Consider the following 46,781-nt stretch of genomic DNA (forward strand, 5'->3'; position numbering starts at 1 on the left):
CGGAGGAACGCCAGCCGGGCGGCCTCACCGGTGATCGCGCCGGCGGGTAACAGTCCGGCCTCGGTCAGCAGTCCGGGATCGGCCGAACCCAGGACGACCCGGTCGATCGTGGTCGCAATGATGACCGGTGGCACGAGCCGGGCAAACCGCGTCAACATCGCGGCGATCACACCCAGCGTGATCCGCGGCCAGTACGGCCAAGCGTACCCGAGCAGCCGGCCGATCGGGTGGCCGTCGACCGAGTCGCGGATGTCGCTGAACCCGCCGTCGTCGTCGCTCACCGGGCCACCACCCGGCCGCGCGTCGCGTCGCCCCGCCGACAGTGTCGGACTCCGACCGTCATTGTGTGCGTGGAGGGTAGAACGCCCCCGACGAACCCAAACCTGTTGCTTCGCCGGCGCCGCGGTGTGCACCCGAGATATCGCCCCCACGGGCTACATGTATAGCCCGTCGACGCGGGCGTCGGCTATGGGTGTAGTGACAGGATTTCCCAGGGGAGAACCCGTTTGGAATGGTATGAGCGCACTGCTCCCACATACGCCCCCGGTTGAACGCTCCGGCTCCGGCTCCCAGGTTGTCACCCTCGGCGACGACGGCTCCGACGCGGTGTTTTCGGTTCTCTCGTCGACAGTCGCGCGGCAAGTGCTGGGGGAGTTGTACCGCAGCCCCGCAACGCAATCGGAGCTCGCGGACCGAGTCGACACCTCAATCCAGAACGTCAGCTACCATCTCGACAACCTCGTCGACGCCGGCCTGGTCGATGTCGTCGACGAGTGGTACTCCGAGAAGGGTCGAAGGATGGATGTTTACGCCCCCGAGGGCAGCCCGCTGGTGCTCGTGGTCGGCGACGACACGGGGACCAAGGATGCGGCATCCGATGCCGAGCCGCAACCGACCGAGCCGCTCCCGCGTCCGGAGAACTGACGCCCGCCGGGATGACAGATCGACACCAGCCGGTCGGGGGCGGTCACACTCGAACCGGCCGATCCCGCCCGTCGTCGGAGTCGACTGATCCGCCCAGCCGTGTCGACGGGGAGGTCGGGGACGGAGCGGGGCTGCCGACCCCGGCGTGGGTACCGACAGACGACGTAATCGACTCCACTCCCGACAGACAGGTGCTCGTGGTGGGAGACACCCCCACCGGGGTAGCGCTCACACGCCTGCTCCGCAGGGCTGGATTCGACCCGGTGGTGGCGTCACACGCGGGCCCGACAGCCGTCTCGCGAGTGACGCTCCTGTCACCGGCCGCGACGGAAGTGCTCGGCACGCTCGGCGAGGGGCGCCGACTCCTCGCTCGCGGCGCGACGGTCGACTCCATCAGCGTCGTGACGACCCGAGGTGACGGTCGCAACAGCGGGACGGTCGGACCACGGTCCGCCGGCACCCGGCGTGTGCCGGCTGTCGCCGTCCCGACGCCGGTGCTGTACCGGACCCTCAACGACGGGCTCCCCGGTGACGTGTCGGCCCGGGACCGGACGGTCGAGTCGGTCTCGCCGGCGGCCGACGGCGTCGCGGTCCGGTTCGACGACGGCGTCCGGGAGTGGTTCGATGTGGTCGTCGACGCCGGCACCGGCCAGCGTCGGTCAGGTGGGAGGTCCGACGCCGGCACCGGCCAGCGTCGATCAGGTGGGAGGTCCGACGCCGACGCCGGCCAGCGTCGGTCAGGGGAGTGGTCCGACGCCGACGCCGGCCAGCGTCGGTCAGGGGAGTGGTCCGACGCCGGTGCTGGCCGCCACGACGTCGTCCACCAGTACGAGGCGACGGTCGACGGGCCGAGCGGGACCCGGACCTGCGACGTGTGGCTCCCGAACGGTATCCTCCAGTGTCTCCCGGCGGCAACCGACGGCGGGACGCTCGTCCGGATCACGGTGGCCGCGTCCGAATCACCGGCGGACGAGCGGGTGATCGAGGCGGCGACCCGGCAGTCGGACGCGTTCGAAGGTCCCGCGCCCGAGGCGTTCGACCGGGAGCGGGTTCGGCAGGTCAGGCTCCCTGGTGGGACCGTCGCCGAACGACGGTGGGGAGACGGCCGGATCGCCCGGTGTGGCCGGGCGGCGTGCCCGGCCGCCCCCGCGACCGGGGTCGGCGTCTCGCTGGGCATCACCGACGCACTCGGACTGGTGTCGGTGCTGGCACGCGACGGAAGGGCGGTTGCGGAGACGACTGCGGCCTACGCGGCCGACCGCGCCAAGCGGTTTGCGGCCCTCGAACGCGCCGCGACCGGCGCGGACCACCCGGTGCCGGCAGCGGAGCCGCTCCGGTCGCTGGGCGTGGTGCGCGCGATGGCGCTCGAAGCGCTCGTCGCGGCGCCGCGGTCGGCGCTGTGGAGTGGATCCCGGGACTGACTCCGGGGGCTCCCGCCGCCCGGTGCAAGCAGCGGGGTGGTGCCGGCGACACGCAGTGAGAGCCGGCCGTGAAACCGTGTGATACCTCACTCGTCGCCGCCGAACAGGAGCTCGAACGTCTCCTGCTCGGCGATCCGGAGGTGCTTGTTGAACGTTGGCTGGGTGATGTCGAGCCGCCCCGCGACCTCGCTACTGTTGTGCTCCCGGGGCCACTCGAAGTACCCCGCTGACAGCGCGGTTCGCACGACCTCCAACTGCCGGTCGGTGAGCGCGTCCCCGAGCGTGTCGCCGAGTTCCGTGGGCGTCCGGTCCTGCGTCCCGTGGTGTCGCCGGGCGACCAGCTCCAACGAGGGGGCGACGTCCTGCAGTCGCTCGACGAACGACCGCACGTCGGTCTCCTGGGGAACCTCGACGGTAATCTTCGTCGCCTCGGGGTCGGCGACGGCGTCGCGAACCATCCCGCCGTACTCCGCCAAGGGAGCGCCGAACCACTCGTCGGTCCGCGCCTCCACGACGGTGCCCTCGTCGTCGACAACATCGACCGACCCCGGGAGCGTCCGGCGCGCGATCTCGGGGACGTTGTCGGGCACGTCGCCCTCGAAGCTGAAGTAGACGCTCACCGGCCCGTCGTGTGCGGCGACGGTCCGCTGCAGTCCCACCCGGCAGTCCGCGGCGGCGGCCGCACGGGCGAACGCCAGCGACTCCCCCGGTCCGCTGAACTCCAGTTCGACCGTCGCGTCCGACTCCAACGCCCGGCGCCGTTCGATCGCCGCGAGCGCGTTCGCGATCGACGCCCCGAGCTGTGCGAGCGTCGCCCGCTCGCGGTCCCCGAAGGAGTTGGGCGCGTCGGTCCCGATACTCAACACCCCGTGGGTGACGCCACCGTACGTCAACGGGACCGCACACACCGACTGATACCCCGCCGAGAGGGCGTGTCGCCGCCACTCGCTCGACGGCCCGCCGCCGACCAGGGAGTTGACCGCCCGCGGGTCGTCGGTCCGCCAGGCATCGACTGCGGGGTGTGGGTCGGCGCCGCCGTCGGTTGGGCCGAGCCGCATCGCGTCGACGTACCCCGTCGGGGCGCCCGAGACGGCCCGGGGGGTCAGCCGGTCGGACCCGACCTCGGCGCCGCCGATCCACGCCAGATCGTACGGCCCGGAGTCGGCGAGTCGGTCGCACACCGCCCGCTCGACCTCGCCGGGCGTGGTCGCGTCGGTGATCGCGGCCTCGACCCGGTGGGTGAGTCGGGCGATCCGGTCCAGCCGCTCCGCGCGCTCGGTCTGGGTCCGGAGTTCGCGCTCCCGATCGGCGAGTTGCTGCTGCCCTCGAAGGTGTGCGAGGGCGGCTTCAAGCGTCGCCGCGAGCACGTGAGCCGTCTGGATGGTCCCCGACTCGAAGGCGCTCTCGGGCGCACCGACCACCAACACGCCGTGGGTTCCGAGCGGGATCGCACGCCACGCGGCGAGGTCACACAGCGGCCCCGCCTCGTCGTCGCCGCTCCTGTCGTCTGCCGATGCGGTTACGGTTCCGGTCGCGAACGCCGACCAGATCCGTCCCCCGTCGGGGTCGATCGGGTCCATCTCGGTGTCGCCGAGCGCCCCGGAGATCGCCTCCGGTCGGAGCACGCCCGCGTCCTCGTCGTAGAGGAACGCCCCGACCGCCGGGAGTTCCAGGGTGTCTCGGGCTGCTGCGACCGCAGTCTCGGCCGCCGCGGCAGCCGAGTCCGTGGTTGTGAGGTCCTCTGTGGCGTCGTCGAACGACGCGATCCGACGCTCGCGGGTCTTGCGGTCGGTCACGTCGCGGTTGACCGCGATCCACCGGTCGACGCCGCCCGCGCCGTCGAACACCGGGTAGCCCCGGACGCTGATCCACCGGACCTCGCCGTCGGGGTGGCGAACCCGGTACTCGAGTTCGTAGGTGTCCTGCGGCTCCCGGTCCGGTTGTGTGAGGTCCGCTCGGATCCGGTCGTACTCCTCTTCGAACCACTCTCTGTCGTCCGGGTGGACCCGGTCGATGAACGCCTGCGGGTCCTCGTAGACGCGTTCGATCGGCAGGTCCCACAGGTCCGCGAACGACGGCGACGCGTAGTACACCTCGCGTTTGTCCGGCGAGGACATGTAGATTGCCTCGTCGACCCGTTCGGCGATCGTCCGGAGAGTACGCCTGGTCCGCTTCCGTTCGGTGACGTCGCGACTGACAGTCACGATCCGTAATGGACCGGTCCCCCACTCGATCGGATAATACTCCGACCTGACCCACCGGACCTCGCCGCCCGGGCGCTCGATACGGTATTCGGTGTCGTAGCTGTCTGCCGGTGAACCGGCGGTCACGTCGTCGGTCATCCCCTCGACGAACGACCGGTACGCCTCCCTGTCGTCCGGGTGGATGGTGTCGAAGAACCCGTTTTCGTACCGGTCCCGGATGTCGTCGAGCGGTTGGCCCCAGATCTCCTCGTACCCCGCGCTCAGGTAGTCCGGGCCCCTGGTGGCGTCGCCGAGGTTGTCGGCGGGCGTGATGTAGACCGCGTCGTCGATTCTGTCGAGCACCTCGCTCAACCGGCGCTCGGTTCGCCTCCGGTCGGAGACGTCCCGGACGCTCCCCAGGACGCGCTCCTCGCCCCGGATCTCGACGACACTCAGGTGGACCTCCACCGGGAACGTGTCGCCGTCCTTGGTCCGGTTCCGCCACTCGAACAACTGCGGCCCCTCCTCGCGGGCCGCCCGGATGCGCTCGGCCGCGTGCTCGTGGGTGTAGTCCGGGGCGGTGACGGCTTCGATCGTCTCTCCCACGAGTTCCTCGCGGTCGTACCCGCTCATCCCGCAGAACCGGTCGTTGGCGTCGACGATCCGGCCGGTTTCGGGGTGGTGGATCACCAGGCCGTCGGAGGCGTTCTCGAAGACCCCGCGGTAGGTCGCCTCGAGTTCTCGGTGGTCGGTCACGTCTTCGACGACACCGACGAACCGCGTGCCGCCGCCGTCGTGCTCGACCGGGTAGCCCGTGGCGCGGACCCACCGTACCTCGTCGGGGTCGGGGCGGATCCGGTACTCGAAGACGTACCGGTTGTCGGGGTCGCCGCGGTCGATGTCGTCGAGCATCGCCTCGAACTCCGCCTCGAAGGAGTCCCGATCCCGGCGGTCAATGGCGTCGATGAAGCCCCGCGGGTCGTCGTACAGCGTCTCGACGGGGTCGCCCCACACCTCCGCGTACGCGTCGTTAGCGTAGAACACCTCCGAAAAGTCCGGTTCAGAGAGGAAAATGACCTCGTCGATCCGGTCGGCCACGAGCCGGAACCGCCGTTCGCTCCGACGGAGTTCCCCACGGCGCGCCACGCGGTCCAGCGCGGTCGCGGCGTGCCGAGCCAGGATGGTGGCGGCGTCCCAGATCGGGTCGGCGACCGTATCGGCCGCCGGAATCCCGGCTCCGAGCACGCCGTGACGGCCGAGCGGGAGGAAGACCGCCCCACTGGCCCCGTCGGGGACCGCTCTCTCGTCGGCACCGACAGACATCGGGGTTCCGGCGTCGTAGGCGTCGTAGCCGGGGTCGCCGGCGCGAAGCCGAACCACCCCGTCGCCGTTCCGTGGCGGCCGCCACGCCGAACTGTCCCCCGCCGCCGGCGTTAGCGTCGCCTCGTCTGTCGCCGTAGAGTGGGCCTCGGGCGCCGGCGGGTCCGTCTCCGCGGGTGTCGACGGCGCCGCATCCGCGGTCCAACAGGTCGGCGCCGCGAGGCCGAGCACGGACGCCGCCGCCTCGACGGTCGCCGCACAGACCTCCCGCTCAGTCGTGGCGGACTGGATCTCCTCGGTTGAGTCGTGGAGCCGACGCACCACCCGACCGGGGTGGGCCGGATCCGAAGCGCCGTGATCCAGGGCGGCCACCCCTGGGGTTCCAACATCCGCGTCCGCGGCCGCGGCCGCGGCCGCGACTGCGTCGGTGACCCGCTCGACGAGGGCTCCGGGGGCCTCCTCGAGCAGCGACCGCGGGAGCACGTCGGTGATCCCCGACGACACCGCGTCGGCGACGCGGTCGGGGTCCCAGCCGTCGGTGAGTACCACGGCCGAAGCGTTGGCGTCCCGCTGTTCGACGCGTTCAGCGGTGTCGACCGCGTGGGGGCTCGCCGCCCGGCTGTCGACGATTACACAGTCGGTTCGGCGGAGGTCGAGCGGGTCGCGTTCGACCTCGTCGGTGGCCGCCGACGGCGGCACTGACTCGACATTCAAGACGGCGTCGCCGTGCCCCCCCGAAAGGGCGTTCTTGACCCGCTCGTTCCCCACCACCACGACCCGGATCGAACGGGGACTCGACGGGCACATACCCATTACCTGCGGTTCCACGGTTGTAAAGGGTTCGTGTCAATTATTGCCCGTTCTGCCGACGCCCCCGTCGCTGGGTTTATGACTCGTTCTCGACACCGTTCTGCAAATGGGCGACGGGACACCGGGGCCGGACGGAAACGGGAGGACTGCCGTACTCCGGGACGCGTTCGACCGACTGTTCCGGGACGGCCGCACGAACGCAGTCATCGCGTGGGCGCTCGTCGGTGTCCTTGTGGGCGTGTTCGGCGACAGCGTTCTCGATACCGACTACGGGTGGACGCTTGTCACCGGGTTCGTGGGCGGCGTCGTCCTACTGCCACCGGTCGCCCACCGCGAGTGGCGCGTCATGCTCCCGTGGGAACTGTTGGTGCTGTCGCTGCTGCCAATCCTGGTGCGTGGACTCTTCGGCGGGACGCTCGGCACGTTCGCCACCTACCTGTCGCTCGCGGCGCTCGCGCTGCTCGTCGTCGTCGAACTCCACACGTTCACCACGCTGCAGGTGACACACTGGTTCGCCGTCGTTCTGGTGGTGCTAACGACGCTGGCGGCGGTCGCGGCGTGGACGGTGTTCCGGTGGAACGCCGACACCTTCCTGGGAACCGACTACCTCGTCGACAACGAGACGCTCATGATGGAGTGGCTCTACGTGACGCTCGCCGGCGTGGTGGCGGGGCTACTCTTCGACGGCTACTTCAGACGACGGGACCAGTGGCTCTGGCGGGCGATCCGACGGATGGTGCGCCGATGACGTTGCTCCCCCGTCCGTCGGGGCGAACCCAGGGGATGCTCACCCGTGGGATGCAGGTCGCCCTGGCGGCGCTTGTCGCGTACGGCGTCGTCGCCGGGCAGCCGAAAGCGATCATCAACGGCAGCGTCACGCTTGCCATCACGGTTGTCCCCGCGGTGTTGGAACGGAACTACGACCTGCCGCTCGACCCGTGGCTCGGGCTGTGGATCACCACCGCGGCGTTCCTCCACACGCTCGGGTCGGCGGGACTCTACAGCCGGATCTTCTTCTGGGACAACATCACCCACGCCGTGTCGGCGTCGCTGATCGCAGCGGCGGGGTACACCACCGCCCGCGCGGTCGACCTCCACAGCGACCAGATCCACATCCCCCAGCGGTTCGTCTTCGTCTACATCTTCGTGATCGTGCTCTCGTTCGGCGTGGTCTGGGAGCTGTTCGAGTTCGGTCTCGACGTCGTCGCGGAGGCCACAGGAGTCGCGATGCCGCTGGCGCAACACGGACTCGACGACACGGTCCGCGACACCATGTTCAACTCGGTCGGTGCCCTGCTCGTCGCGGTGTTCGGCCAGGCCCACCTGACCGGCGTCGCCCAACTGGTCCAACAACGGCTGTTCGCGCCAGAGTGAGCGTGTGAGCGGTGTATCGGCGCGCCACGGCCAGCCGCGCTACTCCCCGCGCCCGTCGTCGGTCGCTGCGACGACCAGCCGCTTGAGCCCCCGTCGAAGCAGTCCCCCCGCTGCGGGCTGTGTGATCCCCAGCTCGGCTGCAACGTCTTCGAGGGTCGCGCCCCGCGGCTCCTCGAAATAGCCGCGTTCCAGTGCGACCTCCAACGCCCGCTCCTGTTTCGGTGTCAGCCCGGAGTCGGGGCCGACGGGGGCGGCGTAGTCGGTGACCGCTTCGAGCGTGAACTCAATCCCGTTGTCGGCGGCGTAGGTCTGCAGTGTGGCCAGCCCCGATCGCTCGGGGAGCCAGACGCGGACCGTCCACGCGGTGCCGTCGTTGATCCACTCGCGGGAGACGCCGTCGACCGCCGCGATTGCGGGCGAAAACAGGGTCGCCGCGGGCGTGTACGCAAAACTGTACACCGACTCCGTGTCGCCGGGGACGACCCGCTTGAAGCCGGCGACGGTGTCGTCGCCGCGGAGGCCGTCCTCGAACCGGTCGAAGTTCGCCGACCGAACGGTGAACAGGTACCGACCGGAGTCGGGAACGGTGCCCGCGCCGGCGACGGGTCGGACCGTCGCGGTCGGGTCGTGAGCCACTGCCTCGGTCAGCGCGAGCGTGGGCGATTCCAGCCGGATCGTGGCGGTGACGTCGCTCATCCCTCCCGCCCGGGTGTTCGGTCGGCGCCGAAGTCGGCGAGTCGGCCGCGGACCGCGCGTTCGACGCCCGGTGCGGTGAGGACGACCCCCGAAAGGATCAGCGCCGCGCCGAGGCCGATCACGACCGTGAACGCCTCCCCCAAGAGGACGATCCCGAGCCCCACCGTCGTCAGCGGCTCGCTCGTACTCACGATGCTCGCCCTGCTGGCCTCGATCCGGGCCAGTCCCGCACTGAAAAGCAGGATCGGGACGACCGTGCCGACCACGGTGATCCCCGCGATCAGCCACCACCCTGCGGTCGTCGCCGGGACCGAGAGCGCGTCGGTCACCGCTCCGTACCCGAGCACGGTCGCCGTGACGCCGAGGAAGGTGTGCGCCGCGTGGACCAGCGGGTGCAGATCCGCCATCATCACCCGTGTGCCCATCGAATAGACGGTGTAACACACCGACGCGAGACCGACGAGTGCTGCTCCCGTGAGAGCGAACTCGGTGCCCCCGCCGACAACGAGTCCGACTCCGGAAACCGCCGCGACGAGCGCAAGCAACTTCGGCAGCGTCACCGGTTCGTCGAGAAGGACCGCCGAACCGAGCGTCACCTGGACCGGATACGTGAAAAGCAACAACGCAGCCACGCCCGCTGAGAGCCACGCCAGCCCCTCGAAGTACGCGACCGACATCATTCCGTAGACCACACCCAACCCGAGTTCGGCAGCGAACAGCCGTCGTGACCGCACCCGGCCGTGGCCGGAGGCAGCCAGCAGCGCCCAGAAGATGACAGTCGCCGCGAGAAACCGCGTGCTGAGGAGGGTCGCAGCAGAGAGCCCCGCCGTTGGAGCGAGTTTCCCGAAGATGCCGAGCGTACCGAACAGCGCCGCTCCCGCCATCGTGAGAAACAGACCGAGATGTTGGTGTCGCACACGACGACGTTGCATCCCTGCGGATACGTCGATAAGCCTTATACTAATAACCCGTTTATTATGTGGGTTGCACGCCTGAGACGTCTCATAAGAAATCTATGATACAACGTTGAATGGTATTTAGATAGCACTCTTATACGTACTGGACGTTAAGCAGTTTGGAGTCGATTTTTCAATCGAAAGACCATATTCGAGTTTCAGTATGAATGCAAAATAGTAATAGAAGCGATAGTTGCCGCCGCGCCGACGGACGCACCTCGCGGGTCAGTACGGCTTGCTGAAGTACGGCTCTTCGAACATCGTCAGTGTCTGTCCGAGGTCTCGCTCCACAGCCATCTCGTAGACGCGTGTCGTCCACGCCACGTCCTCCATCGGGAGTCCTGGGGAGTAGAGAATCGACCGCCCCTCGGTGGACCCGGTGTCCTCACCGCCGACCACCTCGTGGAGCGCCCGGAGATCCGGTTCCTCGAGGTCGAGTCCGGCTCCGTCGTCGACGGCCGCAGCGAGCGTATTCATGATTTGCCAGTCCATGTGCGCCGCGAACTCCAGGGTGTTCCGCCGGATGTCACAGAACACGAGGTCCTCGTCGAACGCCGAAAGGTCAGCGCGGAGATCCCCCAACGGGATCACCAGACAGTCGTCTTTCAGCCACGGCGCCTCGATCTTCGGCGGCGGACTCCCTGTTGCGGCCACGACTGTCACGTCAGCACCTCTGACCGCGTCTTCGGGTGAACTGATCGGTTCGATTTCGGCGTCGACGTCGCCGGCCATCTCGGCTTCGAACGCTTCGGCCTTCCACTGCTCCGGGTGGTGGATCCGGAGCGTCTCCAGCGAGTCAAGCGCGGAATCGAGCGCTAGCGCGGACGTCTGCCCGACCACGCCGGGCCCGATCACGGTCGCGGTGGTCGCGCGGTCGCCTTGGATCCGCGCGGCGCCGACGCCCGCGACGGCGCCGGTTCGCATCGCGCTCGCGACCTGACCGTCGATCAGGAACTCTGGTTTGCCGCTCAGTGGGTCGTTCAGCGTGATCGTGTGGATCGACCGCGGGAGTCCACGCTCGGCGGGATTGGTGATGTTGGAGCCGTACCACTTGATGCCCATCCTGTGGATATCGCCGCCGACGTACGCCGGCATCGCGCTGAACCGACGATCCGGGCCGGACTCCAGCCCCTCGGCGTTCGAGAGGTTGCCGGGAAAAGAGGTCACATGTCCGTGCATGTCGTGACCCGGATTTCCCATCAGCACCTGGCCGTCGTTGTACAGGCCGAACACGTAGTCGATGGTCTCGACGCATCGGTCCATGTCGGCAAGGCCCGCCTCGATCCCCTCCTCCTGTGAACAGAATCGAAGCTTCACTGGCTGTTGCTCGGTCATCGTTCCGTTCGAGGAAACAAAAGTATATATTTGTTTTGCAAACGGACGGTTCACTGGGTTTCTCGAGGGTCGGAGCCCCCGACGCCTCGCCGGAGGGTCACTCGAACCGTGACAGCTCGAACATCCCGGTTGGGTGGTCTGTCCGGCCGTCGACCGCCAGGTCGGCCAGCACCTCGCCGACCGCGGAGGCGAATTTGAACCCGTGGCCCGAAAAGCCCGCTCCGAGCACCACGTTCGGGTGGTCGGGGTGGACGTCGAGGATGAAATCCCGATCGGGCGTGTTCGTGTACATGCAGGCCGACAGCCGCATCGTCGGTCCGGTGCCGGCGGGCATGTACTTCTCGGCGAACGACCGGAGGATGGCCTCGTCCTCGCGGGTCGGCTCCCGGTTGAGTTCCTCGGGACTCCCGGTCTCCTCGCGGTGGTGGTGTTTCCCGAACTTGAACCCGGGCACCTCGAACGTCGGGAAGCCGTAGAAGTTCCCCTCGGGGACGTCGGCGACGAACACCGGGAAGTTCTCGCGGTCGAACTGTGCGGGGTCTGTGGGTTGGAACCACCCGAGCACGTTGCGCTCGGGCGTGAGGTACTCCGACACCGCCGGGCAGAGCCGGCCGGTCCACGCGCCTGCCGTCATCACCAGCGTGTCGGCGGCGTACTCGCCACGGTCGGTGGAGACTTCGACGCCCGACTCGTCGGCCGTCCAGTCGGTGACCTCCTCGCGGGCCCTGATGGTCGCCCCGTGGTCGTGGGCCTCGGAGACGTGGGCCACGATGCACTGATCCGAGTGGAGGAAGCCGCCGTCCGGCTGGTAGATCGCCCGGTAGTCGTCGGGCACGTCGTGACCGCCCGACCGCGCAGTCAGTTCCTCGCCGGTCAGGGTCGTGTGGTCGAGGTCGTGCACCGCACACGACCGCTCGGAGCCACGAACCACCTCGCTATCCGGTGGCCCGAAGTCGATGGTGCCGGTCTGATACAACAGCTGTCGGCCGTAGGAGTCTTCTAAATCGGACCACAGCTCCAACGACCGCTGGACCAGCGGGACGTATCCCGAATCCTCAAACAGCGGCACCCTGATGATCCGGGTGATACCGTGTGACGAGCCCTGTGCGTGCGGGATGTCGTATCGCTCGATGCCGAGGACGTCTTGGCCTCGCGCGGCGAGGTGGTACGCCGCGGCGCTGCCCATCCCCCCGACACCAAGGACAATCGTGTCGTAGGTGTCCACGCGGGAGCGTTGGCGTTCTCCTATGAATGTCTACCGGATCCATCCTCGCGAGGCGGGGGTGAACCTCTACCGGATCCATCCTCGCGAGGCGGGGGTGAACCTCTACCGGATCCATCCTCGCGAGGCGGGGGTGAACCGACGCGGGTGGCAGCCGAACCACTGCCGCGTCTGCTGGCTCGCGATCAGTGGAAGTCGAACGTTCGGACCGCGCCCTCGCTCATACCTTCGGCCCGGAGGTGTTCCGCGAGCGCGACGTCCAGCGATCCGAGGCCGATCGGCACGAAAACCACGCGCTCTCCCGGGGTGCGCGAAGCGTCGTCGTCACCGTCGAGGACCTCACCGATCGTCACGTCCAGGTCGGCGGCCGTCACATCGCCCCGCCCGGCCAGATCCGACAGCGCGCCGCGCTGGAGACACTGCTCTGTGTGATCCACGACGATCCTGTCGGCCCCGAGCACTGTCTCGTCTGTGAGTTCCCGGTACGAGCCGAGCGCGATCACGAGCCCGCCCGGACGGAGCCACGAGTCCTCGATCACCGGCGTCTTGGAGTCGGTGACCGTGACGACGACCTCGGCGGCGGCGGCCGCCTGTGGTGAGTCTACAACATCGACATCGGCGTCCATCCCGGGCGCGAGGTCTGCTGCGAGATCGCTCGCGCGCCCGTCGGCCACATCGTATAGCCGGAAGGTATCGACCGCAACCAGTTCATCGATCACCTGCAGTTGAAACCGCGCCTGGAACCCCGCGCCGAAGACGCCGACTGACTCCGGCGGCTCCGCGAGCAGGTGTCGCAGTCCGACAACGGACTGCAGTGCGGTTCGAACGCCGGTGATGTGCATGCCTTCCAGAATCGCCGTGAACCCACCCTGTTGAAGATCGAAAAGCAGGATCTGTGAGCTGATCGGCGGTTCGGTGTCGGCGTCCCAGGTCGCGACCGCCCACTTCATGCCGGCGACGTCGAGCCAGTCGACGTACGCCGGCATGCCGATCGAGAAGGCGTCCCGGCCGGGCCATCCGCCGTCATCACCCATGTGCATCGTCGATTTCGCCGGGTTGATGACCCGCCCGCGCGCTCCTTCGACGTAGGTGGTCTCGGCGACGTTGAGGGCGGCCGGGAGTTCGAGATGGCGGTCAACGTCGTGTTTGGAGTACAGTTCGGTTCCGGCCTGTCTGAGACGCTGGCTCATGGGTTCGAGTGATGGTCCGGCGACTGGTGGTGTCGGGCCGACACGGCAGCGCTGCGGTGTCGGTGCGTCACGGGTCCGTCCGGTAGACAGCCTTTTTGTGCGTGTAGAACTCGTAGGCGCGGTGGCCGAGTTCCTTCTGGGTCTCCGACGACGACGCCTTCATACCGCCGAACGGCATCTGGATCTGCGATCCGGTGGTCGTGCCGTTGATCTTGACGACGCCGGCGTCGATCTCATCGGTGAACCGCCGCGCCGACGCCATGTCGCTCGTAAAGAGGCTGGCCGACAGTCCGTACTCCACATCGTTGGCGACGCGCACGGCTTCCTCGAAGTTCGAGACCGAAAGGATCGACAGCACCGGCCCGAAGACCTCCTCCTGGGCGATCCGCATATCCGACGTCACGTCGGTGAACACGGTCGGCTCGACGAAGTAGCCCGCGTCGTCGCCCCGGCCGTCGGGTCGGCCGCCGCCGGTCAGGCGTGTCGCGCCCTCGTCTTCGGCCACTTCGATGTACCGGAAGTTGGTCTCGTCCTGGGCGGCCGACACCGCCGGCCCCATATCGGGGTCGTCCATCCCCGGACCTGTCTGCATGTCCTCGGCGCGCGCGACCACGGCGTCAGTGAGTTCTGCGAGGACCTCCTCGTGAACGATGAGCCGGCTGGTCGCGGTACACGCCTGGCCGGTCAGCCCGAACGCGCCGGCGGCGGCGGCGTCGGCTGCCTTTTGAATGTCCGCGTCGGGGAGGACGACCTGCGGGTTCTTGCCGCCCATCTCGGTCTGGGTGGGGATGCCGCGCCCAGCGACGGTTTCGGCGATGTGCCGTCCCACGTCGGTGGAGCCGGTGAACGAGACTCCGTCGATCCGGTCGTCGGTGAGGATCTCGTCGCCGACGGTCGACCCCGAGCCGACCACGAGGTTCACCACGCCCGCCGGGAGGCCGGCCGCCTCCAGGTGTTCGACCAGTGCCCGCGCGATCATCGGCGTCTCCGAGGAGGGTTTGAACACCACGGTGTTGCCCGTGGCAACAGCGGCCGCGAGCTTCCAGGTCGGGGTCGCAATCGGGAAGTTCCACGGGGTTACCAGAGCGACAACACCCAGCGGCTCCCGGACGGTGTACGTGACTGTCTCGGGGTCGCTGGAGGGGAGGGTCTCGCCCGCCGCCGTCCGTGCGAAACTCGCGAAAAAGCGGAACAGCTCCGCGGCCCGCCCGACCTCCGCGCGGCTCGAGGACAGCGGCTTGCCCTCCTCGCGGGTGAGCGTCTCCGCGAGCTCCGCGTGGTGGTCATCGATCCGGTCTGCGACCGCGTACATCACCGCGTCGCGCTCGTCGGGCGTCGTCGCCGCCCACGTTCCGCTCGCCGCCTCGGCGGCCGCAACCGCGTCGGCGGCCTGTCCCCGGCTGGCGCCGGTGAACGACACGATCGGGTCGTCGGGCGCGGCCGGGTCGCGGATCGTCAGTTCGTCGTCGCTGTCACCGTCGCGCCACTCGCCGTCGATATACTGAAACTGTGTGTCTGTCATTTGTGGTGGGTTGTCGGTCGCGCGTCGGGCCCGCGTTCCCGCGACGTCAACGGCCGACGCCCGTTGAATCGGGGGCGGACGGGCGGTCCGGGGGGACAGCCGCGACCGCGTCGACGCCGGACGCTTCGGGGCCGATGGCGGACTGACGCCTCACACCGACGCTGAGGCACTATACCGCATCGCCGGTGGTAAAAATTTCGGAGGCGTGTGCGGGGGTGACCGCCACCCGTGGGCAGAACGGAACCCCGGGAGCGTCGGCTACTCGTTGATATTGAACCCCGCACCACGGTACGACCCCTCGAACTCCGGGGCGAGCACCGCACTGCTCCGTTCGAAGACGTCGCGCCAGACCGACTCCTTGACCGCAACGCCTTCAGCGAGGGCCGTCGCCACTCGGTCGCTGATCTCTTCGGGCCGGAATGTCCGTGTGAGTTCCCCCCCGTCGAGAAACCGGTCGACCACGCGTCGGAGGTCGCCGGAGTGCCGGGAGTGGTCGGGGTCGAGACACACGAGCGTGAATCCGGGGTCGACGCGGGAGTCGGACCCGGAAGGGGCGACCGATCGGTGGAGGAGTCGGCCGAGGAGGCGTTCGCCGGCGGTGCCGTACTCCGTCTCGGGACCGCCGGTGAAAACCGCCTGCGTCAACGGGTTGTCCTGGCGGTCGTTGGCGCCGGCCCGGGCCACCGCGGCGAGTGCGGCGTGACCCGCCGAGGGCGCGTCGAGTTCGCGCTCCGCCAGGACCGGGTGTGGGTCGTCGGGGCGACCGATCACGGTCCGGGGAGTCCCCACACCGCCGGTGGCAAGCACAGTCGAGAGGAGCCCGCGTTCGGCCGCCGCGTAGGCCGCATGCCCCAGTGTCGGGACTGTCTCGTCGCCCGGGGCCGTTCGGGTGTGGACGATTCCGACCCCGTGGCGGGCGGCCGCCGCACACGCCAGGTCGACGGCGGGCGCACTCGACACCAGGCCGGGTTGGGTCGATCCGTCGACGGCCCACACGAACTCGCTCCGGTCGGTGCGTGTCAGCGCGTCCGGGTCCCACGCCGGAAGCGCCGAGAGGCGGTCGTGCAGCGTCGTCACCCCGGACCCGCGGTACAGTTCGGTCCACCAGACGGCCTTCGCGGCCGCCCGCGCCGGCCCCGGTGGGAACCCCGCGGCGGAGAAACACCGTTCGGCCAGGTCCAGCACCTCGCGGACGGCGAGGCGCATCACTGCTTCCTCCACTGCGCGGTCCGCTGGGGCTTCGAGGGGTACAGCCAGTAGCTTTCGGCTCCGTTCCGGAGGTCCTCCGGCAGCGGCGCGCCCTGGTAGAACGTCCCCCGGACCCACCCCTGAGATTTCGGGTGGGCCTTCTGGATCCCCCAGACCGCCTTGAGACACGAAATGAACGAGAGCGGGACGAAGTCGGCGTCGAGCGGGTTCGCGCGGATCTCCGCGTACCGGAGGCCGTGGACGGTCTGGATCCGTTCGACGATGTGGCGGTGGTCGGGGTGCTCGAACAGGAACGCCGCAACGGTGTCGGTGTCGTCCCACGCTGCGAGGTCGGCGCGGAGTCGCTGGACCTGGCGGGCGATGTCGACCGGGAAGCCGTACTCCTCGTAGTCGTGTTCGCCCCGGATCCCGAGCCGTGGCTCCTCGCTGTCGATCGACCGGTACCAGAAGTACCGCTCGGCGCCGGGAGCGTCGAAGTCGACCGCCAACGCCCACTGGTAATCCGAGTCTATGGCCGACGCCAGGGTTCCGATCGTCATCTCCGGAACCACGTCGCTCCGTTCGGAGACGGTCAGTGACTCCTCCAGCCCCGAACACACCTCGGGGTGGACGTCGAGCAACAACGAGTGGACCAACTCCTGGGTCTCGGCGGGGAGTTCGTCGCCGGCCCACTCACAGAGTCGGCCCCAGAGCGTCGACCCCCCGTGTCCGTTCCGGAGTTCGTCCATCCGCCGCTCGGCCCGCTCTAACCCGGCCGCGATCTCGTCTTTCGAGAGAAAGTACTCTTTAGTGTCGCACTCGTCGTCGGTGAACCACTGTTCTGCGCTGTCGAGGACGGCTCTGAAGCGCTCAACCTCCTCGGGTGTCGGGTCGATCGTCTTCGCCCGCGCCAATGCCACCTCTCGCGCGCGGAGCCACGAGTGGAGGAGTTGGGGGTGGTTGACGAGGTAGTGGACGATCCCGATCCCCGAGGAGTTACCGGTCCCCAGATACCGCTTGATTTCGTGGTCGAGGGTGACCGCGTCGTCGCTTCGAGCGCCCGCGACGTGGTCTGCGAGGTCGTAGCTGAAGATCCGGAGAAGCCACACCGTGAGCATCTGCGCGAAGTACGGTTTCTTCAGCGGATGGTCGCCGTCCATCGACGCGAACTCCTTCGTCCCGTTGAGCCCGTTGCCGTAGTAGCCCGACGACCGCATCAGGTAGCCGCCGCGGGCACAGAAGTCGATGTCGGGTTGGTGACCCTCGGCCAGCGCGTCGACGACGTGGCCGAAAAAGCGGGAACTCCGGTTCGCTCGGGTCCAGATCAGGATGTCTGACGTGGCGCGCCCTTCCCGGACGTGGGGGAGTTGCTCGTACTGGGCGTCCATGAGGTCAGGCGTGGCCCGCCCCTCGCACAGAAACCCCCACATGTCCCAGTCCTCAGCGATGATGCGGTCGGTGTTCGCGTTGTCGCCGGAAGCGTGCGAGAAGATCCCGAACGAGAACAGCCGGTCGGGGGTCTCGATGGTGTAGACCACGCGTCCGACCCCCCGGTCGTCCAACTCCATCCGGGTCGGCCGGACGTCCCACTCCTCGTCGATCATCTTCTCCATCAGCAACCGGGTGAAGCTCAGCCGGGTCTGTTTCAGCGAGGCCAACCGCTGGGGCTGCATCAGCTCCGCGGGGTCGCGGAGCCGGTTCGGGTCGTACCGCTCCGTCTCCCGATTGGTAGTCATTACCGAATCGGACTTGGTCACCAAGATTAAAATCTTCGGTCGCAAGCAATAGATTATGCAGGTTGCAAGGGTGAACTCCCCCGCTCTTCAGGCCGGGGAGGGTATCAAGGAGGTCGAATCCGGGCCGGCTACACCGCACGCTCCCAGAACCGCAGAAAGTTCTCCCCCAGGATGCCGTCGGCCTGCTCCGCCGGGAACGGCTCCTTGACCGCCCGCCGGACCGCGGGCCACTCCTCGTAGGTCGTGAACTCGCCGAGCCCCGCCGCAATCTCCCGGGCTTCAACCGCCTCACGGTCGAACCCGAGTTCGATGATGTGGCGTTTGTAGTACTCCAGAAGCTCCTCCGGAAACCGGGTGTCAGCGGGGAAAAAGTCGGTTCCCAGCCCGATCCGGTCGGGGCCGAGAATCGACGCCGTATGCTCTAGGTGCGAGAGCAGGACGTCGAGGTCGGGGTCGTCCGCCCCGGGGGCGATGAACCACGGTAGGCTCACGATCCCCATGTATCCGTCGGCTTCCGCGAGCGCCTCGATCTCGGTGTCGGACTTCCCGCGGTAGTGGTGATCCACCGCCTGGCACGTGGCGTGGGTGGCCGCCACGGGATCCTCGGAATACTCGATGGCGTCAAGTGTGGTCTGTCGCCCGCAGTGGGACACGTCCACAACGCCGCCGAGGTCGTTCACCCGGTCGACCGCCGCGCGACCGAACGTCGACAGCCCGCCCTCGGAGGGGTCGTTACACCCGGTTCCGAGCAAGTTCTGGTAGTTGTAGGTGGGTTGGAACAGCCGGACGCCCTCGTTGTACAGGGTGTCGATCCGGTCGAGGGATCCGTCGATGGCGGCACCGAGGTTCTGGGTGTTCAGGACGATCCCCACGTCGCCGTCGGCCGCGACCCGCCGGGCCTGCGCGGGCGAGGTGACCTTGTGGAGCCACTCCGCCGCGTCGAACCGGGACTGCCACCGCGCGAGGTCGCGGCGCTGCCCCGTCCGCTCGGAGACGTCGTCGTGGGTCCAGGGCGTGACGCTGAGGAGGTTCACCCCCGCGGTCTCGTAGATCCTCCGGACTGCCGACCGGAACTCGGGGTCGCGCTCGAACCGGCGGACCTCGAAGTCCCAGATCGCCTCCCAGGCTTCGGCTTTGGTGTTTCCCTCGGCGACCAGCTCCCGGACCGCGCGGTTCAGTTCCTCAGACGACCCGTAGGCCCTGACGACCTGTTCCCACGGCGCCGACGAGGTGTAGTCGAAGACCGGTTGCGACGGAGACATACTCGGTACTTGGAGATTTGTTATATAAAACTTCGCCACTCATTTCGCCACTCATGGCGGGTGTGATCCCGAACCGTGGTAACAGGCGCCAAAACATATATATACCAGGGGTAAAAGTTACTCTGTAGAGTTCAGTATGGCTCAGGCTAGCGACCAAGGAGCGCTCAAAAGCTTCGTCGACGAGATCGACCCGATCCCCTTCGCACTCGGGGCTCTGGTCACGTTTGTCTTCATCGGGCTTGCGGCGTTCAGAACCGACTGGGTGTCGAGTCAGATAACCACCGCCTTCGCCGTGTTCGGGGAGGGACTGGCGTGGATGTACTTGCTCGCGATGTTCCTCATGCTCGCGATCGCGGTGTATCTCATGCTCAGTCCGTACGGAAAAATCAAACTCGGCGAGGGTGACCCCGAGTACAGCAACTTCTCGTATCTCACTATGTTCTTTTCGGCGGGGCTGTCGGCGGGGATCGTCTTCTTCGGCCCCGTTGAGGCGTTGACGCATTTCAATACGGTTCCGCCGCTGTTCGCCGGAACCGCCGAAGCCGGCAGCACCGGCGCGATGGTGCCCGCGCTCGCGTACTCAATCTTCCACTACGGGGTGTCGGCGTGGGGTGGCTACCTCGCGATCGGGATCCCGGTGGCGTACTACGCGTACAAAATGGACGCTCCGTTCCGGACGTCAACGGTGCTGCTTCCGGTGTTGGGGAAGGACAACCTCGACGGGGTGATCGGCAAGACAATCGACACTCTGGCGGTGGTTGCCACCCTCGGTGGCATCGCGACCGGATTAGGGTTCATCGCGACCCAGATCCTCACCGGAATCACCTACCGGACCGGGATCCAGTTCGGGAACCTCGAGACGCTGCTCGCGATCACCGGGATCACAATCATCTTTACGCTGTCGCTTGTGGCCGGAATCGACCGCGGGATCCGGCGGCTCTCGGATTTCAACATCGTGATGATGGCCGTGCTCTTGGTGGCGACGCTCGTCGGCGGGATGGCGATGAGCAGCATCTCGGCGCTCAACGTTCTCAACACCGGTGCACTGGCGGTCGGGACCTACGTCGGCAACTTCTTCAGTATGAGCCTGTTCACCGGCACGGGCGTTGAGGGCGGCACCGGGTGGACATCGTTCTGGACGGTGTTCTACTGGTCGTGGTGGATCGCGTGGGCGCCGTTCGTGGGGCTGTTTCTCGCACGCATCTCGAAGGGACGCACCATCCGGGAGGTGCTTTTCACCGCTATCGTGACAATGACCACCGTCTCCGTAGTCTGGTTCACCGTCGTCGGCGGCACGTCGATGTGGCTGCAGTTCGCGGGCGTCGCCGACATCCTGGGTGCAGTCGGCGAGTTCGGCGACGGCGTCGCGGGCTACGCGCTGTTCGGGGCGCTTCCGCTCGGTGCGCTGTGGCAGCCGCTGTTTCTCGTTCTCGTGGTCACGTTCTTTGCCACCTCCGCTGACTCCTCGACGCTCGCGGTGGCCATGTTGACCACTGGCGGCAAGGAGAACCCATCCAGTCTCAACCGCGTGTTCTGGGGGATCCTCCAGGGACTGATCGCGTCGATCCTGGTGGTCCTCGGCGGTGCGAGCGCGCTGCGGTCGTCGGTGATCATCACCGGTGCGCCGTTCGCGGTTGTGTGTGTCGTGTCGCTGGTCGTCTTCCTCCGACAACTCAGCGACGATCACGGCCACGTGTTGTTCGACGGAAACCGATCGTGGTTCCGGAACCCAAAGCGGACGCAGTCGACCCAGCCCGTCGAAGACGTGACGGCCGGCGCGCGGAACGACGACTGATACGCGGCCGCGTAGGCCGCTCTCGACCACTGTGGTTCGGACGCGGCGGGTGCGCTGTCGGAGGGGTGACAGTCGCACCCTGTCGGGAACCGAGAACCGAACCGGTTTGTACCGATGCCGAACGGACGCCAATTCTTATACCAACTCCCCGAATACGGGGCGTATGCCAAAGACCCACGACGACGGGGGAACCGTCGGAGCGACCGAGACGTCGTTCGCGATCCTCTCGCACCTCAGAGAACACTCCGGTGCGACTGTGACAGCGATCGCGACGGCGCTTTCGCTCTCGAAGAGCACGGTGTACAATCACCTCCGGACGCTCGGCCGACTCGGGTACGTGGTCAAGGAGGACAAGACCTACCACCTGGGGCTGCAGTTTCTGGATCTGGGGAACGCCGCCCGCGACAGGCACGACCTCTACGAGGTCGCGAAAGCAGAGATCGACGACTTGGTTTCGAGCATCGGCGAACACGGCTACGTCATGGTCGAAGAGATGGGTCGCGGGGTGTACATCTACCAGTCGAAGACCGCCCGGGGAATCCAGACCGACTCACACATCGGCACCACCGTCGATCTCCACGCCACGGCCGTCGGGAAGGCCTACCTGGCGTACCTCCCGGAGGACCGGCGGTCACAACTCCTCAACGAGCTCGACCTCGCCCCTCGAACGGAGTCGACCTACACCGACCGCAGCCGGCTTGAGGCGGAACTGCGCGCGGTCCGTCGACAGGGAGTCGCGTTCAATAACGAGGAACGGTTCGTCGGACTGTGTGCGGTGGGTGCCCCCGTGCTGGGCCCTGACGACGAGGTTCTCGCGGCCATCAGCATCTCCGGACCCACCACGCGGCTGACCGGCGATCGGTACCGAAGCGACATCCCGGAGAAAGTGCGGGAGACAGCCCGGATTATCGGGATCCGAGCGACGTACTCGTGATAACTGCAGTGTAGTGTGACCGAACAGTTGTTCGACAAATCTGTTCTCCTGTGCATGAACCGCCACCGCTGGTCGTCCCGGCCACCGGAGTGTGGCGCTGTCAGAAGGAGATAACAGACGTACATTTGTGATAAATTGGCTGATGATTCCCCGACAGTCGCAGCGTCCGGGGTGGCGGCCTCAGGGGGTGACCCGGTCCGGCGACCGCCGGTTCGATGTGCGGTGCTGGCAGGCCAGAATAAATTTGTCATCTGACTATTCGACAGTACTGTAATTTCGCATAATAAATTTGTTGTATTTTTGGAGCTATTGGAAGTGTATACAGTGCTTTTCGTATTAAGCATAGTTTTGTAAACATATATTTTTATTTTATATTTATTCGCTGAACAGCCGTCCGATCGGCAGCGGTGTGGACATAACCAGTTCAAGACGAACAGCCGTTCTGCTCTGATCGTCGACAGCATCGGTCTCGATGAACTCGTACCGCGTCCCGCCGTGGTCGGGATCCGTGAGCGGCACCTCTCGCCTGTGGGCGGCGGCCTCCCGGACGGTCGGAAGCCCAAACCCGGTTCGGTTCTCGGTGGCGGTGTACCCCACTCGGAACCCGTCTCACGGTTCCACTCGGGCACGCTCGGTCCGCCGTCAGCGGTCACAAACCCGCGGGTCAGGTCGTCGACGGTGGCTTTTTGCTCCGCCCGCCGGATTCGACCGTATGGCAGCCGACACCGACGGGTCGGGCGTTCACGTCGTTGCGCTCTGCGGCAGCCTCCGGGATTCGAGTTGCACCCAGCGGGCCGTAGAGCGCGCGCTCGACGGCGCTCGAGCGGCCGGCGGAACCGGCGCGGTGATCGACCTCAGAGAGCACGACCTCCCACCGCTGGATCCGGACGTGGATTCACAGGGCGATAGCGACGCGGTCGTCCGACGGGTACGAGGGGCTGACGCCGTGCTCTTGGGGACGCCCATGTACCACGGGTCGTACTCGGGCGTACTGAAGAACGCCTTGGACCACTGCGGCTTCGACGAGTTCGAGGGCAAAACGGTGGGACTTCTGGCCGTCGCCGGCGGCGGGTTTCCCGTGCCTGCGCTGGATCACCTCCGGTCGGTCTGCCGGGCGCTGGATGCGTGGGTGCTGCCCCACCAGGTGGCGGTCCCGAACGCCGCCTCGCAGTTCGAGGCGGGGGAGGTCGTCGACGACCGACTCGACGAACGGGTGCGAGTACTCGGCCGGCGCGTGGTGGCGTACGCGCACATCGAACCCGACACTCCGTCGTTCGAGGCCGACGAGAACGTCGGAGCGGTCGACTGACCGCGGGCGAACTCTCAGTCCGTGAACCCGGAACAGCAACGGTTTTGCCGCCCGGGACGCCTCCGCACCGTATGCACGCCATCACGAACAGCGGGTGGATCGAGGTCGTCACGGGGTCGATGTTCTCGGGGAAGACCGAGGAACTCCTCCGGCGGCTCCGGCGCGCGGAGATTGCTGGTCAAGAGGTTGCGGTGTTCAAACCCGCGGTCGATGACCGGTACGGCGAGGCCACCGTCGGCTCCCACGTCGGCCGACAGTGGAACGCGTCGGTCGTCCCGAGCCAGGGTGAGGGTGTGTGGGAGATCCGCGAGGAACTGAACGGCCACGACGTGGTCGCAATCGACGAGGCAAACTTCTTTTCGGCCGACCTGGTCGAGGTCTCCCAGCGGTTGGCCGACGACGGCCGCCGGGTGGTGGTCTCCGGAATCGACCAGACCTACCGCGGGGAGCCGTTCGAGCCGTTGCCCCAACTGATGGCGGTCGCGGAGTACGTCGACAAGCTTCAGGCGATCTGCGCGCAGTGCGGCGAGCCCGCAACCCGGAACCAGCGGTTAGTGGGCGGTGAGCCCGCACACGCCGACGACCCGACCATCGTGGTCGGCGCCGAGGAGTCCTACGAGGCGCGGTGTCGGAACTGTCATATCCTCCGGCGTGACTAACGAAACATAACTGTGACAACCTGGGTAGAGAACCCAACCGGTGGCCGAGACCGCGGCCCTCGCGGCCTCACACGCGCGTGGATCGAGGTTCTGGTTCGGCCGCGGCAGTTCTTTCGCAACGGTGTCGCCCCCGGGGACCAGGCACCCGGACTGGTGTTCGCGGTGGCTGTCGCTGTCGCGTACACTGTCGGGTTGTTCGCGTTCGTTCCGTCCCGGATTCCGGAGTGGGCGCTCGGGCCAGGGGTGTCTGCCGGAGTCGCGCTCGCACTCGTGACGGTCGTGGTGGCGCCCGCGACGCTCCACCTGACCGCAGCGCTCCAAACGGTCGTACTGATTCTTACGGTCCGCGACCGCGCAGGGGTCAGCGAGACCGTCCAGGTGATCGCCTACGCCGCAGCGCCGTGCGTGATCGCCGGCGTTCCGGTGCCCGCAGTCCGAGCCGGCTGTGCGCTCTACGCCGGTGCGCTGCTGGTTGTCGGACTCCGGGAGGTCCACGGCACGACGACCGCTCGGGCCACCGTCGCGGGCGTGATCCCCGCGACGCTGCTGTTCGGGACCGCGTTCGGCGGGGTTGATGCGGGGTTGGCCCTCGCCCGCGCCGCTGGGGTGATCTGACCGGCGATCCAGCCTCCCGTCCGACGGCACCGATTCGACAATCGTTTTAGGCACCGCACGTTGTACACACCTAATGGATTGGATTACGCACGACGAGGACGTCTGGTTCGATTTCCGCGGTAACTCCCCAAAACAACTCACGCCCGGCCGGTACTACAAGGGAACCGTCGATGGGTTCGCCGACTTCGGGGTGTTCGTCGACCTCACGCGTGGCGTCACGGGACTCCTCCACCGGAGCGAACTCGACCAGCGGCTGGAGACGCTCGACTGGGAGTCCGGCGACACGGTGTTCGTCCAGGTGAAAAACGTTCGGAACAACGGCAACATCGACCTCGGATGGTCGATCCGTCAGTCGGAGTCCGAGTTCCGCGGCGCGCGGGTCCACGACCCCGACGGCGACGCCGACGGCGAGGAGATCGAAAACGGCGAGGTGGACGGGCCCACGACCGTGAAGAAGACGCCGAAAGGTATCTCGACGAAATCCCGGGCGTCAAACGGGACCGGGTCCGCCGATACGGCCGAGGCGTCATCAGCGGACGACGACTCGACGTCTTCAGACGACACCCTGGCGGAAGCAGGAGCCAACGCGGTGGCTGAGACCGCGGCGCCCGAACAGGAGAGCGACAACACTGACACGCCCGAGGCCGACGCGGAGGCGGCAGACGCCGGCTCCGACACCGCGTCCCGCCACGGGGCGGAGACGGAGTCTCACGCCGCCGAATCGGACGCTGAGACGGATGTCGAAGTTGACGACGACGCGGAGCCCGAGCGCGTCACCGTCGACTCGTTGGGTGACCGGGTCGGTGAGACCGTCCGGATCGAGGGCGAGGTCGTTGGGGCGCGGCAGACCGGCGGCCCGACGATTTTTGAGGTCCGCGACGAAACTGCGGTCGTCGACTGCGCGGCGTTCGTTGAGGCGGGCGTCCGAGCGTACCCCGAGGTCGGTGAGGCCGACGCGATCCGGCTCGACGGCGAGGTCGAACGCCGACGCGGGGAACTCCAGGTCGAGACCGAGGAACTGACGGCGCTCTCGGACGGTGACGCCGAAACCGTCGAGCGCCGGCTCGCGGACGCGCTCGCGGAGAAGGCCCGGCCGGAGGCCGTCGAACCGCTCGCCGGCGAGCCGGGTGTCGAGGCGGTGGAAGCACAGCTCGCGGACGCCGCCGAAGCGATCCGGGCCGCGGTGCTGGAGTCGCGGCCGATCGTGGTCCGCCACGCCGCTACCGCCGACGGCTACGTCGCGGGCGCGGCGGTTGAGCGCGCGGTCCTGCCGCTGATCCGCGAGGAACACGCCCGCGCGGACGCGGAGTACCACTTTTTCACCCGCCGGCCGCTCGACGACCCGGTCTACGGGATGGACGCCGCGACAAGCGACGTGACGCGGATGCTCCAGGACAGCGAGCGCCACGACGAGAAGCTGCCGCTCGTGGTGCTCGTCGGGATCGGCGGCACCACGGATTCGCTCGACGGCCTCGGCCTTCTCGGTGTCTACGGTGCCTCCCGGGTCGTCGTCGACGCCGAGTCCGTCGACACCGGCGTCGTCGACGAGACGAGCGTCCTGGTCTCGCCGGGGCTCACCGACACGGACGCCACAGACCTCTCGACCGGCGCGCTGGGCGCGAACCTCGCAGCGGCGGTCAACACCGACGTCAGCGCGGACCTCGCGCACCTCCCGGCAGTGAGCTACTGGGAGGCCGCTCCGGACGCGTACACCGACCTCGCGGCTGACGCGGGCTACGGCGCCGACCGGACGAGCGAACTCCGCGAGGCCATCGCGCTGGAGGCGTACTACCAGTCCTACCAGGACAAGCGCGAGCTCATCACGGACCTGCTGTTCGAGGACGACGGCGGGCTCGCGGGCCACGTCTCCGAGCAGTTCCGGAGCAAACTCGACACGGAGGCCGAGACCGCCGAAGCGAACCTCGAACTACGGGACGTGGGCGGCGCTTCCGTCGGCGTGCTCAACGCCGACTCCTACAGCCACCAGTACGACTTCCCGCCGACGGCGCTGCTCGCGGACGCACTCCACCGCCGCGCCGACGACCGGACCGCCACCATCGTCTACTCGATGGACGAACTGTTCGTCAGAGCGCCTGACGGGGTCGACGTCCGTGCGGCTGCGGCCGCTGCCCGGGAGGCGGTGCCCGAGGGCGGCGTCACCGCTGTCGGCATCCGCCAGAACCGCATCGAGTTCCTGTCGGGTGCGCGCGAGGCCGTCGTTGACGCCGTCGCCGACGCGGTCGTCGCCCAGCTCTGAGCGGTATCGAGCGGCGAAACCTCTCACATCACGCGTCCCGGAGCGACACGCTTAACCGCGAAACAGGCGGATGAACGTCAAATGAGTCGTCGTCCCTCTGATCGACGGGAAGGTGAGTGGCAGTGAGTGCCGACACCGACTCCGACACGGATTCGGAACCGGCGGAGACCGAGGCGTTCCGCCGGACGTGTGAGGAACTCATCGACCGGATCCTTGACGGCGAGGTCGGCCGCGACGACTTGGAGTCCGCGAAGTTGGACGCGTGCTCGGCGCACTCGTCGCCGAAGGTCCCGAAGAACACCGAGATCCTCGGCCACGCGCCGCAGGGCCGTCGCGAGGAGGTGAAGAAGGTAGTCCGACGGAAGCCGGTCCGGACCGCGTCCGGTGTGTCCCCAGTCGCGATTATGACCTCGCCGCATATGTGCCCCCACGGCAAGTGTCTTTACTGCCCCGGCGGACCGGCCTCGGAGTTCGACTCCGCGCAGTCGTACACCGGCCACGAGCCGGCGGCCGCCCGAGGCGAGCAGAACGACTACGATCCGTACGGCCAGGTGACGCTCCGCTTGGAACAGCTCAGGCACATCGGCCACCCGGTCGAGAAGGTCGAACTCATCCTGATGGGCGGGACGATGACCGCGCGCAGCCACGACTACCAGGAGTGGTTCCTCAAGCGTGCGCTGGAAGCGATGAACGACTACGACCTCGGTTCGGAACCCGCACCCGACGATCAGCGGTCGTTCAAGCCCGACCCCGGGGACGTGGAGTTCCGGTATCTCGAGGACGTCATCGCCGAGAACGAGACCAACGACATCCGGAACATCGGGACGACGTTCGAGACGAAGCCCGACTGGTGTGATCCCGAGCAGATCGATCGGATGCTCGATCTGGGGGCAACCAAGGTTGAGGTCGGGGTCCAGACCACCTACGAGCGGATCAACCGGGAGATGCACCGGGGCCACGGCGTCCAGGCGTCAATCGACGCCAACCGCCGGCTCCGCGATGCGGGGTTCAAAGTCGGGTTCCACATGATGCCGGGCCAGCCCGGAATGACCGAAGAGATGATCCTCGAGGATTTCCGGCAGCTGTTCGAGCGCGAGGAGTACAGACCGGATTACCTCAAGATCTACCCCACGCTCGTCGTTCGCGGGACGCGCGTCTACGACCAGTGGCGACGCGACGAGTTCGAGCCGCTGGACAACGACACCGCCGCGGACATCGTCGCGGAGGTGATGGGGATGATCCCCGAGTACACGCGGCTCCAACGTGTGCAGCGCGACATCCCCGCGGACTTCATCGACGCCGGCGTCTGGAAATCGAACCTCCGGCAGCTCGCCGAACAGCGCGCCGAGGAGCGGGGGATCCAACCCCGCGACATCCGCGCTCGGGAGGCCGGTATGAACGACGCGACGCCGGATCCCGAACGGGTCGAGCTAACCGAGACCACGTACGACGCCGGCGGCGGGACCGAAGCGTTCCTTACGTTCGAGGATCCGGTCGAGGACCTGCTCGTCGGCTTCTGCCGTCTTCGGCTCCCGAACGACCCGGTCCGCCGGGAACTCGACGACGCCGCGATCGTGCGCGAGCTCCACGTCTACGGCAGCGAGGCCGGGATCGGGAGCGGCGAGGGCGAGTGGCAACACAAGGGGTACGGCCGCCGGCTGATCCGCCGCGCAGAGGCGCTCGCCGCCGACGCGGGGTACGGCAAGCTGGCGATCATCTCGGGAATCGGGGCTCGGGAGTACTACCGCCGGAAGCTGGGCTACCGTCAGGACGGCCCGTACGTCGCAAAGCGGCTGGAGTAATCGGGCGAACAGTCGGCACGCCGGAACCGGGAGCGTCACCAGCCGCATCCCACGTCGACGTGCCGAACAGCCGCTGCCCGACGCGGGGCCAGTCTCAGGTCACGGGGGTCTTGGCCGCGCGTTCGCACATGAAGATTCGTTGGCGGGTGCCGAGGCTGCCCACTCGTCAGCCGCCGCCGTCGAGGGTCTTATTCATCGCGACGTGTGGGATCCCGGCCTCCTCGAACTCCTCACCGTGGGCCTCGTACCCGAATCGTTCGTAGAACCCCCGGACGTGCGTCTGAGCATGGAGCGTGAGTAGATCGAACCGCACCTCGCGAGCGTGGGTTTCGACAGCGTCCATCAGTCGGCGGCCCCACCCGTTTCCGCGTCGGTCGGCCGCGACTGCGACGCGTTCGACCTTGCCGACGGATCGGTCGCTGGATCCGGGCGGGAGGTCCACGTCGCTCGCCGAACGGAGCCGAGCCGCCCCGATCGGTTCCCCCTCGGCGTAGGCGACAAAGTGAGTTGCGTCCGCCCCGGGTTCGTCGTACTCGTCGTATTCGAGATCCTGGTCGACGCCCTGCTCGTCGACGAACACTGACTGTCGAACCGTGAAGGCGTCGTCGCGTTCGCCGTCGGTGTCGGCGACGAACACGCCGGTTCGGTCCGCGGTCACCATCTCCCCCATCCGGAAGACGGTCCGTCCCCGAGGCGCTCGGATGTCACACCGGCCTCAACGCACGTCCCGGTACTGAGGGTTTCGGAGTCGGAGCGACCGCCAGCAACCCGGGCGGAGCGCGACTGCACCCCGTTGTCAGTGTCCCGCAGCGTAGGCGCTGTGTCGTCAACCGACCCACTCGACGGCCGCGTATCGATCGTGACGGGCGCCGGTGGTTCCGTTGGTGGGGGGATCGCCACGCACCTCGCGGACGCAGGCAGCGACGTCGTTCTCGCGGTGCACAACGACGAAGAAGTCACCGACCAGATCAGAGCCAGTGGGCGACGGGCACGCACAGTCCGGGTTGACGTCAGCGACAGGGAGCGCGTGGACGCGATGGTCGACGAACCCCTCACGGAGTTCGGTCGGATCGACATCGTAATCAACAGCGCCGGCGCGCTCTCCGTGGGATCGGTGCTGGAACGCAACGAGAGCGACTGGGACCGCGTGATGGACGTCAACGCAAAGGGGACCTTTCTGGTGTCGCAGGCGACGATCCCACACCTCCGGGAGAACGAAGGGACGATCATCAACGTCTCGTCGATCTCCGGGATGATCGCTGCGCCGGATCACTGCCACTACGGCGCGTCGAAGCACGGGATTAACGGCCTCACTAAGTCGTTGGCGATTGAACTCGCCGAGGACGACATCACGGTCAATGCACCGTGTCCAGGCATCGTGGCCTCGCAGATGTGGGCCGAGTAGTTGACGCCCGAAAGCGACGAGTCGTTCGCGGGGACGGGCAACCGTCTCATCCCGCCCGGCCGCGACCGGACGCCCGAAGACACGGGGGAGGCAGCCGTCTCCCCGGCCGGTACCGGGAACGTCACCGACGAGGAACGCACCGTCGACGGCGGGATCGCGCGGAACATCGTCTGAGTAGCGGGAGCGTTCTTTGGGTGGCCCGTCTCGGGCCTGGATGTCGCTATCGGGTGAGGTGTTTCGAAAAGTGTGCCGTCTACGTCGCCGGAAGGCGACCGCAGTCGGTATTAGTTACGAACGAGGTTCGCCGCGCGCGGTCCCTTCGGCGAGGACTCGATCTCGAAGTCGACGTCTTGTCCCTCTTCGAGGTCCGGGCCGCCAACGTCTTCCATGTGAAAGAACACGTCGTCATCGGAGTCGTCAGTCGAAATGAAACCGTAGCCGCCAGTGTCGTTGAAGAAATCAACCGTTCCGTTTGCCATTGCAGACGAACGTATGGCTCTGCAGGTCATAACCCTTCCGAGGGTCGCGGTATCACGGCTCGCCGCGGCCAGTCACACCGTCCGGACGGAACGGCGGAACGAGACGTCGTCTACGCGCGTAACGCCGCAAAAAAATACGTGGGTGTGCGCGTGTCGGCGCCTACTCGAAGAGTTCGGCGGCCTGCTCGTAGCGACTGGCGGGTTCCTCCCAGTCGACGACCTCAAAGAAGTTCTCAACGAAGTCGCCGCGGGCCGGACCGTAATCGTAGTAGTAGGAGTGCTCCCAGACGTCGCACGCGAGGATCGGGTGGCCGCCCCAGACCGCACCCTCGTCGTGGTTGTCCACAACCACGTTACGGAGCTGGTTCGAGAAGGAGTCGTAGACCAGCAACGCCCAGCCGCTGGCGTCGGACGCCGCAGCCTCGAATTCGCCCTTCCAGGCCTCGTAGGAGCCGAAGTCCTCCGCAATCCGGTCTGCGAGGGCTCCGCTCGGCTCGTCGCCGCCCTCCGGCGACATGTTCTGCCAGAACAGGTCGTGGAGGATGTGGCCGCTGGAGTTGTGGGTGACGTTCCGGATCGCGCCGGCCGACGACGAGAAGTCGTCGGACTCGCGGTTCGCTTCGAGCGTCTCCTCGGCCGAGTTCCAGCCGTTCACGTAGCCCTGGTGGTGGGTGTCGTGGTGCCACGTCAGGACTTGTTCGGAGATGTGCGGTTCGAGCGCGCCGTGATCGTACGGAAGTGGATCGAGTTCGTAGCTCATAGATTGCCTCCGTATTCACTGTAGGTCGGATTCCAGTTAAACGTTGAGCGAGACGTGTTAACACACTCCCCGACGGCTCGGGAAGACGTGATCTGAATCGGGTTCGTTCTCGGGGAGGCCGCTTTTGTTTGTCGGGTTCGATTCGCAAGTATGTCGAGTCCCGGCCACGACGCGGCAGCACAGGACGACTCGAACGTCTACGGCGACCGCCTCCAGCCGTGTAGCCACGACCCCCGGACGGGGTTCCTCCGGGACGGCCACTGCCGCCACCTCCGGCGGGACCCCGGCCGTCACGAGGTGTGTGCGGAGCTCACCGCGGAGTTCCTGGAGTTCAGCAAGGCACAAGGAAACGATCTCGTCACCCCGAGACCGGAGTACAACTTTCCGGGGCTGGAACCCGGCGACTGCTGGTGTCTCTGCGTGCCGCGGTGGGTGGAGGCCCACGACGCAGGGTGTGCGCCGCCGGTCGTGTTGGAGGCGACGAGCGAGGCCGTGCTCGAAGACGTGTCATTGTCGACGCTCGAATCGTACGCTGTCGGGGAGTGACAGCCGTCTTCCACCCCCACTCGGTCGCTTCAATCGTCGCCGCGAGCCGCCTCGAACATCGACAGCGCCGCCTCCCGGCGCTCGCTGTGGTCGACAATCGGTGCGGGATAGTCGGTGTCGACCCGAGCGCGCTCGACCGGTGAGAGCTCGTGCCACTCGTGAATCGTGTCGGCGTCGACGCCGCGGAGTGCAGGAACGTATCGCGTGATGTACTCGGCGTCGGGATCGTATCGCTCACCCTGCGTCATCGGGTTGAAGATCCGGAAGTAGGGCTGGGCGTCGGTCCCCGTCGACGCGGCCCACTGCCACCCGCCGTTATCGTTTGCGGTGTCGTGGTCGGCGAGGTGGTCCCGGAAGTGGTGGTACCCCGCTCGCCAGTCGATCTGGAGGTCCTTGGTGAGGAAGGAGGCGACGATCATCCGGACGCGGTTGTGCATATACGCCTCCTCGCGGAGTTGGCGCATCCCGGCGTCGACAATCGGATACCCGGTTTCGCCCCGCTTCCACGCCCGGAGCTCCTCGGGGTCGTCGCGCCACTCGATGTCGTGGTCGTACTCCTTGTAGTTCTCCGTGACGACCTCGGGGTTGAAATAGAGCACGTGAGTGTAGAACTCCCGCCACGCCAACTGTGACTGGAACTCCTCGACGGACCCGACCTGTTCTTCCGGCGTGAATCCCGACACGTCTGCGCCGCCGTTCTCGGCCCGCTCCCGAGCGTCCTCGGTCGCGTCGTACACCTCGCGGATCCCGATCGTCCCCCACGTCAGGTGGGCTGAGAGTCGCGAGACCGCGCTGCGGGTGGGGTAGTCGCGGTCCTCGTCGTAGCGGTAGATCCCGTCGGAGCAGAACGCCGCCAGCCGCTCTCTCGCCGCCTCCGTCCCCGCGGTCTCAACGTCGGCGTCGGGGTCGGCGAATCCCAACTCCCCGATGGTGGGCAGCGGATCGCCGTCCACATCCGCCAGCGCCGCCGGTTCCGGCGGATCGATCGGGTCCGGTTTCGGGCGGTCGTGCCACTTCCGCCCGAAGTACGTAAACACCGAGTAGGGGTCGCCCGCGTTGGTCGTGATCGATCCGGGTTCGTGGAAGATGGCGTCGTGGAACGAGTCGTGTGCGACCTTATGGCCGTCTAACGCGTCCCGAACCCGCTCGTCGCGGTCGCGTGCGAGCCCGGAGTATCCCTTGTTCCAGACGATTCGGTCGGCGTCGTACTCCGCGGCGAGGTCGGGAAGCACCGACGCCGGATCGCCGCGGGCGACCACCAGGTCCGAGCCGCGGTCGCGGTACCACCAACGCAACGACCCGAGCGCGTCGAGCATGAACCGCACCCGCGCGTCACCGGCGTACGCCAGGATGTCGTCGTCGAAGACGAAGACGGGGATCGCACCGGGAGTCCCGTTGTCGACACCGTCGCCCGCCACCCCTGCTGCCGCCGCAAGCCCTCGGTTGTCCGCCGGCCGGAGGTCGTCGCGGTGCCAGTGGATCTGCATACGGGCCGAACGGACCCCGATGCCGTCAACGTGTCGGCGGGGGCGCACGCCGCACAGCCCTCAACCGCTCCACGCTCGGCCCCGCCGGATCGATCAGTCGTCGGGCGTCGGGATCGGGTCGACCGCCCCGCGACGGCCGTCAAGCACGGCGAACCGGTCGCCGCGCCGGCGTTCCAGCAGGTGCAGCAGGCGCTCGGCCCACCGGAGTTTCCGCGCCTTCTCGTCGCTGACCGTCGGATCGTCGAACGCCCACCCGACGAACCGGAGTTCGGCCGCGCCGAGTTCGTCCGCGAGGAACGCCGCCCGGTCGCCGTCGGTGAACCCACCGAAGTTGTAGACGGCGTTGGCCGGCGCCGCCTGGGTCGTCGCGAGCGTGTGCGCCGGGTCGAGCCGCGGCATCCACGCCTCGAGCAGCGGGACGTTGTCGCCGTGGGCGTGTGCCGCGACCGGCGTTCCAGCCTCGGTCAGTTCGTCTGCAGTCTCGGGGTTCTTGTCGAGGTCGGTGACCAGGAGGTCGACTGCGAAGCCGGCGTCTCTGACCACGTCCGCGGCTGTCGACGCCGCGAACACCAGGTCCGCGTCGGCGACGCGGCCGACGTCCTTGGGGAGTGACGGCGCCGCGCCGACCACCGCGACCGTGTCGCCGGAAGCGTCGAGCCGATCGAGGTCGAACGGGGTGGCGTACGCGGCGAGTGTGTCACGGGCGCGCTCGTCGCCCTCGCGGGGGTAGCCGAACGCCGAGAGGATGGACTCGTAGACCGGCTCCCACGCCTCGAAGTTCACAGCTGTGGCTCCGGAGTGTAACGGTGCGAGCCGGAATGGCACCAAGTACCCCTACCCGAATGCCCTTCCGGCCTCCAGGTGTCGGGTTTCAGTCGGTTCGGTATAAGCTTTCTCGTGTTTTGTCGCGTCTGACACCCGGAGACCACCCGCCGACCGTGGCTGTCGGCCACAAACGTCCGCGAGGGGCCGCGGTGCAGGGTCATCTGACGCCCGAGCTGACGGTCTCTACGGCCCCTTCGAGGGCGTCGCTGCCGCCGGCCGCGGCATCGAGGTCGGAAAGCGCCCGTACGGTGCCGAAGACAAGCACCGAACGCCCGTCGCTGTCGCCGGGAACGCCTGAGACGACCGTCACGCCCGAATCGCTCGCAGCGGCCGAGAGCGACCCCACGTCGGCGTCAGAGACTCCAGAGAGCTCGAAAACCCGGACAACGGCGCCGCCTGAGGCCGCGGCGTCAGTGGCGTCCGACGCCGCCGTATCGCCGACACCGACGCGGTCGAGGTGCCGCTCGGCTTCCCGGGGCGTCGTCACGTCGAGTTCCTCGACAGCGACATCGCCCGCCTCCCGCACCCGGTCTCTGGCGAACTCGTTGCCGATCAGTGCGGCGTCCCGGGTTTCGGCGACGTCGTGTGTCCGGACCACGTGTGCACCGCGCTCGACGGCCATCGATGTCGCGGCCAGCGAGACCGGCAGCGCCGCCTCGGTCCCGCGGCCGGCGACATCGCGAAGGAAGTTCTTCCGGTTGATCGACACCAGGATCGGGTGTCCCAGCCCCCGGAACTCCCGGAGCCGCCGGAAGGTCTCCCGGTCGTCTTCGACCGTCTTCGCCTCGGACCACCCGCCGAACGCCGGATCGATGATGGTCTTGTCGGTGAAGCCGTTCTGCCCGAGCGCGTCGTAGATGTCGTCGACCGCCTCCACCGCACCCGGACGGGTCAGATCAGGCGGCGACGCCATTTTGCCGACCGCGACATCGTGTTCCGCACAGACCCGCGGCATCTCGGGGTCGGCGAAGCCGCAGATGTCGTTGACCATGTCGAACCCCCGGTCGAGTGCCTCCTCGGCGACCTCGTGGTACCGGGTCTCGATTGAGAAGACGGCGTCGCCGGAGACGCTCTCGACGGTTTCGACCGCGGTGTTGAGCCGTTCGAGTTCTCCCTCCGCCGAGAGCACCTCGAACCGCTTGTTGGCCGATTCCAGCCCGACGTCGACGATGTCTGCACCCTCCCCGATGAGTTCCTCGTCGACGTAGGTGGCGGCTTCACCCGGGTCGTCAAAAACGCTCGGGTCGTAGGGCGACTCTTTCGAGACGTTGAGTACCCCCATAATCCGCGGGGGGTGCTCGTCACCGATCTCGAGTCCGGCGGCGTCCACAGTTCGCATAGGTGATCCAAGAACGGCGCACACATATACTGTGCGTCCGCGGCCCTCCCCGCCGAGGGCGGCGCTTCGGGGGCCGACCCGGCGGAACTTTGCTCTTGCGGCCACAACCGCGGAGTATGCCCAAACCCAAAGCCGCGTTCGACACGCTCTACCCCTACCGACTGTACGAGCCCGAGGAGGTGCTGGACTCCGAGCTAATGTATACCGTCCCGGAGGTCGCGCGACTCCTCCAGGGACTTGCCCCCGAGGTCGAACTCGCTGCCGACGCCGAAGACAAGGTGGTCGCGTGGACGATCCCGTGGCTGCTCAGCCACGCTGACGACCTGGTGATAAACGACCCCGAAGGCGACGACCCCGGCTACTTCGGGCTTGCGAGCGACGAACGGCCGGCCGACGAGATCCCCGCCGATGTTGCGGACGTGCACGCGCCGGACGGTACCGACGGCACCAACACCCCGGACAGTACCCAGTGAGCCCGGAGTGTCACTCGGAACGCTGTGGTCACCGGCTACGGGCCGCGCGAGCGGCCATCTCGATGTCGTTGACGGGGTGGTCGGTCACGCTCGGGCCGTGCCCGACATACAGCGCTGTGAGGTCGCCGCCGACGGTTTCGCGGAGCCGGTCGATGCTCTCGACGAGCGCGCCGTGGTCTCCCCCCGAGAGGTCGGTCCGGCCGAACCCGCCGTTCGCAAACACCAGATCGCCCGCGAAGCAGGTGCCAGCGCCCTCAGAGACGAAACAGAGATGATCGGGTTTGTGACCCGGGGTATGAATCGCTTCGTAGGCGTGGTCGCCGATCCGGACGGTTCCACCGTCCACGATCGGGTTGTCGACGTGCTCGTTGCCGGGGTCGTACCCCCGGGTTTCGACGTCGAACGCGGTTCTGACGGCAGGGACGTTGTCGACGTGGTCCGAGTGGGTGTGGGTGAGGTAGACCCGATCGAGCGCGTCGACCTGCTCTGCTAACCGGGCGACAACGTCGAAGTTTGCGCCCGCGTCCACAAGCGCAGTCGTTTCTCCGGTCACCAGGAACGCGTTCGAGGTGAACGCCCGGACGCCGGCCGCGAGGTTCGTGATCACACCGGGAGGTTGGCGTCCGGTCGACTTGCGTCTTTCCGCCCGGGCGTTCGAGACTCGGACCCGACCCGCGCGGGCGGGGCCCGATGCTTTTGTACGCTCGCTCCGACACACCGGTGTGTACCGGAAAGGTCACTACGGCGTCGCGCTCCTCGTGTTCGCCCCGGTCGCGTTCGCCCTGCTCGTAGTCGACCGGGCGGACCTCGCGGCCGTCACCGGCGGGGCGATGCTCTGGCTGGCGATGCTTCCCGACCTCGACCACCGCGTTCCCGGCATCCCACACCGCGGGCCGACGCACTCGTTGCTCTTTGCGGCGGTTGTGGGCGGAGCATTCGCTGCGGCCGGAGTGGCGCTCGAAACCGTGGCCGGTGGACCGGTGTCGACCGCGGGCGTTTCGCTCCCGGTCCTGGGGTTCGCGACCGGGGCGGTCACGGTCCTGGCACACCTGCTCGGGGACGCACTGACACCTGCTGGCGTCAACTTCCTGTGGCCGGTTTCACCCCGGACCTACACCCTCGGTCTCTGCCGGGCGGACAACACAATCGCCAACTACGGGCTGTTCGCGAGCGGCGTCTTCGCCGTGGGGGCGGCTGGGTATCTCGCCGTAGCGGTCTGAGGCTCGGAGACGCCGGATTCTGGGGGCTGTGGCTCGGCGACGAAACGGTTATATATCTGGTTGACTTACCTGAGGCCGCAATGGCGACAGGCACGGTTGCGTTCTTTAACGACACAGGCGGTTACGGTTTCATCGAAAGCGAGGATTCCGACGAGGACGTCTTCTTCCACATGGAAGACGTCGGCGGCCCGGACCTCGAAGAAGGTCAGGACGTGGAGTTCGACATCGAGCAGGCCGACAAGGGCCCGCGCGCGACGAATCTCCAGCGCCTGTAACCTCCAGCGCCTGTAGGACGCACTACGGAAGCGGCACTGCGGTCGGCGCTCACGTCGATTCTCACCACGGCTTTCCTTTTCACACCTCCCGTAGCAACGCCCCGGACACCCGCTGACTGCCGTTACGGAGAATCGAGGAGAAAGCCCCGTGCTTTAGCGGGGGAGGATGTCAAATCTCGCCGTTGGCGGCTCGCTCTCGGAGTTCCTCAGCGCGCGCCTGGATGGCGTTCCACTCCTCGTCGTCCTTGCGGTCGACGTGTGAGTACATCAGCCCCATCCGCCCGGTCCCGCGCAGCGTCTCCTCGTTGCGCTTCAGGAAGTCCCAGTAGAGCGCGTTGAACGGGCAGGCGTTCTCGCCGGTGGTCTTCGATTTGGCGTACGGGCACGACGCGCAGTGGTCACTCATCTTGTCGATGTAGTTGGCCGACGACGCGTAGGGTTCGAGGAGAGTACGTCCGTGCCGAACGACCCCATCCCGACGACGTTGGGGGTGGTCACCCAGTGGTAGGCGTCGACGAAGCCGAGGTGGAACCACTCGTTGAGTTCGGCGGGGTCGACGCCGTAGAGCAGCGCGAAGTTCGAGAGCACCATGAGCCGTTCGATGTGGTGGGCGTACCCGTGGTCGTGGACGTGGTCGACCGCCTCGGAGAGACACTGCATGTCGGTCTCGCCGTCCCAGTACGCCGGCGGGAGCGACTCGGTCTGGTCGAGTTGGTTGGCCGCGGCGAGGTCGGGCATCGACCGCCGGTAGACGTGGCGCATAAACTCCCGCCACCCGGCGATCTGTCGGACGAACCCCTCGACGCTGTTGAGCGGTGCCGACCCCGACTCGTAGGCGTCGACAGCGGCGTCGACAACTTCCCGCGGGCGAAGTAACCCGAGGTTGAGCGCCGCCGAGAGCAACGAGTGACACAGCGCCCACTCGTCGTCGACCATCGCGTCCTGGTAGGATCCGAACTCCGGGAGTCGCACGGACACGAACTGCTCCAGGGCGTGGCGGGCCTCCGCGCGGGTCACGGGCCAGACGAACCCCTCAGGATCCCCCCAGTGATCGTCGTAGCGGTCGGCGACGAACGCTTGGACCTCGCGGGTTATCCCGTCGGGCTCAAACCGGGGGACGTCCGGCGGCGTCCACTCCGGCGGCGGCGTCTCCCGGTTCTCGTCGTCGTAGTTCCACTCGCCGCCGACCGGATCGGACCCGTCCATCAGGATACCCGTCTGCCGGCGAACGTGGCGGTACCACGTCTCCTGTCGGAAGGTCCGCGACCCGTCGTCGTCGCCGCCGGTCTCCTCGGCCCAGGTGTCGAACTCCTTGCGGGTGGTCAGAAACAGGCCGTTCTCGACGAGGGTCAACGTCCCCCCGCGTTCCGCCACCAGCCGTCGGCGACGGTCGTCGGCGCCGTGGCTGGGCGACTGCAACCCGACTAGGTGGTCGCCCGGGTTGGCGTCGAAATACCGTTCGAGGCCGGCACCGAACGTCTCCGCTCGGAGGTATGTGACGTCGTAGCCGCGGTCTCTGAGTTCGTCGCGGAAGTGTCGCATCGCGCTGAAGACAAGCGCGAGCTTCTGGGGGTGGTAGCGACGCCGCTCCGCGAACGCGTGCGCCTCGATCAGGAGGACGTGATCGGCGGTGTCGAGCGGTGTGATTGTCGGATCGAGTTGGTCGCCGAGCAGCCAGACCGTCATTGGCGGTGGGTTGGATCGTGACGGTCAAAACCGCCACGGTGGCGCGTCCCGGCCGGTGGGCGTCGGTCGGATCATCCCCTCGATTCCGGGGACAAGAATTTAGACGCCTGGACGGGATTGACTAAACAACCCCTATGGACGGCCCTACACCTCAGGTCCTCATCGTGGAGGACGAAACCGACTTGGCGGACCTCTACGGCATCTACCTCTCGGACCGCTACGAGGTGCAGACGGCAAACGATGGCGAAACGGCGATGGAACTCGTGAGCGAGGACACCGACATCGTTCTGCTGGACCGTCGGATGCCGGACATGACCGGTGATGAGGTACTCGCCGAGATCAGAGACCGCGGAATCGACTGCCGTGTCGCTATGATCACAGCTGTCGAACCCGACCTCGGCATCGTCGAGATGCCGTTCGACGACTACCTGGTCAAACCCGTCACCCGCGAGGACCTGCGCGGACTGGTGGAGGTGCTGCTCCGGCGGTCCGGATACGACTCCCGAACCCAGGAGTTCTTCCAACTCGCCTCGAAGAAGGCCGCCCTGGAGTCGACCCCTGATGTCTCCGTCGACGAGGAAAGCGAGTACCAGGAGCTCACAGACCGGATGACGGAGCTCCGTGAGGACCTCGATCAGACGCTGTCGGAGTTGACCGACGACGACTTCCGGCAGGCGTTCGCGTCGTTGCCCGGTGAGGACGCGGAGTTCGACGACAGTGCCGACGAGTCCGGCTTCTGATCGCTACCGCCGGCTGCCCGGTTGTGGGCCGACGTGTGCCGGCGCCAACAGGTCGTCGATCCGTTGATCGTCGAGCCACTCAAGCAGCCGGACCAGCTGGTCGGCTGCGGCCTCGAACAGCCGCTCGCCGATCTCTGGCGTCGCGTCGGTCTGGTCGCCGAACACCCCGTTCTCTGAGTTCTCAACCGCGTCGTAGAACGTCCGCGCGCCGTAGCGCTCCGGGAACTCGGCGTCGTCGACGTCGCGAACGCCACCGTCGCGGGCCGACTCGAGGCGGTCGTCGTGGACCAGTTCCGGGGCGAGGTGCTGGATCATCGCGGTCTCCTTCGGGCCGCCGTGGGGGCCGTTGTGCTCGAAGACCTCGTCGACGAGCTCCGGGATCGACTCGTCCCACATCCACTCGATATGACCGTGAAAGTATAGAATTGTTTTTACTAAAATATATGACAATAATAAAGATGCGCTGATCAAAAACGAAGAGTACCAGAGATTGCTCCCTGACTTCGGTTACAGCCATCGCAATCACCAAGCAGATTTACTCCCATAGTTCCTCCTCACCAACTAATAGGTAAACTTCCGCCATACACATTGGAATGCTATCCGCAGTCACCCAGACACTGATATTCTCCTGTACTGTGTTAACCAATTCATCCCCCAAGGTAAGCGAATCCGATACCCGGCTCTAGCCGGTCTCTGAGCCTTCGGGCATAAAATAAGGAGGTGGGTTGCTGTTATTCCGAGTCTTCAGCGTCTAGCACTTCCTCTCGGTAGTTTTCCAAGTCTTCCTCATCTAGTTCCATCCACTCCATCAGATCTAGACTATCACTCTTGAAGAGGTGAGTAGCAACGTGGGGAACCATCTCCGCGAAAAATTCGTCTATGTCGTTAACACCCTCCCGGAGTTGACCTCCGCGAGAACAGAGCCGATAGGCCTCACGCTGGGCTTCCTCGGAAGAGTCGAACTCCACGTAGGTTTTTGATCCATCGTTGCTGTCGTCGTTGCTCAGGTGCCTGCTAGCTCCCATAGTTTGACCTGCTCGCGGTATTGCGATTTTGCTACTGCGAGCAAAAGCGCTCTCGCGCCGATTTATTATAAAGATCTTGCTAATTCATCAAAGACAAAGACAATGAAGAAAACATTTTTTGCAAATAAAAAAGCGCGACAGAAAACGGGAAGAGCGTTCTTTTACACGTCCTCCGGTGGGAGGACAAATGGCTTCCCGGAATCTGCTTCGATTTTGTGAAGCAGGGGAGAGGATAGTTCAAACGGCCTTATCGAACCCTCAGTCTAAATGGGATTCAGCAGTCGTGCTGGATACAGAGGCTGAGTCTAGCAGATACAAGATTACTTTTATCAGTAGAAATATGACTTTTAATATGGCTGATCCCATCGTCTGGCTCTACAACAAGGGCCCAAAGCATCAAAAATACCATAGGACTGCTATTGAAGAAGCGCATTATAGCCAAGATCTCAAATCTGCGATCAAGAACGGCGATGTGGATCCAGACATTCCTGTCGACTTAGACGAGTTTGGCCCCATATCTATCATCCTTCCGAGGTACCACACAAACTCACTTCACGACAACGTACGGGCAGGAAGCATCATCTTCTTTTTTGACACCACGATTGGGGAATACTATGCTGCTTCAATATTACTCGGTACTGGCAGAAATAAAGATCGTTCGTTTGTAAGCACAATCTGGCCGTATGATCAACCTGCGAAAACATATCTTGTAATCACTACCCAGCCCATTAGCATCGAGCTGTCGGAAAACAGGTTCCGAAATTTGTTCGGATATAAGAAAAACCAAGATCCGCTCTCTGGTCAAAAAACCCGTTATCTAATAGCTCCTGCTAGTAATCATCAGAACGAATTTAAGCAGAATATCATTTCTTATGAAGAATTTTTCAAGTCTATCCGCTCCAGTCGTGATCTCGACTTTAATTGGGTAGAGCGGAAAAGCCAATTTATGCAGGAAATATTCCAGACTGGGTAATAGCCAGTCGAAATTTCTTGGAGTATCCGCAGTCAAGTGTTACCTATGCAATTTGTTAAATAATGACAAAGAAATCAACGGACCTATCTTTATTATTCCTCGTGACGAATTAATATACGTCGATATGGTCGAAAATATAGCCGACTTAGAGGAATCTATCTACATCGCGGTAGACTCTCTCTCTGGCGCAACGACTAGCCGAACAGGACCCTTCATTTCGGGCTACATCTCATTGGAAGGCCCGGAATTCCCTAACGAGCTCTTCCGTCAGTACAACCAGATGCTGGCCCGTGTGGGCTCATCTCTGACAGTCTCAAATGACGAGCACATCCGCAAGCAGGCTTGGTTCCTGAAAGAAGTGGGAGTGTTGGAGGAAGTGACTGCTGAGGTCTTGGCTTTAGACCCATCCGCTGACCGAGATGAGTTCGATAAGAGGTACTACGATACGACTTCTGAGGTCGATATGAGTTGGTTGGACTCGGATCCTGAGAGCATTGCCCTCGCATTAGCTGGGAGAGAAGAGAGTAATGGATTATTCGAGGCTATTGGACAGCCCTCTCCTGCTGATATCCCTCCCGAGATCCTGAACCCGCAGCAGGTGTACTACGAGCAGCACAACCCGGACTCGGCCTACTTGGAGGGATAGCTATGCAATACGAAGAGTACGCCGAGAAAGCCAAACAGCGGTACGCAGAGGCAACGTTGAAGGATCGAAAATCGTGTCTCCGGTTGTTCGATGTCTATCTGGCAGGACCCCACACGGACGGGATGAGTGGGGAAGATGCCGTGCAACGCTTCCGAGATCTGAAGCGCACAGCCAGAGCCAGCTACCAGTTCTCCGAGCACGAACCCTCTTCATTTGAGCAGGTGACGGAGTTCATCAGCTTAGTTTTCGAGCTTGATCTCAGCCGAGAGATGATCCGGCACTACTTCGACTCGGTACAGTCCTACTGCGACGAGATGAATTTGGAGTGGTTCTCAGAAAGGGAGTTTCGCAAGTACCGAGAGAGGAGGTTCAAGAACTCTGACAGTGCGAACGTCTACGGATTAGCCGCTGATGACAGGAACGTATATCGGCTCAGCGAGGTCGAGACGATACTGAAAAACTCGGAATCTCCGTATCGGGAGTTCTTCGCTATCCAGTATCTCCACTGCCGCCGTCCGGGAGAGGTTCTACTACTGGAAGCTTCTGACGTGAGGCTTGAAGACTCCCTCGTGTGGTATCATATTCTCAAGCAGCAACGTGGGGAAGACAACCGGGAATATGTTCAGATCCGAGACGACCGAGAACGAGAATTACTGAGAGAACTGCCCCACGGGGAAGAGGGGAAACTGTTTGATTTCACTCTGAACGAAGTTCGAGATGAGCTAAGAAGAGTCCAACAAGATCAGGATATCCCACAGCTCAAACTCAAGGACTTCCGGCATACCCGAGTGAGCCACCTGAAAGCCGCTGGATGGAGTGATGTGGGGATCAGAGACAAGTATACTAAGCACAAACATCTGAGTACTCTACAAGACAGGTATATGAGCTATGTCCCGGAGGATATCTCTGAAGATGATCTATGGGAAGTACTCGGGAACAGTACTGGGAGAGAAGATAGAGGTCAAGACTCTAATAACGAGGTAGCAACGGTGATCGAAGAGTACGGCTTATGAGAAACATATAGTATTACGCCAGTAGCAATCGGAGATCCGGGACCAAGGCGAATTACCCATACCAATGTGTGAACACGATTGAGTACTACGTTTCTCGGAGATCTGTACGTTGTAAACCCCGCTGTTACGGCCTGAAACGAGCATATTCAACAGGCTAATTGGGTCAATTTCCGAACGGTTGTATTTTGATGTGTGACTGGAGCCGTATTCAGATCACAAAGATGACTTCTAACGCAGATATCTACAGACTAACTGTCATACCTGGGGTGTCATAGCACTCTTGTTACGATGTTCATTTCACGTTTCAATATCTAAACCAGCCGTGAGATCTCTGTTGCGAGTCTGGCAGGCCTAAAATAGTAATATGGACACGCTGGGATTCGAACCCAGGGCCTCGCCGAAAAGCCAGATCACTGCACAACGGGCGCGAGATGTGCCGCGCGGACTCACATCCCCAGTAATCCGGACTCGGTCCGGGCGTTCTACCAAACTGAACTACGTGCCCTGATATGAGAGTTCGACTGTCACGCCAATACTTCCCTGGGTAACATCCCAGATATTGGGAAATACCCAGTTCAGGGCTGATAGCTGTCCAGCACGCGCCGATCAAGCAAACGGGACTGAGGTTGCTGCACGGACCCTCTGTATTCATTGATTACTGTGTAGTGTGAGAAGTCTTCTACGACTCCCTCTTCGTACGGTTAGTGCCTCTACAACACGTTAGACTGGCTGTAAAGAGAATATAGGAGATCTTGATTGAACAGCCACTCTCCCAATCATAATTATCACGGTCCCAATCGAGAGTTATCTCATATGGTCAAAGGGCTTCCTGACCGACCACTCTCCCACCCTGAAGCAGCATCGCTCAATCAGTCGGACTCGATTGGCTTTGTCTTTCCTGCTACGCCTCACAGTATTCGAGATGATGAGGACAATGAGGGAAGCATATATGATCTGCTCATTACGTCAGGAGAGAGTGTCTCCGCGTTAGTCTACGATGAGGACAAAGGCTGGAAAGTCGTCACGAAAACGTCTCCTGACAATCCGAAAGAAGCGGCAATTAACGACGTGATTGAGTACCGAGGCTACGATATCGAAGACGAAGAGAAAGTGCTCAAGTTCGTCACTGAGCTATACGGAGCACTGGATGAGTTGAGCCAGATGGAGTGAGGCGTTCCACTTTACGCTCGAACTATCTTGAAACCCAGACCAATCTCTTCGGTAGGTAGTGGCTCAATGAGAAATTCGAGTTCTGCTCCGCACTCAGGACAATCAATACGGGAGGCTATTGGCCCTTCTACGGCAGCATTCAGCACATCTTCGGTCATATCTGGAAAGAATTTCTCGTCGCAAGAGAGGCATTGTAGCTCTCCGTTGATTTCTATATCACTCTGCTCTGGCTGGTGAATGAACGTAGCGTCATAGGTGTCATCAAGCATTGGTGGTCTCTTGTCTTCCAGCCATCTTGTACCTGAGGTGCGAGTGAACTTCACTATCTCTTAGAGGGGTTAGGATGACTCTGTTTCATCTGAATCCTTGACCGCTGGATGATTCCCCTTCGCCTCATCTATCTTGAGAGCCACTGTCCCGTAAGCTCGGAAGTTGCCAATCCAGACGCCCAGTCCGACAATCAAGACGATAGCGCCAACTCCTCCGATGAGGATGCTCACCACAAATCCGTTTGTTATCCAAGCCAGAATCAGGAACGTGAGGCCCTGGAGCACCAAGACCGAGCTGACGAGCACGACAATCCTGACTAAGTCCTGCTGGATGTCGAGCAAGGTGAGGTCGATATCCGCTAAGGTTTCGTCGTCAGACATTAGCGGTCAGTTCGTTCAGCCAGACAGAAAAGATTCGGTTTGGTAATTACCCAACAGAGATCTGATGTGAATTCTACAGTCCAGATGTCTATCATCTATTGAGTGTGGTCGCTCAGGCCAATGAAACTCGTATCTCAGATTCACGCACTGTTCTGAAGTAGTCCGTCCGTAGGCTTTTGATCTGTGGTAGATAATCCCACAGTATGACGTTCAGCGCAAGTTGGCACAATCTCCTCGAAAATGCAGAAGAGCTACCACCGGACGCGACTCTTCTCACCCCGCTTTCTCGGAAGCCGTTCCGAATCACAGACGTACAGGAGCACCGCATTCTCATTGAGTATAGGGAAGATGACGGAACTGAGCCACTCCAACGAGAGCAGTTCGAGACGCTATATGACCGTGTCACCGAGGGCTGGGGAGGCTTCGATCTCGACAATCTGCCTCCTAACGCTGAACCATACGCAACAGTCCTGAGTCTTCACCCTCGATTTCAGATTGATGACCGAGAAGGGATGCTTTCTGAAACCGAGACTCCGAAGAGTTCCCCGCTGGTCGATGCTCACGAAGTCGAGAGTGATGAGGCCGAACGAGGAGAACCTAATATATCCGTCTACTCCGACGCGCTTCTCCTTATCGACGAGCTTGAACAGAACGATCCATCTGATCTCGAAGAGTTGGAGACACCGACGCTTGTGAATCTCTACACGCTCCTCTCGGATGTGCAACGAAATGCTGATAATCTCCGTCAAGACGTGAGGAGTGTTTTGCTTGACCGACTCCATCACGACCAGCCTATCTCAGGCCAGTACGGGTCAGTTCAGCGTACTTCTCGAAGCAACCGTTCGCTAAAAAATGAAAATGAGGTCCTGGAGTTACTAACGGAAGCCGGTATTGAACGAGAACGTGTGACCAGCGTAGATGCCAGTAAAGTAGATGACGCGCTCGAAGTGGTAGAACTCAGTGAGAGTGACGTATACAATATTGAGGAGAGTGAGTATGTGAGGAAAGCAGAGGTAGACGAGGAGAGCAAAGAGACGCGCCTCCAAGGATTGAAAGATCGGCTAGCGGCCACTGATGAGAATACTGAAGACCTCCAAGAAGAGATTGAAGCATTAGAGCAGCGGATAGACGATCTCACCAGCTTCGACTCCGCTTCATCTTTTCACACGAACTTAAGCGGAGAGCCATAGTCAGGGAGCTAGTCAGTACAAAGGAAGAATTCAAGTTCAGTCCCTCTGAATGGTTTGCCATCTTATGAATAGTCCAAGCGAGGTTAGATCCGTTCTGGAACAATTCGTCGACGACTTGAATAATAAACTCAGTCCTCAGAGACTGGAAGAAGTTCTAAGAGGCGATGCATCACCCGATGGAGCGGAACTCGGAAGCAAACCCGAGCCGTGGAATCGGAAACATCTCATACGTCCTCTGATTGAAGCGGTTGGTCTCGAATGGGAGCCAGAGATCCACGGGGGTGGAGAAGGTTACCCCGACTAGTGCCTAGTGAAAGTTATGAAGGTAGAGTCTGATGATGAGGTATGTCTGGGGATCGCCGCAAAGAG

Annotated in this window: 45 protein-coding genes, 1 tRNA gene and 2 pseudogenes (1 of these 48 only partly in view); 23 read left to right on the plus strand and 25 right to left on the minus strand. The window is 64.7% G+C overall.

Translation table 11 applies throughout. From position 1 onward, the window contains the following. Positions 1-281, minus strand: partial view of an ABC transporter ATP-binding protein gene (locus IEX72_RS05945; protein ID WP_188786465.1) — the 5' portion only. The gene continues 1,633 nt to the left of window position 1, outside the view; the window shows 281 of its 1,914 coding nt (coding positions 1-281); it begins with the start codon at positions 279-281; the stop codon falls past the left edge of the window. 235 nt (positions 282-516) lie between these two features. On the opposite strand from IEX72_RS05945, the gene IEX72_RS05950 reads away from it, so the two are divergent. Both IEX72_RS05950 and IEX72_RS05955 read left to right on the plus strand, forming a co-directional pair. Continuing rightward, complete coding sequence (locus IEX72_RS05950; RefSeq protein WP_188786466.1) at positions 517-924, plus strand: ArsR/SmtB family transcription factor; 408 nt, start codon at positions 517-519, stop codon at positions 922-924. A gap of 11 nt (positions 925-935) precedes the next feature. Further along, positions 936-2,345, plus strand: coding sequence for an FAD-dependent oxidoreductase (locus tag IEX72_RS05955; RefSeq protein ID WP_188786467.1), 1,410 nt, complete (start codon positions 936-938; stop codon positions 2,343-2,345). A gap of 86 nt (positions 2,346-2,431) precedes the next feature. Here the strand turns inward: IEX72_RS05955 and IEX72_RS05960 are convergent, their stop codons facing one another. Further along, positions 2,432-6,655, minus strand: coding sequence for a PAS domain S-box protein (locus tag IEX72_RS05960; RefSeq protein ID WP_188786468.1), 4,224 nt, complete (start codon positions 6,653-6,655; stop codon positions 2,432-2,434). Positions 6,656-6,764: 109 nt separating this feature from the next. Here IEX72_RS05960 and IEX72_RS05965 point away from each other — a divergent pair, with 109 nt between their 5' ends. Next, a complete protein-coding gene (locus tag IEX72_RS05965; protein ID WP_188786469.1) occupies positions 6,765-7,406 on the plus strand; it encodes a hypothetical protein in 642 nt (213 codons plus the stop codon). Further along, complete coding sequence (locus IEX72_RS05970) at positions 7,403-8,032, plus strand: hypothetical protein (protein WP_188786470.1); 630 nt, start codon at positions 7,403-7,405, stop codon at positions 8,030-8,032. The genes IEX72_RS05965 and IEX72_RS05970 overlap by 4 nt, the downstream gene beginning before the upstream one ends. 39 nt (positions 8,033-8,071) lie before the next feature. Here IEX72_RS05970 and IEX72_RS05975 read toward each other — a convergent pair whose 3' ends face one another. From IEX72_RS05975 to IEX72_RS06015, 9 genes are all read right to left on the minus strand, one after another. Continuing rightward, the gene (locus IEX72_RS05975) at positions 8,072-8,728 is read right to left on the minus strand and encodes a helix-turn-helix domain-containing protein (RefSeq protein ID WP_188786471.1); all 657 of its coding nucleotides are present in this window, start codon (positions 8,726-8,728) and stop codon (positions 8,072-8,074) included. After that, the gene (locus IEX72_RS05980) at positions 8,725-9,645 is read right to left on the minus strand and encodes a DMT family transporter (protein ID WP_188786472.1); all 921 of its coding nucleotides are present in this window, start codon (positions 9,643-9,645) and stop codon (positions 8,725-8,727) included. Before IEX72_RS05980 ends, IEX72_RS05975 begins: the two co-directional genes overlap by 4 nt. A gap of 264 nt (positions 9,646-9,909) precedes the next feature. After that, positions 9,910-11,019 carry a Rossmann-fold NAD(P)-binding domain-containing protein gene (locus tag IEX72_RS05985; protein WP_188786473.1) on the minus strand — a complete coding sequence of 370 codons (1,110 nt, stop codon included), beginning with the start codon at positions 11,017-11,019 and terminating at the stop codon, positions 9,910-9,912. 97 nt (positions 11,020-11,116) lie between these two features. Continuing rightward, positions 11,117-12,244, minus strand: a complete 1,128-nt coding sequence (solA, locus tag IEX72_RS05990) for an N-methyl-L-tryptophan oxidase (RefSeq protein ID WP_229663757.1) — start codon at positions 12,242-12,244, stop codon at positions 11,117-11,119. A gap of 182 nt (positions 12,245-12,426) precedes the next feature. Further along, complete coding sequence (locus IEX72_RS05995) at positions 12,427-13,431, minus strand: ornithine cyclodeaminase family protein (protein WP_188786474.1); 1,005 nt, start codon at positions 13,429-13,431, stop codon at positions 12,427-12,429. Positions 13,432-13,498: 67 nt separating this feature from the next. After that, positions 13,499-14,953, minus strand: a complete 1,455-nt coding sequence (locus tag IEX72_RS06000) for an aldehyde dehydrogenase family protein (RefSeq protein WP_188786475.1) — start codon at positions 14,951-14,953, stop codon at positions 13,499-13,501. 258 nt (positions 14,954-15,211) lie between these two features. Then, positions 15,212-16,159, minus strand: coding sequence for an Ldh family oxidoreductase (locus IEX72_RS06005; protein ID WP_188786476.1), 948 nt, complete (start codon positions 16,157-16,159; stop codon positions 15,212-15,214). After that, complete coding sequence (locus IEX72_RS06010; protein ID WP_188786477.1) at positions 16,159-17,877, minus strand: hypothetical protein; 1,719 nt, start codon at positions 17,875-17,877, stop codon at positions 16,159-16,161. The genes IEX72_RS06005 and IEX72_RS06010 overlap by 1 nt, the downstream gene beginning before the upstream one ends. 128 nt (positions 17,878-18,005) lie before the next feature. Continuing rightward, entirely contained in the window at positions 18,006-19,139 is a 1,134-nt protein-coding gene (locus tag IEX72_RS06015; RefSeq protein ID WP_188786478.1) for a dipeptidase, read from the minus strand. Between the two features lie 136 nt (positions 19,140-19,275). On the opposite strand from IEX72_RS06015, the gene IEX72_RS06020 reads away from it, so the two are divergent. Together IEX72_RS06020 and IEX72_RS06025 are read left to right on the plus strand one after the other, a co-directional pair. Beyond that, a complete protein-coding gene (locus IEX72_RS06020) occupies positions 19,276-20,934 on the plus strand; it encodes a BCCT family transporter (RefSeq protein WP_188786479.1) in 1,659 nt (552 codons plus the stop codon). A gap of 163 nt (positions 20,935-21,097) precedes the next feature. Then, positions 21,098-21,868, plus strand: coding sequence for an IclR family transcriptional regulator (locus tag IEX72_RS06025; RefSeq protein WP_188786480.1), 771 nt, complete (start codon positions 21,098-21,100; stop codon positions 21,866-21,868). A 375-nt stretch (positions 21,869-22,243) separates the two neighbouring features. Here the strand turns inward: IEX72_RS06025 and IEX72_RS06030 are convergent, their stop codons facing one another. Beyond that, on the minus strand, positions 22,244-22,465 hold the full coding sequence (locus IEX72_RS06030) for a hypothetical protein (RefSeq protein WP_188786481.1): 222 nt from the start codon (positions 22,463-22,465) through the stop codon (positions 22,244-22,246). A 115-nt stretch (positions 22,466-22,580) separates the two neighbouring features. On the opposite strand from IEX72_RS06030, the gene IEX72_RS06035 reads away from it, so the two are divergent. From IEX72_RS06035 to IEX72_RS06055, 5 genes are all read left to right on the plus strand, one after another. After that, positions 22,581-23,177 carry an NADPH-dependent FMN reductase gene (locus tag IEX72_RS06035; protein ID WP_188786482.1) on the plus strand — a complete coding sequence of 199 codons (597 nt, stop codon included), beginning with the start codon at positions 22,581-22,583 and terminating at the stop codon, positions 23,175-23,177. Between the two features lie 71 nt (positions 23,178-23,248). After that, a complete protein-coding gene (locus IEX72_RS06040) occupies positions 23,249-23,836 on the plus strand; it encodes a thymidine kinase (RefSeq protein ID WP_188786483.1) in 588 nt (195 codons plus the stop codon). Between the two features lie 12 nt (positions 23,837-23,848). Then, complete coding sequence (locus IEX72_RS06045) at positions 23,849-24,451, plus strand: YIP1 family protein (RefSeq protein WP_188786484.1); 603 nt, start codon at positions 23,849-23,851, stop codon at positions 24,449-24,451. Between the two features lie 73 nt (positions 24,452-24,524). Continuing rightward, positions 24,525-26,708 carry an OB-fold nucleic acid binding domain-containing protein gene (locus IEX72_RS06050; RefSeq protein WP_188786485.1) on the plus strand — a complete coding sequence of 728 codons (2,184 nt, stop codon included), beginning with the start codon at positions 24,525-24,527 and terminating at the stop codon, positions 26,706-26,708. A 116-nt stretch (positions 26,709-26,824) separates the two neighbouring features. Continuing rightward, complete coding sequence (locus IEX72_RS06055; RefSeq protein WP_188786486.1) at positions 26,825-28,510, plus strand: tRNA uridine(34) 5-carboxymethylaminomethyl modification radical SAM/GNAT enzyme Elp3; 1,686 nt, start codon at positions 26,825-26,827, stop codon at positions 28,508-28,510. 166 nt (positions 28,511-28,676) lie between these two features. Here the strand turns inward: IEX72_RS06055 and IEX72_RS06060 are convergent, their stop codons facing one another. Then, positions 28,677-29,171, minus strand: coding sequence for a GNAT family N-acetyltransferase (locus IEX72_RS06060; protein ID WP_188786510.1), 495 nt, complete (start codon positions 29,169-29,171; stop codon positions 28,677-28,679). A gap of 159 nt (positions 29,172-29,330) precedes the next feature. On the opposite strand from IEX72_RS06060, the gene IEX72_RS06065 reads away from it, so the two are divergent. Beyond that, positions 29,331-29,915: an SDR family NAD(P)-dependent oxidoreductase gene (locus IEX72_RS06065; protein WP_229663758.1), complete on the plus strand. Its 585-nt coding sequence runs from the start codon at positions 29,331-29,333 to the stop codon at positions 29,913-29,915. Next, entirely contained in the window at positions 29,916-30,089 is a 174-nt protein-coding gene (locus tag IEX72_RS15190; protein WP_229663759.1) for a hypothetical protein, read from the plus strand. It abuts the gene before it with no gap. A gap of 110 nt (positions 30,090-30,199) precedes the next feature. Here the strand turns inward: IEX72_RS15190 and IEX72_RS06070 are convergent, their stop codons facing one another. Both IEX72_RS06070 and sod read right to left on the minus strand, forming a co-directional pair. Beyond that, entirely contained in the window at positions 30,200-30,394 is a 195-nt protein-coding gene (locus IEX72_RS06070; RefSeq protein WP_185192509.1) for a cold-shock protein, read from the minus strand. Positions 30,395-30,554: 160 nt separating this feature from the next. After that, positions 30,555-31,154 (minus strand): superoxide dismutase, encoded by a 600-nt coding sequence (gene sod / locus IEX72_RS06075; RefSeq protein ID WP_188786487.1) that lies wholly within the window; start codon positions 31,152-31,154, stop codon positions 30,555-30,557. A 150-nt stretch (positions 31,155-31,304) separates the two neighbouring features. Between sod and IEX72_RS06080 the strand changes: the two genes are divergently transcribed. Continuing rightward, positions 31,305-31,700 carry a DUF2237 family protein gene (locus tag IEX72_RS06080; protein ID WP_188786488.1) on the plus strand — a complete coding sequence of 132 codons (396 nt, stop codon included), beginning with the start codon at positions 31,305-31,307 and terminating at the stop codon, positions 31,698-31,700. A gap of 29 nt (positions 31,701-31,729) precedes the next feature. Here IEX72_RS06080 and IEX72_RS06085 read toward each other — a convergent pair whose 3' ends face one another. The 3 genes from IEX72_RS06085 to IEX72_RS06095 form a co-directional block, all read right to left on the minus strand. Next, a complete protein-coding gene (locus IEX72_RS06085) occupies positions 31,730-33,187 on the minus strand; it encodes a cryptochrome/photolyase family protein (RefSeq protein WP_188786489.1) in 1,458 nt (485 codons plus the stop codon). 93 nt (positions 33,188-33,280) lie between these two features. Further along, positions 33,281-33,970: a 6-hydroxymethylpterin diphosphokinase MptE-like protein gene (locus IEX72_RS06090; RefSeq protein WP_188786490.1), complete on the minus strand. Its 690-nt coding sequence runs from the start codon at positions 33,968-33,970 to the stop codon at positions 33,281-33,283. A 199-nt stretch (positions 33,971-34,169) separates the two neighbouring features. Next, positions 34,170-35,351, minus strand: a complete 1,182-nt coding sequence (locus tag IEX72_RS06095; protein ID WP_188786491.1) for a dihydropteroate synthase — start codon at positions 35,349-35,351, stop codon at positions 34,170-34,172. A 116-nt stretch (positions 35,352-35,467) separates the two neighbouring features. Between IEX72_RS06095 and IEX72_RS06100 the strand changes: the two genes are divergently transcribed. Beyond that, the gene (locus IEX72_RS06100) at positions 35,468-35,824 is read left to right on the plus strand and encodes a DUF5827 family protein (RefSeq protein WP_188786492.1); all 357 of its coding nucleotides are present in this window, start codon (positions 35,468-35,470) and stop codon (positions 35,822-35,824) included. 28 nt (positions 35,825-35,852) lie between these two features. On the opposite strand, the gene IEX72_RS06105 is transcribed toward IEX72_RS06100, so the two are convergent. Continuing rightward, positions 35,853-36,431 carry an MBL fold metallo-hydrolase gene (locus tag IEX72_RS06105; RefSeq protein ID WP_188786493.1) on the minus strand — a complete coding sequence of 193 codons (579 nt, stop codon included), beginning with the start codon at positions 36,429-36,431 and terminating at the stop codon, positions 35,853-35,855. A gap of 115 nt (positions 36,432-36,546) precedes the next feature. Between IEX72_RS06105 and IEX72_RS06110 the strand changes: the two genes are divergently transcribed. Then, positions 36,547-37,044, plus strand: a complete 498-nt coding sequence (locus tag IEX72_RS06110) for a metal-dependent hydrolase (protein ID WP_188786494.1) — start codon at positions 36,547-36,549, stop codon at positions 37,042-37,044. 80 nt (positions 37,045-37,124) lie between these two features. Then, positions 37,125-37,319 carry a cold-shock protein gene (locus IEX72_RS06115; protein ID WP_188786495.1) on the plus strand — a complete coding sequence of 65 codons (195 nt, stop codon included), beginning with the start codon at positions 37,125-37,127 and terminating at the stop codon, positions 37,317-37,319. A 169-nt stretch (positions 37,320-37,488) separates the two neighbouring features. On the opposite strand, the pseudogene IEX72_RS06120 reads toward IEX72_RS06115, so the two are convergent. Next, positions 37,489-39,005, minus strand: a pseudogene (locus tag IEX72_RS06120) (cryptochrome/photolyase family protein). Positions 39,006-39,139: 134 nt separating this feature from the next. Between IEX72_RS06120 and IEX72_RS06125 the strand changes: the two are divergent. Continuing rightward, positions 39,140-39,745: a HalX domain-containing protein gene (locus IEX72_RS06125; RefSeq protein WP_188786496.1), complete on the plus strand. Its 606-nt coding sequence runs from the start codon at positions 39,140-39,142 to the stop codon at positions 39,743-39,745. A 3-nt stretch (positions 39,746-39,748) separates the two neighbouring features. Here the strand turns inward: IEX72_RS06125 and IEX72_RS06130 are convergent. Continuing rightward, positions 39,749-40,150 (minus strand): annotated as a pseudogene (locus IEX72_RS06130) (creatininase family protein); the annotation flags it as partial. A 326-nt stretch (positions 40,151-40,476) separates the two neighbouring features. Further along, the gene (locus IEX72_RS06135; RefSeq protein WP_188786498.1) at positions 40,477-40,770 is read right to left on the minus strand and encodes a hypothetical protein; all 294 of its coding nucleotides are present in this window, start codon (positions 40,768-40,770) and stop codon (positions 40,477-40,479) included. A gap of 352 nt (positions 40,771-41,122) precedes the next feature. Here IEX72_RS06135 and IEX72_RS06140 point away from each other — a divergent pair, with 352 nt between their 5' ends. The 3 genes from IEX72_RS06140 (at position 41,123) to IEX72_RS06150 (ending at position 43,402) form a co-directional block, all read left to right on the plus strand. Then, positions 41,123-41,743 carry a hypothetical protein gene (locus IEX72_RS06140; protein WP_188786499.1) on the plus strand — a complete coding sequence of 207 codons (621 nt, stop codon included), beginning with the start codon at positions 41,123-41,125 and terminating at the stop codon, positions 41,741-41,743. A gap of 124 nt (positions 41,744-41,867) precedes the next feature. Next, on the plus strand, positions 41,868-42,389 hold the full coding sequence (locus tag IEX72_RS06145; RefSeq protein WP_188786500.1) for a hypothetical protein: 522 nt from the start codon (positions 41,868-41,870) through the stop codon (positions 42,387-42,389). Between the two features lie 2 nt (positions 42,390-42,391). Then, entirely contained in the window at positions 42,392-43,402 is a 1,011-nt protein-coding gene (locus tag IEX72_RS06150) for a site-specific integrase (RefSeq protein WP_188786501.1), read from the plus strand. 365 nt (positions 43,403-43,767) lie between these two features. Here IEX72_RS06150 and IEX72_RS06155 read toward each other — a convergent pair. Continuing rightward, positions 43,768-43,907, minus strand: a tRNA-OTHER gene (locus IEX72_RS06155). Positions 43,908-44,215: 308 nt separating this feature from the next. Between IEX72_RS06155 and IEX72_RS06160 the strand changes: the two genes are divergently transcribed. After that, on the plus strand, positions 44,216-44,572 hold the full coding sequence (locus IEX72_RS06160; protein WP_188786502.1) for a hypothetical protein: 357 nt from the start codon (positions 44,216-44,218) through the stop codon (positions 44,570-44,572). 11 nt (positions 44,573-44,583) lie between these two features. Here the strand turns inward: IEX72_RS06160 and IEX72_RS06165 are convergent, their stop codons facing one another. Both IEX72_RS06165 and IEX72_RS06170 read right to left on the minus strand, forming a co-directional pair. After that, positions 44,584-44,841 carry an FmdB family zinc ribbon protein gene (locus IEX72_RS06165; RefSeq protein WP_188786503.1) on the minus strand — a complete coding sequence of 86 codons (258 nt, stop codon included), beginning with the start codon at positions 44,839-44,841 and terminating at the stop codon, positions 44,584-44,586. 69 nt (positions 44,842-44,910) lie between these two features. Next, the gene (locus tag IEX72_RS06170; RefSeq protein WP_188786504.1) at positions 44,911-45,222 is read right to left on the minus strand and encodes a hypothetical protein; all 312 of its coding nucleotides are present in this window, start codon (positions 45,220-45,222) and stop codon (positions 44,911-44,913) included. 203 nt (positions 45,223-45,425) lie between these two features. Between IEX72_RS06170 and IEX72_RS06175 the strand changes: the two genes are divergently transcribed. Further along, positions 45,426-46,412, plus strand: coding sequence for a hypothetical protein (locus IEX72_RS06175; RefSeq protein ID WP_188786505.1), 987 nt, complete (start codon positions 45,426-45,428; stop codon positions 46,410-46,412). The last annotated feature ends 369 nt before the right edge of the window (positions 46,413-46,781 follow it).

The sequence above is a fragment of the Halobellus salinus genome, from assembly GCF_014646875.1.
Taxonomy (GTDB): domain Archaea; phylum Halobacteriota; class Halobacteria; order Halobacteriales; family Haloferacaceae; genus Haloquadratum; species Haloquadratum salinum.

Coding starts and splice junctions, on each gene's coding strand:
- IEX72_RS06150 (WP_188786501.1), top strand. CDS start 42,392: ATGCAATACGAAGAGTACGCCGAGAAAGCCAAACAGCGGTACGCAGAG.
- sod (WP_188786487.1), bottom strand. CDS start 31,154: ATGAGCTACGAACTCGATCCACTTCCGTACGATCACGGCGCGCTCGAA.
- IEX72_RS06095 (WP_188786491.1), bottom strand. CDS start 35,351: ATGCGAACTGTGGACGCCGCCGGACTCGAGATCGGTGACGAGCACCCC.
- IEX72_RS05955 (WP_188786467.1), top strand. CDS start 936: ATGACAGATCGACACCAGCCGGTCGGGGGCGGTCACACTCGAACCGGC.
- IEX72_RS06060 (WP_188786510.1), bottom strand. CDS start 29,171: ATGGTGACCGCGGACCGAACCGGCGTGTTCGTCGCCGACACCGACGGC.
- IEX72_RS06020 (WP_188786479.1), top strand. CDS start 19,276: ATGGCTCAGGCTAGCGACCAAGGAGCGCTCAAAAGCTTCGTCGACGAG.
- IEX72_RS06000 (WP_188786475.1), bottom strand. CDS start 14,953: ATGACAGACACACAGTTTCAGTATATCGACGGCGAGTGGCGCGACGGT.
- IEX72_RS06175 (WP_188786505.1), top strand. CDS start 45,426: ATGACGTTCAGCGCAAGTTGGCACAATCTCCTCGAAAATGCAGAAGAG.
- IEX72_RS06100 (WP_188786492.1), top strand. CDS start 35,468: ATGCCCAAACCCAAAGCCGCGTTCGACACGCTCTACCCCTACCGACTG.
- IEX72_RS06115 (WP_188786495.1), top strand. CDS start 37,125: ATGGCGACAGGCACGGTTGCGTTCTTTAACGACACAGGCGGTTACGGT.
- IEX72_RS06170 (WP_188786504.1), bottom strand. CDS start 45,222: ATGTCTGACGACGAAACCTTAGCGGATATCGACCTCACCTTGCTCGAC.
- IEX72_RS05960 (WP_188786468.1), bottom strand. CDS start 6,655: ATGTGCCCGTCGAGTCCCCGTTCGATCCGGGTCGTGGTGGTGGGGAAC.
- IEX72_RS05975 (WP_188786471.1), bottom strand. CDS start 8,728: ATGAGCGACGTCACCGCCACGATCCGGCTGGAATCGCCCACGCTCGCG.
- IEX72_RS06015 (WP_188786478.1), bottom strand. CDS start 19,139: ATGTCTCCGTCGCAACCGGTCTTCGACTACACCTCGTCGGCGCCGTGG.
- IEX72_RS06135 (WP_188786498.1), bottom strand. CDS start 40,770: ATGGGAGCTAGCAGGCACCTGAGCAACGACGACAGCAACGATGGATCA.
- IEX72_RS06010 (WP_188786477.1), bottom strand. CDS start 17,877: ATGACTACCAATCGGGAGACGGAGCGGTACGACCCGAACCGGCTCCGC.
- IEX72_RS05965 (WP_188786469.1), top strand. CDS start 6,765: ATGGGCGACGGGACACCGGGGCCGGACGGAAACGGGAGGACTGCCGTA.
- IEX72_RS05950 (WP_188786466.1), top strand. CDS start 517: ATGAGCGCACTGCTCCCACATACGCCCCCGGTTGAACGCTCCGGCTCC.
- IEX72_RS05995 (WP_188786474.1), bottom strand. CDS start 13,431: ATGAGCCAGCGTCTCAGACAGGCCGGAACCGAACTGTACTCCAAACAC.
- IEX72_RS06080 (WP_188786488.1), top strand. CDS start 31,305: ATGTCGAGTCCCGGCCACGACGCGGCAGCACAGGACGACTCGAACGTC.
- IEX72_RS05970 (WP_188786470.1), top strand. CDS start 7,403: ATGACGTTGCTCCCCCGTCCGTCGGGGCGAACCCAGGGGATGCTCACC.
- IEX72_RS06040 (WP_188786483.1), top strand. CDS start 23,249: ATGCACGCCATCACGAACAGCGGGTGGATCGAGGTCGTCACGGGGTCG.
- IEX72_RS06145 (WP_188786500.1), top strand. CDS start 41,868: ATGGTCGAAAATATAGCCGACTTAGAGGAATCTATCTACATCGCGGTA.
- IEX72_RS06070 (WP_185192509.1), bottom strand. CDS start 30,394: ATGGCAAACGGAACGGTTGATTTCTTCAACGACACTGGCGGCTACGGT.
- IEX72_RS06005 (WP_188786476.1), bottom strand. CDS start 16,159: ATGCGCCTCGCCGTCCGCGAGGTGCTGGACCTGGCCGAACGGTGTTTC.
- IEX72_RS06125 (WP_188786496.1), top strand. CDS start 39,140: ATGGACGGCCCTACACCTCAGGTCCTCATCGTGGAGGACGAAACCGAC.
- IEX72_RS06025 (WP_188786480.1), top strand. CDS start 21,098: ATGCCAAAGACCCACGACGACGGGGGAACCGTCGGAGCGACCGAGACG.
- IEX72_RS06035 (WP_188786482.1), top strand. CDS start 22,581: ATGGCAGCCGACACCGACGGGTCGGGCGTTCACGTCGTTGCGCTCTGC.
- IEX72_RS06160 (WP_188786502.1), top strand. CDS start 44,216: ATGGTCAAAGGGCTTCCTGACCGACCACTCTCCCACCCTGAAGCAGCA.
- IEX72_RS06050 (WP_188786485.1), top strand. CDS start 24,525: ATGGATTGGATTACGCACGACGAGGACGTCTGGTTCGATTTCCGCGGT.
- IEX72_RS06140 (WP_188786499.1), top strand. CDS start 41,123: ATGGCTGATCCCATCGTCTGGCTCTACAACAAGGGCCCAAAGCATCAA.
- IEX72_RS06085 (WP_188786489.1), bottom strand. CDS start 33,187: ATGCAGATCCACTGGCACCGCGACGACCTCCGGCCGGCGGACAACCGA.
- IEX72_RS06165 (WP_188786503.1), bottom strand. CDS start 44,841: ATGCTTGATGACACCTATGACGCTACGTTCATTCACCAGCCAGAGCAG.
- IEX72_RS05985 (WP_188786473.1), bottom strand. CDS start 11,019: ATGACCGAGCAACAGCCAGTGAAGCTTCGATTCTGTTCACAGGAGGAG.